Raw genomic sequence first — 57671 nt, forward strand, 5'->3', positions numbered from 1 at the left:
GGGTCATTTCGCTTTGCAGGGTCACGGCGTTGGCGACCAGGCGGCCACCGGGGCGCAGGTGCTGCCAGCAGGTCTCGAGCACGCCGTCGCGGGTGACGCCGCCGCCGATGAAGATCGCGTCGGGCGTTTCCAGGCCGCCGAGGGCCGCGGGTGCGGTGCCGCGCACCAGTTGCAGGCCGGGCACGCCGAGGGCGTCGCGGTTATGTTCGATCAGGCCTTGGCGGCCGGCATCGGCTTCAATCGCCAAGGCGCGGCAGCTCGGGTGGGCGCGCATCCACTCGATGCCGATGGAGCCGCTGCCCGCGCCCACGTCCCAGAGCAATTCGCCGGGCAGTGGCGCCAGGCGGGCCAGGGTCATGGCGCGCACGTCGCGCTTGGTCAGTTGGCCGTCGTGTTTGAATGCCACATCCGGCAGGCCGGCGAGGCGCGACAGGCGTGGGGCATCGGCGTCGGCCAGGCAGTCGATGGCGACCAGGTTCAGATCGGCGACCGCAGCGTGCGGCCAAGCGTGGGCCACGCCATCGACACGCCGCTCAGCCGCGCCGCCCAGGTGTTCAAAGACGCTGAGGCGGCTCGGCCCAAAGCCGGATTCAACCAACAGCGCGGCAATCGCGGCAGGGCTCTGCCCGTCATTGCTCAACACCAGCAAGCGCACGCCGCTGGCCAGATGTGCATTCAACGCCGCCAAGGGCCGGGCCACCACCGATAACGTCATCACGTCCTGCAACGCCCAGCCCAGGCGCGCCGCCGCCAGCGACACAGAGGAGGGCGCCGGCAAAATCAGCATCTCGTCAGCCGGCACCTGCCGCGCCAGGCTGGCGCCGACGCCGTAGAACATCGGGTCGCCGCTGGCCAGCACGCACACCGGTTCACCGCGTCGCGCCAATAGCGGCGCCAGGGAAAACGGGCTCGGCCACAACTGGCGTTCGCCGCGCACGCACACCGGCAACAGGTCCAATTGGCGCTGGCCACCGATGATCCGCGCGGCACGCAATACGGCGTGCCGGGCGTTTCTGCCGAGCCCTTTGAAGCCGTCTTCACCGATGCCTATTACCGTCAGCCAGGGCGACATATGAATTCCTTGAACGACATCCGACGGGCAGGCTTTTCATGCCGTCGGACAAAGCAGGCATAATACCGCGCCTTGACCCGCGAACCGGTAGCCCCGTGAACCCAATCCCTGCTCTGAACACCTTGCGCCCCTCGGCTTGCCCGGGGTTGCTGCGTATCGTCCAGGCGTTGGACGGCGGCATCTGCCGGATCAAACTGGCCGGCGGCGCGATCAGCGCCGCACAAGCCCATGCCGTGGCGGACGCGGCCCAGGCCTATGCGGGCGGGGTGATCGAGGCGACCAACCGCGCCAACCTGCAGATCCGCGGGATCGGTGCCGAGCAGCAGGCTTTGATCGCGATGCTCCTTGCCGCAGGCCTCGGCCCCAGCACCGCCGCCGGTGACGACGTGCGCAACCTGATGCTCAGCCCCAGCGCCGGTATCGACCCGCAGATGTTGTTCGATACGCGCCCGCTGGCCGACCAGATCCTCGCCACCCTGCAAAACCACACGCGCTTTCACGAGCTGTCGGCCAAGTTCGCGGTGCAACTGGATGGCGGTGAAGCCCTGGCGATGCTCGAACATCACCATGACCTGTGGCTGTCGGCCTTTGAGCAAGGCGGCGAAACACTGCTCGCGTTCGGCCTGGCCGGCTGCCCGGGGTTGGATGCGCCGTTGGCGGCCGTGCGCTTGGAGCAGGGGCATGCCTTGGTGGTGGCGGTGTTGGAACGGTTTCTGGACCTGGCCACGCCGGCGCAAACACGCATGCGTCATCTGCCTGTGGATAACTTCCTGGTCGGGCTGGACCTGCCGTTATTGCCGGTCGATGGCTTCAAGCGCCCGGCCAGCGGGGCGTGGCTGCACCTGGGAAGTTATCCACAGCGTCAGCACGGTCGGGTCTACGTGACCGCCGTGACGCCGCTGGGTCGACTCGACGCCTCCATGCTCAAGGGCGCAGCGCAACTCGCCGATGAGTATGGCGACGGCACGCTGCGCTTTACCCCCTGGCAAGGCCTGCTGCTGCCCAACGCCAAATGCCAGGATGCCGCCGCGATCACCGCGCGCCTGGAACAGCTGGGCTTCCTCTGCTCGGCCGACCAGCCGCTGGCGCAGTTGATCGCCTGCACCGGCTCCAGCGGCTGCGGCAAAGGCCTGGCCGATACCAAGGCCGACGCGATGCAACTGGCCGCGCTGCGCCCCGGCCACGCGGTACATCTGTCTGGCTGCGCGCGTTCCTGCGCCGCCGCGCACATCGCGCCGGTGACCTTGCTGGCGGTCAGCCCCGGCCATTACGACGTCTATTTTCGCGAAGCAGCCCAGCCCGGTTTCGGCCGGCTGCACGCGCGCACTCTTTCTATTGAAGCGGCGGGCGCCCTGCTGCGCGCTCACCCACGGAGCAACACCGATGATTGATTACATCCGCGACGGTCAGGAGATCTATCGCAACTCCTTCGCCATTATTCGCGCGGAAGCCAGGTTGGAGCGCATCCCGGCCGACCTGGAAAAACTCGCGGTGCGCGTGATTCATGCCTGCGGCATGGTCGAGGCGATCGACGGCCTGCAGTTCTCCGCAGGCGCAGGCAAGGCCGGGCGCGAGGCGCTGGCCGCGGGTGCGCCGATTCTGTGCGATGCGCGGATGGTGTCCGAAGGCGTGACCCGTGCGCGGCTGCCGGCCAACAACGAAGTGATCTGTACCCTGCGCGACGAACGCGTGCCGGCGTTGGCGCAGAAGCTGGGCAACACCCGCTCCGCCGCCGCCCTGGAACTGTGGCGCCCGCACCTGGCCGGCAGTGTGGTGGTGATCGGCAATGCGCCGACCGCCTTGTTCTACCTGCTGGAAATGCTCGACGCCGGCGCGCCGAAACCGGCGTTGATCCTTGGCTTCCCGGTGGGCTTCGTCGGCGCCGCCGAATCCAAGGCGATGCTGGCCGCCGACAGCCGTGGCGTGCCGTTCGTGATCATGCAGGGCCGCCTGGGCGGCAGTGCGATGGCGGCCGCGGCGGTCAATGCCCTGGCCACGGAGGTCGAATAATGCCGGCACGCGGACGTTTGATCGGCCTGGGCGTAGGCCCCGGCGACCCGGAACTGATCACCCTCAAGGCCCTGCGCCTGCTGCGCGAATCGCCGGTGGTGGCGTACTTCGTGGCCAAGGGCAAAAAGGGTAACGCCTTCGGCATCATCGAAGACCACCTGGTGGCGCAGCAAACCCTGATGCCGCTGGTGTACCCGGTGACCACCGAAGCGTTGCCGGCGCCGCTGTCCTATGAACAGGTGATCAGCGATTTCTACGACAGCGCCAGCCAGGACGTCGCCGCGCACCTGGACGCCGGCCGCGATGTGGCGGTGATCTGTGAAGGCGACCCGTTCTTCTACGGCTCCTACATGTACCTGCATGACCGCCTGGCCGAGCGCTACGAAGCGCAGGTCATCCCCGGCGTGTGTTCGATGCTCGGTGGCGCCTCGGTGCTCGGCGCGCCGCTGGTGTATCGCAACCAGAGCCTGTCGGTGCTGTCGGGGGTGCTGCCCCATGAAGACCTCAAGCGTCGCCTGGCGGATGCCGATGCGGCGGTGATCATGAAGCTGGGGCGCAACTTCCCCAAGGTGCGCCAGGTGCTCGAAGAACTCGGCCTGGCCGAGCGTGCGCTGTATGTGGAGCGCGCGACCATGGCCAACCAGAAAATCGTCCCGCTGGATCAAGTCGAGCCGATGTCCTCGCCGTATTTCTCGCTGATCATCGTGCCCGGTGAACGGTGGCAAGGTTGATGCGCCCGGCGATTGTCATCCTCGGGCAGGGCAGCCTGGCCACGGCGCGCAGGATTGCGCAGGTGTATCCGGGTGCGGTGATCCACGGCCTGCTGGGCCGGGTTGACGGCGCGGACCAGAGCTACCGCGAATTCGGCGCGACCCTGCGCCAGCTCTATCAGCAAGGCACGCCGCTGATCGCGCTGTGCGCCGCCGGTATCGTGATCCGCACCCTGGCGCCGCTGCTGCTGGAAAAAGGCGAAGAGCCCGCCGTACTGGCCGTGGCCGAAGACGGCAGTGCGGTGGTGCCGTTACTCGGTGGCCTGGGCGGGGTGAATGACTTGGCGCGGGAGATTGCCGCGGCGTTGGGCGTGGCCGCCGCGATCACCACCAGTGGTGAGCTGCGTTTCGGCACGTGCCTGCTCAACCCGCCGGCCGGTTATCAACTGGCGGACCTGGAGCTGGGCAAGCGCTTCGTCAGCGACCTGCTTGCCGGCGAAAGCGTGCGTATCGAAGGCGCGGCGCCGTGGCTTGACCAGGCCAACCTGGCGCAGGACCGACAGGCGCGCCTGGCGATCCACGTAGGCAGCGCCGAGCGCGTACCGGCGGCCAACGAGTTGCTGATTTATCCACAGAGCGTGTGCGTCACCTGCAAGCCCGGCGCGCAATTGGCGCAGCGTGTGCGTGGCGCGTTGCATGCCTCGGGGATTGCCCTGCAGTCACTGGCCTGCCTGTTGGCCAGCGATACCCAGATGGCCGAACCGTCGTTGCACGAAGCGGCGTTGGAGTTAGGCGTGCCGCTGCGTTTCGCCGAGGTGGAGCAAGCGGCGGACATCGTTGTTTCGGTCGCCGAACAGCCCTTGGACGTGTCCCAGGTCGGTCGCCCGCGTGGCCGTCTTGCGGTGATCGGCCTTGGCCCTGGCGCCGCCGACCTGATGGTGCCGGCGGTGAAGGCCGAACTGGCGCGCTGTACCGATGTGCTGGGGTACGAAACCTACGTCCGCATGGCCGGGCCGTTCCGCGACGATCAGGTGCAGCACTGCACCGACAACCGTGAAGAAATGCAGCGCGCCCGCCACGCTTTCGCGCTGGCCGCCCAAGGCCGTTCGGTGGTGGTGGTGTCGTCCGGCGACCCTGGTGTGTTCGCCATGGCGGCGGCGGTGATCGAGGCGCTGCACGAGTCCGACGACCCGGCCTGGCACCAGGTCGAGCTGGAAATCCTGCCGGGCGTTTCCGCGTCCCTGGCCACCGCGGCCCAGGCCGGCGCGCCGTTGGGGCACGACTTCTGCGTGATGTCGCTGTCGGACAACCTCAAGCCCTGGTCGATCATCGAGCAGCGCCTGGACCTCGCGTCCCAGGCCGACCTGGCCCTGGCGTTCTACAACCCGATCTCGCGTGCGCGGCCGTGGCAACTGGGGCGTGCCCTGGAGATTGTCGCGCAACACCGCAATGCCGCAACGCCGGTGGTGCTGGGCCGCGATATCGGGCGGCCGGGCCAGACCCTGCGCGTGACCACGCTGGGGCAACTGACCCCGGAACAGGTGGACATGCGGACCATGGTGCTGATCGGCTCGTCCACCACCTGCGCGTTCCCGCGCGCCGGCGGCGGTGAGTGGGTGTACACGCCGCGCTGGTATGGCGAAAAACCGGCCTCCTGAAAAGCGCCGCGCGAGCGCCGGAAAGCTCCGAATGACGCTGGGTGAACACCTGCCGTGATTCGGGGCTTTTTCTTTTTTTATCGATGAAATCCGGAACTGCCCGTGGGGCGCCCAACGAATGCTGGGCTGCGCTGCGCGAGCGCTGCCGGCAAGGGATGTTTGTCGTGTGGAAAGCCCGTCGGCGCCTGGACTAGTGTGGACACACGCCCCATGTGGGGTGCTTGTGGAGAACTGAAAATGGAGCGACATCACAGAAGGATCAACAGCACCAAGCGGCGCAAATTGATTGCCGCCTATAAGCTGCCCGGCGCGCCGGGGACGCACGCGGCTTTACCGCTGGATACCGAGGACGGCTGCAACGCGGCGGTGGTCAACAATGGCGTGATCTCGTTCGCCGACGGCCTGAGCGGCCTGAACCGCGAATACATCCGCAAAAGCTATCTGTTGGCCAGCAGCTACGTCAGCGATGTCTTGAAGATCAGTCGCGGCACGGAGGGCTGGTACGACGAATTTATCAAGGTGATGATCAGCCTGGGCTGGCTGCCGGTGCGCAGCCGGTTCGAGCGGGTCTCAAGCGCCGGCAAGGGGCTGACGGTGCAACTGGCGGCGCTGAATATCATCGCCACCCTGCTGGCCTCGACCTCACTGGCCGGGCCTCTGCTGACGGCGCTGCCGAAACTGGCCGCCGATGCGCTGGAAACATTGAAACAGATGCCGGCGTCATTCGAGCTGTTCAAGCGCAATAGCAGCGTGCATCAGGGTGGCGATTTTGGCTTGGCGTCCTGCGCCGAAACCGACGGCGAAGTCATGATGGTGCTGGTGACCTACAGCTCCCATGGCGTCAGCAAGCACGTGGGGCTGCCTTTTCTTGAGTGGGACAGTTCCTCGTTCGAGGCCTTCAGCGGGCAAACCTGCCTGGTGCTGAATACCTCGGTGGTCAACGAAAAAACCATCCAGTTGATGCGTGAGAGTGCGGGCGACAAGGTGCAACTGGCGATCGCCAAATACCGGATCTAAGGCACCAGGTAGCCGCGCACCCCGGTAAAGATGATTTGTGCGGCCAAGGCGCACACGAACAAGCCCATCAAGCGACTGACAATCTGCAAGCCCTGGTCACCGAGAATCCGTTCGATACGGTTGGACAAATACAGCACCACGCCCACCGTGAAGCTGGCCAGGGCGATGCTGAGGATGGCGGCGATTTTGTCGTCCCAATGGGGCTGGCTGACGCCCATCACCAGCAGCGCCCCGATGGTGCCGGGGCCGACGGTGAGCGGAATGGTCAGCGGCACGATGGTCACGTCCTGCTGCACGTTATCGGTCTGCACCGCCGACTTGCCCTGCGCCATGCCCAGGGCCGAGATGAACAGCACACTGCCGGCGCCGATGCGGAAAGCGTCCACGGTGATGCCGAACACGCTGAAAATCACCCGGCCGAACAGGTAGAGCAAGACGCTCGACACCAGCGTCGCCAACGCCACTTTCCAGGCCAGGCGTCGCCGTTCCTTGCTCGAATAGCCGCGGGTCAGGCTGATAAAACAGGACAACACGAAGAACGGGCTGTAGAGCACCAGCATCTTCAGGTAAACGCTGAATAACACGTGGAGCATGGGGGTGGCTCGCGACAGAAGGAGATTGGCGGAGTCTATCAGGCGACAGAGATCAAATGTGGGAGGGAGCTTGCTCCCGATAGCGGTGTGACAGTCAGCTTATTTGTAACTGTTCCAGCGCTATCGGGAGCGAGCTTGCCATCGCTGTCTTTCAGTCGATGCATAGGTGACTGGTCCACCGCCATCGGGGGCAAGCCCCCTCCCACATAGGATCTGTGGTGTTCATCCATTGTGTGGCAGACGCAGGCTCAGTGTGGGAGGGGGCAAGCCCCCTCCCACATAGGAATCTGTGGTGTTCATCCATTGTGTGGCAGACGTAGGCTCAGTGTGGGAGGGGGCTTGCCCCCGATGGCGGTGTGACAGTCAGCTTATTTGTAACTGTTCCAGCGCTATCGGGAGCGAGCTTGCCATCGCTGTCTTTCAGTCGATGCATCGGTGACTGGTCCGCCGCCATCGGGGTGTACAGACGGAGACATCCTTTACAAACGAGACCGGGGACATCCTTTACGTTTCTGGGTGCTGGACAGCCGGCTTGCACCGCTGTCTAGCCTACCCAGTGGATAGTTACATAGGTACATGTCCCACACGTTGTCGTCCACTTCTCGCAGTCCAACGGACTCTCCTACCAGTGACTCACTCAAAAAGATCATCCTGCCCCTCCACTTCATTGATCCGTCTGTTCTGACTTTGCGTACCTCCATATCCGCCCCATATTCGGCAGGAGGTACCCAGCCTGTATAGATCCTTGGCGATTTATCGTACAGATCGTTCGGCACTTTCATACCCAACGCCTCGTGCGGCCGATCATGATTGAATTCCTGTCGAAATCGTTCAAACGCCAACTGCTGCTGGACCATATTGGCTTCTGGCGTCTTCAGTAACGCGGCCTTGAGTGAGCGATGCATACGTTCATGCCGCCCGTTCTGATCGGGTCGCCCCGGCTGAATACGCTCTGGGTAGATACCCAGTCGTATCCACCATACGGCCAGACTCGAGAGCCTGTTGAGGCCGGTTGAAGCGAAGGGTGAACCGTTGTCAGTCCTGATGACGTCAGGCAGACCATACTCGCGAAAAGCCCAGTCAAAACCCTCGCGGGCCCCGGCCACACTGGGCTGAGCACGACACAACAATATGAATCTGCTGGCCTGATCCGTGAGTGTCAGCGGGTAACAGCGTCGGCCATCCGTCATTAAAAAGTCGCCTTTGAAGTCAGCGGCCCACGTTTGATTGGGGAGGTCTGCCGGGCGAAGTTTGACGGGGCCGGTAGGCGGACGATTGCGCTTGCGCCGCTCTTGGACCAGTCCCGCTCGTTTGAGCCATTCCCCCGCCGTGCTGGGTGCCGGCCAATGACATTCCGGATAGCGATTGGAAAGGACCTTGACCAGCTTTTTGGGGCCCCAGTCATGGTGTTGATGCTTGAGCTCAATTAGAGCAGCAATATGTGCATCGCACGTTTGAAAAGGGCTTGAGAGTGGACGGCGTGAAGCCTCCTTGAGTCCGTCCAAGCCCGCAGTGGCGTACCGTTGCAGCCACTTGTCCAAGGTCGGTCGACTAATGCCGTAGCTCAATGCCAGTTGACGTTTTGAATAGGCGCCGGACAGCCAGTCGCCTATCAATCTGACTTTTTGGTCCATAGGGGACTCTCGATTCCATGACATGGCCAGTTACCTCCTGGCCATGATTAATACATGTAAACGATGTCTCCGGTTTCAAACGTAAAGGATGTCTCCGGTCTGTACCGGGGCAAGCCCCCTCCCACATAGGATCTGTGGTGTTCATCCATTGTGTGGCAGACGCAGGCTCAGTGTGGGAGGGGGCTTGCCCCCGATGGCGGTGTGACCGTCAGCTTATTTGTAACTGTTCCAGCGCTATCGGGAGCGAGCTTGCCATCGCCGTCTTTCAGTCGATGCATCGGTGACTGGTCCGCCGCCATCGGGGGCAAGCCCCCTCCCACATTCGATCGCATTTGACGTTAAGAGGGCGCATGCTCCGGCCGTGGCTGACGCTGCGCCACCCAGTACTCCACCAGCTCGCGCAATTGTGACAATTCCACCGGCTTGGCCATGTGCCCGTCCATCCCGGCCTGGCGTGCGCGCTCTTTGTGTTCCGAGAGGATGTGTGCGGTGAGCGCCACCACCGGCGTGCGAATGCGCTGGTGGCTGACTTCCCAGGCTCGCAACTGTTGGGTCGCGGAGAAGCCATCGAGGATCGGCATTTCACAGTCCATCAACACCAGATCATAGCGCTGGGCCTTCATCGCCTGCAGGGCTTCTTCGCCGTTGCTCGCGGTGTCCGGGTTGAGGTTGAGCTTGCCGAGCATGCCGCGGATGACTTTGGTGGAGATGCTGTTGTCTTCGGCCACCAGGATGCGGAAGTCGCTGGGCACGATGATGGCCGCCGGCGCGTTGAGGGGCGCGCGTGGCTGCCCGCCGCCTTTGCTGCGCTGGGTCAGTTCGTCGGCCAGGGTGGTCTTGAGGGTGTAGCCGGCCACCGGCTTGGCGAGGATGCGCTTGATCCCGCAATTGCGCGCGATGATCTTGCTCGGCGCGTTACTGATGCCGGTGAGCATGATCAGCAGGATGTCGTGGTTGAGGCTCGGGTCTTCCTTGATCTTGGCCGCCAGTTGCATGCCGGTCATGCCGGGCATGTTCTGGTCCAGCAGCACCACGTCGAAGTAATCACGCAGGTGCGCCTTGGTGCGCAACAACGCCAGGGCTTCCTTGCCCGACGGCACGGCGCTGACATTCAGGCCCCAGGCGGTGCATTGCTGCACCAGCACTTTGCGGCAGGTGTCGTTGTCGTCCACCACCAGTACCCGCGCACCCTTGAGCGGGCCGTCGAGGTCGGAGGTCGGGTGTTCCAGGCGTTCCGGGTCCAGCGGCAGGGTCAGCCACAGGGTGCTGCCTTGTTGTGCGCCGCTCTTGATGCCGAATTCGCCGTTCATCAACAGGATCAACTGGCGCGCGATGACCAGGCCCAGGTGGCCGCTCAAACGGGTGGCCGAGAGGAAGTTCTTGCTGTGCAGTTCGCTGTGCAGCAACGCATCGCGTTCGGCGGCTTCCATTGGCAGGCCGCTGTCCTGCACGGCAATGCGCAGGCGCGGCTTGGGGCTGCGCTCGTCGAGGGCGACGACGATCAACACTTCGCCTTCATCGGTTTTCTGCAGGGCGTTTTCCAGCAGGCTCAACATCGCCTGGCGCAGGCGCGTCGGGTCGCCGCTGATCACCCGCGGCACCTGGGGCTGGATAAAGCTGATCAGCTCGACGTTCTGCTGCTCGGCCTTGGCGCGGAAGATGCTCAGGCAGTCGTCGATCAGCGCATTGAGGTCGAACTGCACGTCGTCCAATTCGATCTGCCCGGATTCCAGCTTGGAGATATCGAGGATTTCGTTGATCAGTGTGAGCAGTTCGTTACCGGCGCTGTGGATCGTCTGCACATAGTCGCGCTGTTTGACCGACAACGGCGTGCCCAGCAGCAGTTCGGTCATGCCCAGCACGCCGTTCATGGGGGTACGGATTTCGTGGCTGATCTTCGCCAGGAACTCGGCCTTGGCGGCGATTTCGGCGTTGCTGGCCGCCAGCTCGCGGCTGAGGCTGAAGCGTGCTTCGACGATGGCGCGCTGGCGTTCGCCGAGGGCCAGGCTCATCAGCAGGCCACTGAGGCAGATAAAGCTGAGCAGGGTAATGATCAAGCCTTGCGGCGCCAGCAACGTGAGGCCAAGCAAGGCAGGCAGGATGATCAGTGTGCCGATGTTGAACACCACCATCCCCGCCACGAACAACCGCGCCGGCCGGTAGCCTTTTTGCCAGTGATAGGCCGAGACAAACAACATGCTCAGGCCGGCCAGGGCCACCAGGACGTAAGTGATGATGTTCAGCGGCAACGTGTTGACGAACAACAGCAGCAGGCCGCACAGCACGATCAACAGAATGTCGGCCATCAACAGTTTGTTCAGCGGGTGCGGGCCCAGCGGCATGAAGAAGCGATAGGCAAACATCAGCCCGCACGGTGCGGTCAGCAGCAGGGCGAGGTAGGCGCCCGGCGTCTGGATCGCGTGCCAGTTCTGCAGCCATGGCCCCAGCAGGTTGAGCAGCAACGCCAGGCTGAGCAGCAGCAGCACTTCGCAGGCCGCCAGCCACAGGCTGCTGCGTGAGCGGTGGTAGGCGAAGCGGGAGAGGTTGTGCAGGATCAGCATCAGCAGACAGCCGAACAGCAGGCCGTAGATCAGCGTCTGGCTTTGGTCGGCGGCGGCGAGTACGGCCGGCTCCAGGGTGATATAGGGGCGCAGTTCGTGTTCCGAGACCAGGCGCAGGTACACCTCAAGGGGCTTCGGGCTCTGGGGCATCGGCAGCATGAAGTCGCTGCTGGGCAGCGGGCGCTCGGCCTGGGGCTGGCGCGTGCCGGTGGTTTGCTGTTCCACCAGGGTGTCGCCATCCAGCACATACAGACTCAGGAGGGAAACGTCCGGGGCAAACACCCGCAGCACTTGCTCGTGCTGGCCGGGTTGCAGCTTGAAGCGTACCCACAACGCACCGTCCGGCTCGGCGGCAGTGATCCGGTCCAGTTCGATGGGGCTGAATTGATTGGTGTAGCGGGGCGAACGGATATCGCTCAGTTGCAGGTCGGCCTGTTCATCAAGCAATACTGCCCAGCCACTGCCTTGCGCAGCGGCCTGGGCCGGGAGCAAACAGAGCAGTGTCAGCAGACTGACAGTGAAACCTATGGCGATCCTGAGCCAGCGCACGGCGAAATCCCTTCGTAGGTTGAAGCACGGGTTAACTATGCGCGGGGTCATACGAGTACGGCAAGGGCCAGAGGCCCTTACCTAACCGAACGGATAGCGACTTAATGAGTCTCGCCACGTTCACGGGCAATCGCGCGATAGCCGATATCTTTACGGTAGAAGCAGCCGTTCCAGCTGATTTTCGCCGCCAGTTTGTAGGCCTGTTGCTGTGCAGCGTCGACACTGGCGCCCATCGCGGTGGCACATAGCACACGGCCACCTGCGGTCACCACCTTGCCGTCCTGCAGCGCAGTGCCCGCATGGAACACTTTGCCTTCCAGCGTCGCCGCCGCGTCCAGGCCTTCAATCACATCGCCCTTGGCGTAGTCGGCCGGGTAACCGCCGGCTGCCAGCACAATGCCGACGCTCGGGCGTGGGTCCCACTGGGCTTCAACTTTGTCCAGGGCCTGGGCCAGCGCGGCTTCCACCAGCAGCACCAGGCTCGATTGCAGGCGCAGCATCACCGGTTGGGTTTCCGGGTCGCCGAAGCGGCAGTTGAACTCGATGACCTTCGGGTTACCGGCCTTGTCGATCATCAGACCGGCGTAGAGGAAACCGGTGTAGACGTTGCCTTCATCGGCCATGCCACGCACGGTCGGCCAGATCACCAGGTCCATCACACGCTGATGCACTTCGCTGGTCACGACCGGGGCCGGGGAGTAAGCCCCCATGCCGCCGGTGTTCGGGCCGCTGTCGCCGTCGCCGACGCGCTTGTGGTCCTGGCTGGTGGCCATCGGCAGGACGTTCTTACCGTCGACCATCACGATGAAGCTGGCTTCTTCGCCGTCGAGGAATTCTTCGATGACCACGCGCGAACCGGCTTCACCGAAGGCGTTGCCGGCGAGCATGTCGCGCACGGCGTCTTCGGCTTCCTGCAGGGTCATGGCGACGATCACGCCTTTGCCCGCGGCCAGACCGTCGGCCTTGATCACGATCGGCGCGCCTTTTTCACGCAGGTAAGCCAGGGCTGGCTCGATCTCGGTGAAGTTCTGGTAGTCGGCGGTCGGGATCTTGTGGCGCGCCAGGAAATCCTTGGTGAATGCCTTGGATCCTTCCAGCTGGGCCGCGCCGGCGGTCGGGCCGAAGCAGTCCAGGCCGCGGCTGCGGAACAGGTCGACGACACCGGCAACCAGCGGCACTTCCGGACCGACGATGGTCAGGGAAACGTTTTTCTCGGCGAAATCCGCCAGTTGTTCCAGGGCCAGCACGTCGATGGCGACGTTTTCGCACTTGGCTTCAATGGCGGTGCCGGCGTTGCCGGGGGCTACGAATACTTTCTGGACGCGTGGGTCCTGGGCAACTTTCCAGGCCAGGGCGTGTTCACGGCCACCGCTGCCAATAATCAAAACATTCATTTCAAAAACCTCTGAGAAACGCTGTGCTTCCCTGTAGGAGCGAGCTTGCTCGCGAAGGTCGTCAACGATAACGAGGGAAACCTGACACCTCGTGGCGTTTTTGAGTTTTTCGCGAGCAAGCTCGCTCCTACAGTCGGGAAGCGGTGCTGTTTAGTGACGGAAGTGGCGCATGCCGGTGAAGACCATGGCGATGCCGGCTTCGTCAGCCGCAGCAATCACTTCGGCATCACGCATCGAGCCGCCTGGCTGGATCACTGCGGTGACGCCGGCCTTGGCCGCGTTGTCCAGGCCGTCGCGGAACGGGAAGAACGCGTCGGACGCCATCACCGAGCCCGCTACCTGCAAACCGGCGTGTTCAGCCTTGATCGCGGCGATGCGCGCCGAGTTCACACGGCTCATCTGGCCGGCGCCGACACCGATGGTCTGGCGGTTCTTGGCGTAGACGATGGCGTTGGACTTGACGTACTTGGCCACTTTCCAGGCGAAGATCAGGTCGTTGATTTCCTGCTCGGTCGGTGCGCGCTTGGTCACCACTTTCAGGTCGGCGCTGCTGATCATGCCGATGTCGCGGCTTTGCACCAGCAGGCCGCCGTTGACGCGCTTGTAGTCCCAGGCAGGGGCACGTTCGGCCGACCATTCGCCGCAGGCCAGCAGGCGCACGTTGGCTTTGGCGGCCACGATGGCGCGGGCTTCCTCGCTGACGGACGGGGCGATGATCACTTCGACGAACTGACGCTCGACGATGGCCTTGGCGGTCGCGGCGTCGAGTTCGCGGTTGAAGGCGATGATGCCGCCGAAGGCCGATTCGGTGTCGGTGGCGTAGGCCAGTTCGTAGGCCTGGCGGATGCCGCCTTCAGCGTCCGGGCTCACGGCCACGCCGCACGGGTTGGCGTGCTTGACGATCACGCAGGCCGGCTTGACGAAGCTCTTCACGCATTCCAGCGCGGCGTCGGTGTCGGCCACGTTGTTGTAGGACAGTTCTTTGCCTTGCAGCTGGGTCGCGGTGGCGATGCCCACTTCGGCCGGCTTGGCTTCCACGTAGAACGCCGCGCTCTGGTGCGGGTTCTCGCCGTAGCGCATTTCCTGGGCCTTGATGAACTGGCTGTTGAAGGTCCGCGGGAACTGGCTGCGACCTTCTGTGCTGAGGGTCTCGGCGGCCTGGTTCACGGTGCCCATGTAGTTGGCGATCATGCCGTCGTAGGCGGCGGTGTGTTCGAATGCCTTGAGCATCAGGTCGAAACGCTGGGCGTAGGTCAGGCCACCGGCTTTGAGGTTTTCAAGCACCTGGGCGTAGTCGCTGGCGTTGACCACGATGGCCACGTCTTTGTGGTTCTTGGCGGCCGAGCGAACCATGGTCGGGCCGCCGATATCGATGTTTTCGATGGCGGTCGGCAGGTCGCAGCCCGGCTTGTTGATGGTGGCTTCGAACGGGTAGAGGTTGACGGCCACCAGATCGATCGGCTTGATGCCGTGCTCGTTCATGATGGCATCGTCGATACCGCGACGGCCGAGGATGCCACCATGGATTTTCGGGTGCAGGGTCTTGACCCGACCGTCCATCATCTCTGCGAAACCGGTGTAGTCCGCGACTTCTACTGCGGCCACGCCGTTGTCTCGCAGCAGTTTGAAGGTCCCGCCCGTGGAGAGGATTTCCACGCCCAGGGCTTCCAGCCCCCGGGCAAATTCGAGAACCCCGGTCTTGTCGGAGACACTGATCAAGGCGCGGCGGATCGGCAGGCGGGTAGTCTGGTCGGTCATTTCAATTTCCATCAAAAGCAAAGGAGTCAGCAAAAAAGGCGACCGGTTTTACGCGGGCGCCTTTCTGGTCGGATTGAATGCTTACAGCAAATCGTATTGTTTGAGCTTTTTGCGCAAGGTGCCACGGTTGAGGCCCAGCAGCTCACTGGCTTTGGTCTGGTTGCCCTTGACGTAGTTCATCACGCTTTCGAGCAAGGGCGCCTCGACTTCGGAGAGCACGAGGTTGTACACGTCCGTGACGGAAGCGCCCTCAAGGTGGGCGAAATAATTGTGCAGCGCCTTCTCGACACTCCCGCGAAGGGTCTGGCCTTCTTCGCTCGGCGTGTTGAGGTGCTGTTTCAAATTGACGTTGTCGCTCACGGGTGTTGTTCCACTCACTAAAGTCTCGGTCATCATCGTCATGCGGCCACCCCCTCTCCGTCCCCTGTCACCAGGCTCTTGTCACGTTCGCTGAAGAACTCACGAACGTTGGCGCACTGTGCTTCCGTATCATCCAAACGATTGAAGTGGGCGCGAAACTCCCTGGCGCCCGGCAGGGTTGCGAGATACCAGCCGACATGCTTGCGAGCAATGCGTACTCCCATCACGTCTCCGTAGAAGGCGTGCAGGGCGGCCAGATGCTCTAGCAGAATACGTTCCACCTCGATCAACCCCGGTGCCGGCAACAGCTCGCCGGTACGCAGAAAGTGTTCGACTTCACGAAAAATCCATGGCCGCCCCTGGGCGGCCCGGCCAATCAACAGGCCATCGGCACCGGTCGCATGCAGCACGCGCCGGGCTTTCTCGGCTGAGTCGATATCGCCATTGGCAAATACCGGCATCGACACGGCCTGCTTGATCGCGGCAATGGTGTCGTACTCGGCTTCGCCGGTGTAAAGATCGGCGCGGGTGCGACCATGCACCGCCAGCGCTGAAATACCCGCCTGTTCGGCGATCTTCGCCACCGTCAGGCCATTCTTGTTGTCCCGGTCCCAGCCGGTACGAATCTTCAGGGTGACCGGTACATCCACTGCGGCGACAACGGCCTGCAGGATCTCGGCGACCAACTGCTCATCCTTCAACAGCGCGGAACCGGCGGCCTTGTTACAGACCTTCTTGGCCGGACAGCCCATGTTGATGTCAATGATCTGCGCGCCCAGCTCCACGTTGGCCCGGGCCGCCTCCGCCAGCATCTGTGCGTCGCCACCGGCGATCTGTACCGAGCGGGGCTCGGGATCACCTTCGTGGATCATGCGCAGCCGCGATTTGCGGGTGTTCCACAAGCTCATGTCGCTGGTGACCATTTCCGAGACTACTAGACCCGCGCCCAAACGCTTGCACAGCTGACGAAAGGGCTGGTCGGTGACCCCCGCCATTGGCGCGAGAATCAAACCATTGTGCAATGTGTATGGGCCGATGCGTACCGCCGACATAGGACTTCCCTGTTGTGGGGCCGGATCATTAGAGTTCGAAAAAGGGTTGGCATGATACCCGCTCTCGATGACTGGATAAAGGCTGAATTGGATAAAATCTGAACAGTTATTTCTTTATCGCCACCGGTTTGGTTGCCGGCGGTCCAGTCAATAATCCGTCGTCAAACCTCGATGACCGCGCCGATTCACTCGGGCGAATGAAAGCTCAGGCTGTAATTCACCGCTTTGTTGCCGGGGTCGAGGATGTCCAGGGAGATATGGATCGGCGTCTGCGACGGCATTTCACTGACCCCGGCCAGCTCACCGCTCAGGTATTCGGCGGGCTTGAAGCGCCGACTGGCGATCAGGTTGCCGTTCAGGTCGGCAAAGCGCAGTTCCAGCAACGGAAACGGCTGGGAGAACGTCGCGCGGTTATAGATGATTGCATCCACCACCAGCGCGCCGGCGAATTCAGGATGGCTGCGCACCACCAGGTTGCTGCTCTTGATGTGCGCGATATCGACCCGTGACGGCACCGTGCAGCCCAATGTCGGGCACAGTTGCTGGAACCACGGGCGATAGGCGTCCTGGCGCGCCAGGTCGTCGAACTGGTAGGCAATGTACTGGCCGGCGAGGCCGGCGGCGGCGATCAGCACCAGCAACAGCCAGAGCAGGCGACGGCCCCAGCTTGACGGGCGTTTGCCGGCGTACAAGTGCAGCGGGTCATCTTCGAGGTCCTGCAGCAGCTCGTCGTGGGCGCTGGCGGCGCTGCGCGAGCGCTTGCGGCCTTGGGGGGGCTCGTCGGGTTCCGGCGCGTCCACGTCGTCGCTGACCGCGCTCACGGGTGGGTCGAGTTCGTCGTTTTCATCGGCAGGCGTGGAGCGCAGCGGCGGTTCATCGTCGATGTCGTCGGTGGCGAGGGACATCGACGGTTCGGTGCGCTGTTTAGTCGCAGGGGCATTTGCCGGTTCAGGTTCGTCTTCGGGCGCTTTGGCGCGTTCTTCAGGCGGTTCGCTGAAGAGGCTGGCGGCCCATTTTTCTTCCTCGGCCTTGATCGTGTCGCGGCTGGCGCTGAGGGCATCTTCCTTTTTGCGTCGGTCGGCGCTGCCTTGCCGGCGTTCCGCGCCCAGCGGCTGGGTGTGTTGAATCTCGCGGCGTTCCAGCTTGGCCAGTTCTTTGTCCAGGTCCAGGTTGTCCAGGTCCAGCTCTTGCGCCGTCCACTGTTTCTGGCTGATCGCCCGCGGCGCCTCGGCGGCGTGCTCCGCTGCGGCCGGCTGTTCAGGCTTCGGCGCTTGCGCGTGGGCGCGCTGCTCCAGCAACTGGCGCGCGGCGTTGAACACTTGCAGGCACGAGCCGCAGCGCACCACGCCGCGCGCCACGTTCAACTGAGCGTGGCTGACGCGAAAGCGCGTTTGGCAATGGGGACACTGGGTGACGAAACTGTCGGTCATGCGGCCATCCGATTCAGGCAAGCGCTCATTCTAGCGCCGACGCCCGCTGATGCGTACCCAGCCATCACGATTGGCGATCGGGTCGAGCTCGAAATCCTGGGCGTAGGCTGCGGCCACGTCTTCACCCTGTTCGGCGAGGATGCCCGACAGCGCCAGGCGGCCACCCGGCTTGACCAGGCTCGACAGCTGCGGCGCCAGGGCCACCAGCGGGCCGGCGAGGATATTGGCGACCAGCACATCGGCCTGCACCTGGGGCAATTGCTCCGGCAGGTACAATGGGAATTTGCCTTCAGCAATGTGGTTGCGCCCGGCGTTATCGCGGGAGGCTTCCAGGGCCTGTACGTCGATATCGGTGCCGACGGCTTCCTTGGCGCCCAACAACAGGGCGGCAATCGCCAGAATCCCCGAGCCGCAGCCGAAGTCCAACACGTGGCAATCGTTCAGGTCCTGGCCGTCCAGCCATTCCAGGCACAGCGCGGTGGTCGGGTGCGTGCCGGTGCCGAACGCCAGGCCCGGGTCCAGCAGCAGGTTCACCGCGTCAGGCTCGGGGGCGGCGTGCCAGCTCGGCACGATCCACAGGCGCTGGCCGAAACGCATCGGCTGGAAGTTGTCCATCCAGCTGCGTTCCCAGTCCTGGTCTTCGATGATTTCGCTGTGGTGCTCGGGCAGTGGGCCGCCGGTGAGCAGTTCCATATGGGCCAGGACGCTGGCGGCATCGGTGCCGTCTTCGAACAGGGCCAGCAAGTGGGTGTGGGACCACAGCGGGGTGGTGTTGAGTTCCGGCTCGAAGATCGGCTGGTCTTCGGCGTCCATGAAGGTCACCGAGACGGCGCCCACTTCAAGGAACGCGTCTTCGTAGGTTTCGGCTTGTTCTGGGCTGATGGCGAGACGGACTTGCAGCCAAGGCATGGCGGGCACCTTTGAAAAAATGAGTGTGCAGCGGGGAGGGCTGCGAAAGCGCGCAAGTTTACGCGAGCGTGGAGAAGAAGACGACTGTACTGACAGTACGCCGACCAAATGTGGGAGGGGGCTTGCCCCCGATGGCGGCAGCTCAGTCATAGATTAGGTGACTGACCCACCGCTATCGGGGGCAAGCCCCCTCCCACATTTGGACTGTGTACATCTTCAAAATGGAGGGGCCACAAACAACAAAGCCGCCCGAAGGCGGCTTTGTTGGGTGGAGCACTTACTGGTTGGCCAGTTTGTGTTCCAGGTAGTGAATGTTCACACCACCTTCGCAGAAGCCTTCATCGCGGACCAGATCCCGATGCAGCGGGATGTTGGTCTTGATGCCGTCGACCACGATTTCGTCCAGGGCGTTACGCATGCGGGCCATGGCCTCGTCGCGGGTGGCGCCCCAGGTGATCAGCTTGCCGATCAACGAGTCGTAGTTGGACGGAACCTTGTAGCCGCTGTACAGGTGCGAATCGACGCGAACGCCGTTGCCGCCTGGCGCATGGAAATGCTTGACCAGGCCTGGACTCGGGATAAAGGTTTTCGGGTCTTCGGCGTTGATCCGGCACTCCAGGGAGTGGCCGTGGATCTTCACGTCGTCCTGGGTGAAGGACAGCTCGTTACCGGCGGCGATGCTCAGCATCTCCTTGACGATATCGATACCGGTGACCATCTCCGAAACCGGGTGTTCTACCTGCACGCGAGTGTTCATCTCGATGAAGTAGAAACGGCCGTTCTCGTAGAGGAACTCGAAGGTGCCGGCGCCACGGTAGTTGATGTCGATGCACGCCTTGACGCAACGCGCCAGGACTTCCGCACGGGCTTTCTCGTCGAGGCCCGGTGCCGGTGCTTCTTCCAATACCTTCTGGTGACGACGTTGCAGCGAGCAATCGCGGTCGCCCAGGTGGATGGCGTGGCCCTGGCCGTCGGACAGCACCTGCACTTCCACGTGACGTGGGTTGGTCAGGTACTTCTCCAGGTAGACCATCGGGTTGCCGAACCAGGCAGCCGCTTCGGAGCGCGTCTGCTTGGCCGCTTCGATCAGGTCTTCTTCCTTGTGTACCACGCGCATGCCGCGACCACCGCCGCCGCCTGCGGCCTTGATGATCACCGGGTAACCGACTTCGCGACCGATGCGCAGCGCAGTGGTCTCGTCTTCGGGCAGCGGGCCGTCGGAGCCTGGAACGGTCGGCACGCCGGCCGCGATCATGGCGTCCTTGGCCGAAACCTTGTCACCCATCAGGCGAATGGTCTCGGCTTTCGGGCCGATGAAGGCAAACCCGGATTTTTCCACCTGTTCGGCGAAATCGGCGTTTTCCGCGAGGAAGCCGTAGCCCGGGTGGATGCCATCAGCGCCGGTCACTTCCGCAGCGGCGATGATGTTCGAGACTTTCAGGTACGAGTTCGCAGCCAGTGGCGGGCCGATGCAGATGCTTTCGTCCGCCAGTTTCACGTGCATCAGTTCGGTATCGGCCGTCGAGTAAACAGCGACGGTCTTGATGCCCTCTTCCTTACAGGCGCGCAGGATACGCAGCGCGATCTCGCCGCGGTTGGCGATCAGGACTTTTTGCAGTTTCTTCGCAGGTTTCAACATCGAAGGCGCTCCGCGGTTCAAACGATGGTGAACAGCGGCTGGTCGTACTCAACCGGCTGACCGTTTTCTACCAGAATGGATTCGATGACACCGGCTTTTTCGGCCGTGATGTGGTTCATCATTTTCATCGCTTCCACGATGCAGATGGTGTCGCCTTCTTTCACGGTTTTGCCGACTTCAACGAAGGCTGGCGAACCCGGTGCCGGGGTGCGGTAGAACGTACCGACCATTGGCGACTTGGCCACGAAGCCGTTCAGCTTGGGCGCAGCAGGCTCGGCGGCGGCGACAGGCGCAGCGGCGACCGGAGCGGCAGCGGCAGGTGCCGGTGCTTGCATCTGCGGCGCGTAGAATTGCTGGGCCGGGGTCTTGCTGTGACGGCTGATGCGTACAGACTCTTCGCCTTCCTTGATTTCCAGCTCGTCGATGCCGGATTCTTCCAGCAGTTCGATCAGTTTCTTAACTTTACGGATATCCATGAATCGTCAACTCCCAAGGGTCGGTCAGGGGCGCTTGGCCGGTTGTTCAAGTTGTTCCAGGGCGGCCTCCAGGGCCAGTCGATAACCGCTGGCGCCAAGGCCGCAGATCACACCTACCGCTACGTCGGAGAAGTAGGAGTGATGGCGGAAAGGTTCGCGTTTGTACACGTTCGACAAATGCACTTCGATGAATGGGATGCTCACCGCCAGCAGCGCGTCACGTAATGCAACACTTGTGTGCGTAAAAGCGGCGGGATTGATCAGAATAAAGTCCACGCCTTCGCCGCGCGCGGCATGGATGCGATCAATCAATTCGTACTCGGCATTGCTTTGCAGGTACAGCAAATGGTGGCCGGCTTCACGGGCCCGTCGCTCCAGATCGAGGTTGATCTGTTCCAGGGTCACTGCCCCGTAGACGCCCGGTTCGCGGGTGCCGAGCAGGTTCAGGTTGGGTCCGTGAAGAACCAGTAAGGTCGCCATCGGCTGTTCCTTGTTATTGATGTGGGTACGGCAGAACCCGGCGACTATGCCGCAAAGCGTTTATGACTGTCCAGTTCTATGCAGTAGGCAGCACGATTAGCGAGGATTGCGCGAAATTTGTGACTGCGGCCCAGGATCCGGTCATTGGTAATACCGTCTTGAAACCTGTGGCGATCAAATGTGGGAGGGGGCTTGCCCCCGATAGCGGTGTGCCAGTCTCAATATCTGCAACTGATCCACCGCTATCGGGGGCAAGCCCCCTCCCACATTGGTTCTTCGCATGGCGCTAGGTCGGGTCAGACGCGGAAGGCTTGGACGGCGGTGTTGAGTTGGCCGCCCAGCACCAGCAGGTGCTCACCCTGGCTGCGGCCCTGGCCGATGCGCAGCAGGTTGTCCTCACCCAGTTGATGAATCCGTTCGCTGTTATCGCGAATCTCACTCACCGCACCGCTCTGCTGCGCGGTCACATCGGCGATACGCACGGAGGTGTCGGAAATGGTCTGGATCGCCCCGACGATTTCATCCAGCGCGCCGTCGGCCGCTTGTGCTTGCTGGGCGGTGGCTTCGGCGTGTTCGACCTGCGCGCGCATGCCTTCCACCGACTGGCGGGCGGCGGTTTGCAGGCCGGCGATGAGGCCCTGGATTTCGGCGGTGGCGCCAGCGGTGCGCTGGGCCAGGGAGCGCACTTCGTCGGCGACCACGGCAAACCCCCGCCCGGCGTCTCCGGCGCGGGCGGCTTCAATGGCGGCATTGAGCGCCAGCAGGTTGGTCTGGTCGGCGATCGAGCGAATCACCGTCAACACGCCGCCGATGGTTGCGGACTCTTCGGCGAGTTTCTCGATCATCTGCGCGTTTTGCTGCACTTCGCCCACCAGCGCATGCAGCCCGGTCAGGCTCAGGCCGATCACCCGCTGGCCGTGCTTCACCGCCTGGCCCGCGCTGCGGCTGGCGCCGGCGGCCTGGCTGGCGTCCCCGGCGACTTGTTGAATGGTCGCTTCCAATTCGCCCAACGAATCGCGGATCTGCGCGGTGTCCCCGGCCTGCCGTTCGGCGCCATCATGCAGGCCGCTGCTCAGCTCGGCCAGGGCACGGCTGCTGCCGGCGACTTCCTCGGCATTGCCGCGAATGGTGCCCACCAGGTCCACCAGATAGGCGCGCAAGCGGTTGAGGGAGGCTTCGATGTCGCGCAGTTCGCGGTTGGTCTTGCCCAAGGCAATCGGTTGGCTGAAGTCGCCTTCGGCCCAGGTCGACAGGGCCGGTGCCAGGTTGGTCAGCACCCGTGCCAGGCGCCGTTGCAGGGTATCGATCAGCAGGGCGATCAGCAGGATCAGGCCGATCATCACCCCTTGCATCAGGCGCACTTCGCCCTGGATCTTTGCGTGTTGCGCCCGCACGACGGGCTCCAGGCCGGCGATGGCCTGTTGCACACCGGCGATTTTCAGGTGGGTGCCGGCGGCGAGGTCGGCGCGCCGCTGGATCTGCTCGCGGGTACGCTTGAGTTCGGCCGGGTAGCGGGTCAGCAGGCTGTTGAGTTCGCGCTTGAGGTCGACGCCGGTGTCTTGTGTTTCGGTTTTTTCGCTGTTTTCCAGGCCCATCAGCGCCGAAAAGTCATCGGTGTTCGAACCGGCGTTGGCCTTGACTCCAAGTAAGGGCAGTTGCTCCAGCAGGTCGGCCTGGCCGCGGATATTGCTGACTTCGCGCTCCACATCATCCGCCAGTTCGGCGCGCCCGCTGCTCACCAGCTTGTCGCGGGCCAGGGACAGCTTGCCCAGGTGTTGGGACGCCGCCAGCAGCGGCGGCAGGTAGCGCGCCGCGGCGGGCGAATCGACGCCGATGGCGTACTGGCTCAGTTGCTCGAGGTTCGCGCCCAGTTCTCGCTCGGCCTGCAACAGCAGCGCTTGCGGGTCGCCGGCCAGTTTGCCGGCGGCGAGCAGGTCGGTTTTGCTGAAGGTGTCCAGCTCCTTCAGGCTGGGGCGCAGGCTTTGTGCGAGGTCGGCGGGCAATTCGTCCAGGTGCTGCAGCAGGCTTTCCAGGCTCTGGCTGGCGCTGCTCAAGCGCAGGGCGTCGCCGCTGGCCAGGTAGTCGTCGATGTTGCGTGCGGCCTGGTTCTGGAAGGTCTGCGACAACCCCAGGTAGCGTTCCATCAGCAAATAAGGCCGTTCCAGCGCGCGTTGCGACCACCAGAGCGTCGCCCCGAGTGCCAGGCACACGGCCACCAGAAGGAGGGTATTGAGATTGGTCAGCAGCTTCAGGCGCATGCGTGGTTTCAACCGACAGCAAAAGTTAAGTGCCTGAAGTTATTGCGTTTCTATTACAAAGTTATGACGGAATCGCTGGATTCTGGTGAAAAGATGGCACTTTGACTTGATGTGTGCGCGGCTTGAACCCGATTGCGTCCGGCATCCTTGGCGCGGTACAGCGCCTCGTCGGCTTGGGCGGCCATCATCAGGCTGTCGGAATCGTCGCACAGCTCCACCAGCCCGGCGCTGAAGGTACACCACAAGTCATGCGGCTGGGCCGGGTAGTGAATTTCGGCAAAGCGCCCACGGATTTCATCCAGCACCTTGCAGGCCGATTCCAAGTCGGTATCGGGCATCACAATCGCAAACTCTTCACCGCCGTAGCGGCCGATGTAGTCGGTCTTGCGCAAGCGCTGTTTGAGGAACAGCGCCAGGCTCTTGATCACGCGGTCGCCCATGGGGTGGCCGTGGCTGTCGTTGACGCGCTTGAAGTGGTCGATGTCGAGCATGGCAAAGCTCAACGGCTTGTTCTCGCGACGAGCGCGGAAGGTGCAGTCTTCGAGCAATTGCAGGATATGGGTGTGGTTGTACAGGCCGGTCAGGCTGTCGCGCACCATCCGCGCCTTGAGGTTGCGCGCACGGGCCGCGCGGTTGCGCACGGTGGTGATCAGGTGGCGCGGCTTGATCGGCTTGGTGAGGAAGTCGTCGCCGCCTTCGCTCATGGCGTCCAGCTGTTTATCCAGGTCGTCTTCGGCAGACAGGTAGATGATCGGCACGCTGACGTACCGGTCGTTATGACGGATCACCTTGGCCAGTTCGGTGCCGGTGCAGGCGGGCATGTACATGTCGAGGATGATCAGGTCGGGCTGGAAATCCGCCAGCTCGGCCATGGCCTGGATCGGCTCGATCAGCGTGCGGGTGATGATACCGGCGCTGTTGAGCAGGCGCTCGGTGTGCAGCGCCTGGGCCCGTGAGTCGTCGATGATCAGCACTTTATAGGGGTCGTATTGGGCGACGCAGGTCAGCACTTCGATCTTTTCCAGCAGGCTCGAGGCTTCCAACGTGCCGGTCAGGAACTCCTCGCCGCCGGCGCGCACGGCGGCGAGGCGGGTCGGGGTGTCGGTTTCATGCAGGCTGAAAAACAGCAACGGCAGCTTTTGCTCCAGGCCTTGCTGGGCCTCGGCGGCCAACTGGAGGCCGAGGCCCGGGCCGCAGAAATCCACGTCCATCACAATCGCCGACGGCAGGCGCTCGGCCATCGCCACGCGATACGCCGCCACGTTGTCCAGGGACTGGGCGCTCAGGCCAAAGAACTCCAGCTGCTTGGCCAGACGCTCGGCGCGATCATGATCGGCCAGCATCACGTAGATCGGCTTGCGCATCGGCGGCAGGAAGGTTTGCTCAAGCTGATCGCCCTGGCGCAGGCCGGTGCGGGACAGGCGTTGCATCAAGCGGTTGATTTCGGTGATCAGTTGACTGCTCAGGCGGCCGCGATTGGCGTCCACCGCTTTGAGCGACTCGCCGATGTGCTGCGCCAGTTGGCCGTGTTCGGGCTGTTCGAAGCGTTCGGCGAAGCGCAGCAGGCGCAGGTTGGCTTCGCTGAGTTCGGAGAAGTCGGCGTCGGACCATTCGCTGCGTTGCAGGCGCTGCCAGATCTCAAGAATTTGACGTGCCTGATGAATTACCCGCTGGGCAAAGTGCTGCTTGAGACGCTCACGGCTGGGGTCTTCTGGCTCGGTCATATCCTGACTACTAGTGAAGGTGCGTGCTGAGGTCGACTGGTGGCTCTATGCTAGCACCTCTTTTCGGTTACATGAGTGTCATACGTCAATTAACTGCGAGTCCCTGGCATTCATTTAGTGACTAATTGGTCGTGCAGCGGAAAACGCGCGCATCCTTTATAGTCGAATGCCCCCTGGGCGTCCGTTGGATCATAGTTGTAGGGCGAAAAGCCCCGCATTGACGGGCACGATGGGGTAGGGTTGCTGTCGGAGTGTTTGAACGCACGCCGTCGATTGAAGTGCATGAACTCAAGTGATTGAAAGGATATCGCCATGCTGGACTGGAAAAACCGTGCAGGCAGTGCCAAAGGCCCCGCCCCTGAACCCAAGTCGGCCAACCGCAGCTATTTGCGTAGCGTGCTGATGAGCCGAGCGGTGCTCAGCGTACTCGGCTTGTATCTGTTGGTCACCGGTGCTTTGGGTTGGTACTGGAGCGAAGAGCCGGCGCTGTTCCCGGTCCAGCAGAACGCCCAGCTTGCCGCTGAAAAGGAAGGCAAGCAGATGGTGTTGGGTTACACCACTGTGGAAACCCTCAAGACCGTGGCCGGCACCTTGCTCAACAAGCCCGGTGGCTATATTTCCAACGACCGTTTCCCGCCGGGCCTGTGGATGGACAACATGCCAAGCTGGGAATACGGCGTACTGGTGCAGGTGCGCGACCTGACCCGCGCCTTGCGTAAGGATTTCGCCCGTTCCCAGTCGCAGTCGGCGGAAGACGCCGACCTGGCGAAGGCTGAGCCGCGTTTCAACTTCGACAACAAGAGCTGGGTGCTGCCTTCCAGCGAGTCGGAGTACCAGGAAGGCATCAACTCCCTGAATCGCTATGAAGTGCGCCTGTCCGACCCGAACCAGCGCGGCGCCTTGTTCTATGCGCGCGCCGACAACCTCAACAACTGGCTGGGCGATGTCGCCACGCGCCTGGGTTCGTTGTCGCAACGTCTGTCGGCCAGTGTCGGCCGGGTCAAGCTGAACACCTCACTGAAAACCGAAGCGCTGGCGCCGGGTGAAGTGCCGCAGCTCGATGAAGAAGTGGTGGAAACCCCATGGATGCAGATCGACAACGTGTTCTACGAAGCCCGCGGCCAGGCCTGGGCCTTGTCCCACCTGTTGCGCGCCATCGAAGTCGACTTTGCCGACGTGCTGGCCAAGAAGAATGCGACGGTCAGCGTGCGCCAGATCATTCGTGAACTGGAGGCTTCGCAAGAGCCGGTCTGGAGCCCGATGATCCTCAACGGCAGCGGCTTTGGCATATTGGCCAACCACTCGCTGGTGATGGCCAACTACATTTCCCGGGCCAACGCGGCGGTGATCGACTTGCGTCAGTTGCTTAACCAAGGGTGATGATGGACGTGACTCAAAAGGAGGCCGCGCACCGCGCAGCCTCCGATGCGGAACTGATCTGCTGGGTCGACGAGCACGACAACCCGCTCGGCGCCCTGGTGCGCTCCGACCTGCGCCAGCGCGGCCTGATCGGCCGTTGCACCTTTATCTTCCTGTTCAACTCGGCAGGTGAACTGTGCGTACACCGACGCACCCTGAGCAAAGCCCTGTACCCCGGTTTCTGGGACACGGCGGCAGGCGGGATGGTGGCGGACGGCGAGAGTTATGCCGAGTCGGCCGCCCGCGAGCTTGAAGAAGAGCTCGGCGTGGGCGGGGTGGAGTTGGTCGAGCATGACCATTTCTACTTCGAGGACGGCGACAGCCGACTTTGGTGCAGATCCTACTCCGCCGTGTGGGACGGTGCGCTGTGCCTGCAGCCTGAAGAAGTCATGGAAGCGCGCTTTTTACCCCTTGAAATTGTCCTGCAGGAAGCGCAACAAAAGCCCTACTGCCCTGACGCGCAAGAGGGCTTGCGGCGCTATCTGGCCTCACGTCGCTAAAGTTGTATAAATTGGCGCGATTTGGCTCTTAGCAAGTGAGCTTTTTGTGGTTACACTGCGCGACTTTTCACCCGAACCACCCTTGTTCCACCCCCTGATTCCTGTAGGAGCGAGCTCGCTCGCGAAAACCTCAAGCGCGCTGTGGGCATCCTGAATGTCCGCGTCATCGTTGGCGATCTTCGCGAGCGAGCTCGCTCCTACAGGAATCGGGGGCAATGACATGGGGGGTTCGGTAGCGCTGCCCCTGCCTGAGTGGGGCTTCGCGGTCGGCAACCGCCTGAGCGTTTGCCGATCAGTCTTTGTCCTCACAAGAGGATTGCCGGTGGCCAAAAAAGCCGCATCCTTCGCCGCCCTCGGTGGCCTGGTATTTTCCACCGACGCAGGTCGACACTGCCCGGACTGTCGTCAGCCCGTGGACGCCTGTACCTGCAAACAAACCCTGATCCCCGAAGGCGACGGCATTGCCCGCGTGCGACGCGAGAGCAAAGGCCGTGGCGGCAAGACGGTGACCACCATCACCGGCGTACCGCTGGCCGAAGACGCGCTGAAGGAACTCGCCACCACGCTGAAAAAGCGCTGTGGCACCGGTGGCGCGTTGAAAGACGGGGTCATCGAGATCCAGGGCGATCACGTCGAGTTGCTGTTGGCCGAGCTGATCAAGCTCGGGTACAAGGCCAAGAAGTCCGGCGGCTGAAAGTCTCTTTCCAACCAGTGTCTAAACTCTGTCCTGCGAGTGGGGTCTGACCTTACTCACAGGCAAATCGTCATTTTCATTCTTTAGACTGCGCCAGCCTCCAACGAGGGGCGGCGCCTTCGACTTCATTTATAGGGGACTTCAATGTCCGTACGACGCACACGCAAAGACGATGGCAGCCAATGGACAGTTGCGGACAGCCGCAGTGTTTACGGGATTCGTCATTGGGGGGCCGGGTATTTCGCGATCAATGATGCCGGTCGCGTTGAAGTTCGTCCGAACGGCCCGAAAAGCACGCCTGTCGACCTGTACGAGCAAGTCGACGAGTTGCGCAAAAGCGGCTTGTCCTTGCCGCTGCTGGTGCGTTTCCCTGACATCCTGCAAGACCGCGTGCGCCAGTTGACCGGTGCGTTCGATTCGAACATCGAGCGTCTGGAATACCAGAGCAAATACACCGCGCTGTACCCGATCAAGGTGAACCAGCAGGAGGCGGTGATCGAAAACATCATCGCCACCCAGGACGTGTCCATCGGCCTGGAAGCCGGCTCCAAGCCGGAACTGCTGGCCGTGCTGGCCCTGGCGCCGAAAGGCGGGACCATCGTCTGCAACGGTTACAAGGACCGCGAATTCATCCGCCTGGCGCTGATGGGCCAGAAGCTGGGTCACAACGTGTTCATCGTGATCGAGAAAGAGTCCGAAGTTGAGCTGGTGATCGAAGAAGCCGCCAACCTCAAGGTCAAGCCACAGGTCGGCCTGCGCGTGCGCCTGTCGTCCCTGGCGTCGAGCAAGTGGGCCGACACTGGCGGTGAGAAATCCAAGTTCGGGTTGTCGGCGGCGCAACTGCTGTCGGTCGTCGAGCGCTTCCGCGCCGCCAGCCTGGACCAGGGCATCCGCCTGCTGCACTTCCACATGGGCTCGCAGATCGCCAACCTGGCCGACTACCAGCACGGGTTCAAGGAAGCCATTCGTTACTACGGCGAACTGCGCAACCTCGGCCTGCCGGTGGACCACATCGACGTCGGCGGCGGCCTGGGCGTGGACTACGACGGTACTCACTCGCGCAACGCCAGCTCGATCAACTACGACATGGACGACTACGCCGGTGTCGTCGTGGGCATGCTCAAGGAGTTCTGCGACGCGCAGAGCCTGCCGCACCCGAACATCTTCTCCGAGAGCGGCCGTTCCCTGACCGCCCACCACGCCATGCTGGTGGTGCAAGTCACCGACGTCGAGAAACACAACGACGAAATGCCGCAGATCGAGAACAAGGAAAACCTGCCGGAAACCGTGCAATGGCTGGTGGACCTGCTCGGCCCGACCGACATCGAGATGGTCACCGAAACCTACTGGCGCGCTACTCACTACATGAGCGACGTGGCCACCCAGTACGCCGACGGCAAACTGACCCTGGCGGAAAAAGCCCTGGCCGAACAGTGCTACTTCGCCGTGTGCCGTCGCCTGCATAACTCGCTGAAAGCGCGCCAGCGTTCGCACCGCCAGGTGCTCGACGAACTCAACGACAAGCTGGCGGATAAATACATCTGCAACTTCTCGGTGTTCCAGAGCCTGCCGGACACCTGGGCCATCGGCCAGGTATTGCCGATCCTGCCGCTGCACCGCCTCGACGAAGAACCGATGCGCCGCGCGGTATTGCAGGACTTGACCTGCGACTCCGACGGCAAGATCAAGCAATACGTCGACGAGCAGAGCATCGAGACCAGCCTGCCGGTACACGCGCTGAAAGAGGGCGAAGACTACCTGCTGGGTATCTTCCTGGTTGGCGCCTACCAGGAAATCCTCGGTGACATGCACAACCTGTTCGGTGACACCGACTCGGTGAACATCTATCAGCGTGAAGACGGTTCGGTGTACAGCGCCGGGATCGAGACCCACGACACCATTGAAGACATGCTGCGTTATGTGCACTTGTCGCCGGAGGAGTTGATGACGCATTACCGTGACAAGTGCGCGAGCGCGAAGATCAGTGCCAGCGAGCGCACGCAGTTTCTGGATGCGTTGCGCTTGGGCCTGACGCGTTCGTCTTACCTGTCCTCCTAAGCACCCATCCTTGTAGGAGCGAGCTTGCTCGCGAAAAACGTTCAGGCAACACGGGCATCCAGACAGCCCATGTCATCGTTGACGATCTTCGCGAGCAAGCTCGCTCCTACAGTGACGGTGACGGTGACGGTGACGGTGACGGTGACAGTGAGGGGGGCTTATGCCAGCCACTGATTCTGTCGGTTCAAACGCCAGGCAATCGTCCAAAGCGTAAGACTGCGCACGGCCATGAACAGCAGGAAGCTGATCCAAAGGCCGTGGTTGCCGTAGCCCTGCAACAGCCAGGCGAATGGCAGCAGGATCAGCACCGTCAGCAGCATGCCATTGCGCATTTCCCGCGCGCGCGTGGCGCCGATGAACAGCCCGTCCAGCAGATAACTCCACACCGCAATCAACGGCAGCACCGCCAGGTATGGCAGGTAGATGTCGGCGGTTTCGCGCACGCTGGGAATGTCGGTCTGCATGGCGATGAACAGGTGGCCGGCGAAGGTGAAGAGCAGGGCGAAACCGACGCTGGCGATCAGCGACCAACCGCAGGCGACCACTAATGAGCGGCGCAACGCCTGACGGTCGTGCGCGCCAATGGCATGGCCGCACAGGGCTTCGACCGCATGGGCCAGGCCGTCCAGGGCGTGGGCGGTCAGCAGCAGGCCGTTGAGCAACAGCGCGTTGGCGGCCACGGTGGCGTCGCCCAGGCGTGCGCCTTGCACCGTGATCATGAAAAACACCGACTGCAACGCCAGGCTGCGGATAAAAATATCGCGGTTCACCGCCAGCAGCGGGCGCCAGCTGTGCCAGCGTTGCAAGGCGGCCCAGGCGATATGCCCGGGGTAGGCGCGCAGGGCTTTTTGCGTCAGGGCCAGGCCGAGCAGGGCGCCGGTCCATTCGGCGATCACCGAGGCGCGTGCGGAGCCGACGACGCCCCAATCCAGGCCGAGGACGAACCACAGGTTGAGGGCGATGTTGACCAGGTTGGTGGTCAGCAGGATCGCCAGCGGCGCGCGGGCGTTTTGCGTGCCGAGGAACCAGCCGACCAAGGCATAGCTGGCAAGAGCGGCGGGCAGGCCGAACAGGCGGGTGTGGAAGAACTCGCGGGTCAGTTGATTGAGTTCGGGGGAGGGCTGCATCCATTCCAGGGCCAGGTGGCTCAGCGGGATGCCCACTGTACCGAGCAACATCGCCAGGCCCAGCGCCAACAGCAAACCTTGCAACAGGATTTGCCGCAGCGCCGCGCCATCGTTGCGCCCGGCGGCCTGGGCGGCGAAACCGGTGGAGCCCATGCGCAGAAAACCCATGGCCCAGGCCAGGAAGGTATACAGGCTGGCCCCGACCGCCACGGCGCCCAGTTGGTGGGCGTGGGGCAGGTGGCCGATGACCATGCTGTCGACCAGGGCCACCAGCGGTACCGAGATGTTCGACAGGATCATCGGCGCGGCCAGGGCCCAGACGCGGCGGTGGGTGGGGCGGTGGCGCCAGTCGGTCAGTAAGGTGGACATGCAGGCTCCTTGGGGGAGCGGCATTGTAACTGTCCCCCCAGCACGCCGCAGAACCAATGTGGAATGGGGGGTTAAATGTGGGAGGGGGGCAAATGTGAGGAGGGCCAAATGTGGGGAGGGCCAAATATGAGGAGGGCCAAATGTGGGAGGGCCAAATGTGGGAGGGGGCTTGCCCCCGATTGCAGTGGATCAGCTACAAATAAGCTGACTGACTCACCGCCATCGGGGGCAAGCCCCCTCCCACATTTGGCCTCATTCCACATTTAGCTCTCATTCCACATTTGGCCTCATTCCACATTTAGCCCTCATTCCACATTTTGATTTTTTGTGATTTTGATCTTTTGTGTTTGTGGGATTTGGCTTGGATCGCGTGACGCGAAGAACCAAACTGCCCTCCGTCGGTCAATGTGACCAGCGCCACATCGGCTTGGCTGGCGCTGATATATAGTTCATCCCTCGGTTCCCTCTGACGACGAGTGCCCCATGCTTAACAAAGGACTGTTCCTGGCTTGCGCGCTGGCCCTGCTGAGCGCCTGCGATTCTTCCGATAAACCGACTGCGCCGAGCGCGCCGGCAGCCGCGAGCAGCGTGGCGCCGAAGCCGGCCAAGGCGGCGGTGGATGTGGCGGCGCTGAAGCAGCGCTACGCCGGGCGTGAGTTGAGTGTGGTGGACGTGTCCGAGGTGCAGTTGGACGGCGCCAGCACCTTGTCGGTGAGCTTTTCCATTCCGTTGGATCCGGAGCAGAAGTTCGCCGACAAGCTGCATCTGGTGGACAGCAAGTCGGGCAAGGTCGACGGCGCCTGGGAGCTGTCGGATAACCTGATGGAGTTGCGCCTGCGCCACCTGGAGCCGCAGCGCAAGTTGGTGCTGACGGTCGACCCGGGCGTGCGCGCGGTGAATGACAACCTGTTGCCCGCCGAGTACGTCGCCCGCCTGGAAACCCGTGACCTGCAAGCCACCGTCGGTTTCGCCAGCCGTGGCACGCTGTTGCCCACGCGGCTGGCCGAGGGGTTGCCGGTGATTGCGCTGAATGTCGACAAGATCGACGTCGAATTCTTCCGGATCAAGCCCGAATCCCTGCCATCGTTCCTCGCCCAGTGGGGGCGCAATACCAGCCTGCAAAGCTATGAATCGCGCGAACTGCTGCCGCTGGCCGATCTGGTCTACGGCGGCCGCTTCGACCTGAACCCGGCGCGCAATACCCGCGAAACCCTGTTGCTGCCGATCGCCGGCCTCAAGCAATTGCAGCAGCCGGGCGTATACCTGGCGGTGATGCGGGCGTCGGGCACCTACAACTATTCGCAACCGGCCACGCTGTTCACCTTGAGTGATATCGGCCTGTCGGTTCACCGCTACGCCAATCGCCTGGATGTGTTTACCCAGGCGCTGGACGGTGGCAAGGCGCTGGATGGCGTCGACCTCGAAGTGCTCGACGCCGAGGGCCGGGTGGTGGGCCAAGGCAAGACCGAGCAGGGCGGTCACGCCGAATTGCCGTTGCCGAAAAAGGCCCAGGTGCTGCTGGCCAAGCAGGGCGAACAAACCAGTCTGTTGCGCCTGGACAGCGCCGCGCTCGATCTGGCGGAGTTCGATATCGGCGGCCAACCGTCGCACCCGCTGCAGTTCTTTGTGTTCGGCCCACGCGATCTGTATCGCCCTGGCGAAACCGTGCTGCTTAACGCCTTGCTGCGCGACAAGGACGGCAACGCGGTCAAGCCGCAGCCGGTGAGCGTCGAAGTGCGCCGCCCGGATGAGCAGGTCAGCCGCAAATTCGTCTGGGACGCCGACGCCTCCGGCCTCTATCAATATCAACTGCAATTGGCCGGCGAAGCGCCGACCGGGCGTTGGCAGTTGGTGTTCGACCTGGGCGACGGCAAGCCGCAGTTGTACGAGTTCCTCGTCGAAGACTTCCTGCCCGAGCGCCTGGCGCTCGAACTCAAGGGCAGCGACACGGCATTGAGCCCGGCGGATAACCCGGTCATTCAGGTCAACGGCCGCTACCTCTACGGCGCGCCGGCGTCGGGCAACCGGGTCAGCGGGCAGGTGTATGTGCGTCCGCTGCGCGAGGCGGTGAAATCGCTGCCGGGTTACCAGTTCGGCTCCGTCACCGAAGAAGAGCTGAGCCAGGATTTCGAACTGGATGAAAGCGTGCTCGACGCCAAGGGCCAGGAAGCCCTGACCCTGGAAAGCAAATGGGCCGACGCCAAGTCGCCGCTGCAACTGATCGTGCAAGCCAGCCTGCATGAGTCGGGCGGGCGGCCGATCACCCGGCGCCTGGTGCAGCCGATCTGGCCGGCCGAGCAGTTGCCGGGCCTGCGCGGGCTGTTTGACGGCAAGGAAACCAACGGCGACGGCCCGGCGGAATTCGAAGTGCTGCTGGCCAACCAGGACGGGCAGAAACTCGCCGCGAAAAACCTCAAGGTCCGCCTGGTGCGCGAGCGCCGTGACTACTACTGGAATTACTCGGACAGCGACGGCTGGAGCTACCACTACAACGAGAAATTCCTCAACCTCGACGAACAGAGCCTGGACATCAAGGCCGGCGACACCGCCAAAGTCAGCTTCCAGGTGGAGTGGGGCCCGTACCGCGTCGAGGTCGAAGACCCGCAGACCGGGCTGGTCAGCAGCCTGCGCTTCTGGGCCGGCTACCAGGCCCAGGACAACACCGAAGGCGGCGCCGTGCGCCCCGATCAGGTCAAGCTGGCGCTGGACAAACCCGCCTATGGCGACGGCGATACCGCCAACGTCACGGTGACGCCGCCGGCGGCCGGTAAAGGCTACCTGCTGGTCGAGTCCGCCGAGGGGCCGCTGTGGTGGCAGGCGATCGACGTGCCGGCCGAGGGCAAAAGCTTCGCCGTGAAACTCGACCCGAAATGGGCGCGCCATGACCTCTACGTCAGTGCCCTGGTGATCCGCCCCGGCGAGCGCAAAGCCAACATCACCCCCAAACGGGCGGTGGGCCTGCTGCACCTGCCGCTGGATCGCACCCAGCGCAAACTGGGGCTGACCCTCACCGCGCCGGAAAAAATGCGCCCCAAACAAGCGCTGACGGTGAAAGTTACCGCGAAAAATGCCGACGGCAGCGTGCCCAAGCAGGTGCATGTGCTGGTGGCGGCGGTGGACGTGGGCATCCTCAATATCACCGAATACCCGACGCCCGATCCGTACTCCAGCCTGTTCGGCCGCAAGTCGTATGGCGTGGACCAGTTCGACATCTATGGTCAACTGATCGAAGCCGGCCAGGGCCGCCTGGCGAGCCTGGCCTTCGGCGGTGACGCCGCATTGGCCAAGGGCGGCAAACGCCCGGACACCAGCGTGACCATCGTCGCCCTGCAAAGCGCACCGGTGACGTTGAACGCGCAGGGCGAGGGTGAAGTCAGCGTCAATATCCCCGACTTCAACGGCGAGTTGCGCCTGATGGCCCAGGCCTGGAGCGATGACCGCTACGGCATGGCTGAAGCCAAAACCGTGATCGCCGCACCGCTGATTGCCGAACTGTCGGCGCCGCGCTTCCTCGCGGGCGGCGACCAGACCAGCTTGGCGCTGGACCTGTCCAACCTGTCGGGCAAGGCGCAAAAGCTCGACGTGCAACTGAGCGCCGAAGGGCAACTGGAACTGGTCGACAACGCCGCGCAATCGCTTGAACTGAAACAGGGCCAGCGCACCACGCTGCGCATCCCGGTGAAAGCCTGGGGCGGTCTGGGGCAGGGCAAGCTCAAGGTCACGGTGAATGGCCTGGACCTGCCCGGTGAAAACCTGCCGCCGTTCAGCCGCGAATGGACCTTGGGCGTGCGCCCGGCCTATCCGGCCTTGCTCAAGCACTATCGTGCGGTGCTCAAGGAGCAGCCGTGGAGCTTGCCGGCGGGGGCGCTCGATCAATTCGACAGCGCGGGGCGCGAGGCGTTGTTGAGCCTGTCGAGCCGGCCGCCGTTGAACCTCGGCGCGCAAATCAGTGCGCTCAAGGCTTACCCCTACGGTTGCCTGGAGCAGACCGCCAGCGGCCTGTACCCGTCGCTGTATGCCGACGATGCCTTGCTCAAGCGCCTGGGCATCAAGGGTGAGCCGGACGCCGAGCGCAAACGCAAGATCGAGCTGGGCATCGAACGCCTGCTGGGCATGCAGCGCTACAACGGCAGCTTTGGCTTGTGGGGCGCCGATGGCGAAGAGGAATACTGGCTGACTGCCTATGTCACCGACTTCCTGCTGCGCGCCCGCGACCAGGGCTTCGCCGTGCCGCCGCAAGCCTTGAAGAAAGCCAGTGAGCGTCTGCTGCGGTATGTGCAGGAGCGCAACCTGATCGAAGTTGATTACAGCGACAACGCCGAGCACACCCGCTTCGCTGTGCAGGCCTACGCCGGCCTGGCACTGGCGCGCAGTCAGCAGGCGCCGTTGGGCGCGTTGCGCAGTCTGTTCGAGCGGCGCAGCGATGCGCGCTCCGGGTTGCCACTGGTGCAACTGGCCATCGCCTTGCAGAAAATGGGCGACCAGCCGCGTGCCGATCAAGCCTTGCTCGCAGGGCTGGCGGCGCAGCGCAATGCCAAGGAATGGCTGGCCGACTACGGCAGCCCGCTGCGCGACCAGGCGATGATCCTGGCGTTGCTCGAAGAAAACGACCTGGCCAAGGGCAAGCGTGAAGAGCGCTTGTTCACCTTGTCGGATCAGTTGGCAGCCAGCCCGTACCTGTCGACCCAGGAACGCAACTCGCTGTTCCTGGCCGGGCGCCTCGGGTTCGCCCAGCCCGAGTCGAATTGGCAGGTGTCGCTCACCGGCAGCGGCGGCGTGCGCGAATTGAATAATCAACAGTCGACGCTGGCGTTGACGGGCGCGCTGCTGTCCAGCGACCTGAGCCTGCGCAATCAGGGCGAGACGCCGGTGTACCAGCAGTTGACGATCTCGGGTTATCCACAAGTGCCACCGGCCGCTGGCGGCGACAACCTGAGCATCCGCCGCGAATACCTGGGCATGAACGGCCAGCCGCTGAACCTGCGTAGCCTCAACAGCGGCGACCTGGTGCTGGTGCATCTGGCGGTCAGCGCCAAGCAGCGTGTACCGGACGCCCTGGTGGTGGACCTGCTGCCGGCAGGCCTGGAGCTGGAAAACCAGAACCTCGCGCAAAGCGCCGCAAGCCTGGAAAACGCCAGCAGCCAGGTGAAGGAATGGCGCGAGTCGATGCAGAACGCCTCGCTCAAGCATCAGGAGTTTCGTGATGACCGCTACGTGGCGGCGATGAACCTGGATGGCTATGGCACCACGCACTTGTTGTATCTGGCGCGGGCGGTGACGCCGGGGACGTATCGGGTGCCGCCGCCGCAGGTGGAGTCGATGTATCGGCCGAACTGGCAGGCGGTGGGTGAGACGCCGGCTGACTTGGTGATCAAGGGGCGTTGAAAGCTCGATGTGGAATGGGGGCTAAATGTGCAGTGGAGGCTAAATCTGGGAATGGGGCTAAATGTGGAATGAGGGCTAAATGTGGGAGGGGGCTTGCCCTCGATGGCGGTGGGTCAGTCACCTGATGCATTGACTGAAATACAGCTATCGGGGGCAAGCCCCCTCCTACAGGGATTGGTGGTGTTTTTTTGGGGTTAGTGGACTACCCAGCTGAGTAGCCACAGGCCGAGCATCAGCCAGATGATGCCCATGATGATCGATGCGCGCATGAAGGCGCGTACCGCCGAGTACAGCAGCATCAGGCCGAGGATCAGGGTAATGATGCTGATGATGGAAGTGTCCATGCCCAAGGTACGCGACAGGCCATCGATAAAGTTGCCACCGGCGTGGGTCAAGGCACCGAAGATGCCGCTGAGGCCGTCGACGATAAAACGGATGACGGAACCGAGCGCCTGGCCCAACCATTCGAAGAAGCTTTCTACCTGCATGTGTGTGTCCTGATGAGAAGGTGGGCGTGTCTGTGCCTTTGGTTGTTATTGCGACAGGCTAGTTCCCTACAAGCATAGAGGTTTGCCCGTTTGAGTTTGCGTTTAGTTGCTCGCTGGACCCTCGCGAGCCTGCTCCTGATGATTGCCCTGCTGTGGTTGGCCGACCGCATCTGGCCCCTGCCGCTGCCCAAGGACGACCTGGCGCGGGTGGTGCTGGCCGAGGATGGCACGCCGTTGTGGCGGTTTGCCGATGCCAATGGCGTGTGGCGTTACCCGGTGCAAACCGCTGAGGTGTCGCCGTATTACCTCGATGCGTTGCTCACCTACGAGGACCGTTGGTTCTACCAGCACCCCGGCGTAAACCCGTTCGCGCTGGCGCGGGCGACGTGGCAGAACCTGACCGGTGCGCGGGTGGTGTCGGGCGGTAGCACCTTGTCGATGCAGGTCGCCCGTTTGCTCGATCCCCATTCGCGCACGTTCCACGGCAAGCTGCGCCAGCTGTGGCGCACCGCGCAGTTGGAATGGCACTTGTCCAAGGCCGAGATTCTCAACCTGTACCTGAACCGCGCGCCGTTTGGCGGCACCTTGCAAGGCGTGGCGGCGGCCAGTTGGGCGTATCTGGGCAAGTCGCCGGCGCAACTGACCCACGCCGAAGCCGCCTTGCTCGCGGTGTTGCCCCAGGCGCCGAGCCGCCTGCGCCCCGACCGCCACCCCCAGCGCGCCCAGGAAGCGCGGGACAAGGTGCTGCGTCGCCTCGGCGAGTTCCAGGTATGGCCGTCATCGGCAGTGGCCGAAGCGCTGGAAGAACCGTTGCTGCTCGCGCCGCGCCTGGAGCCCAGCCTGGCGCCCTTGCTCGCCCGTCGCCTGAACCGCCCCGACAGCCCGCCGCTGATCCGCACCACCCTGGATGCCACCCTGCAACGCCGTCTCGAAGACCTGCTGCTGGGCTGGCGCGCGCGTTTGCCGGAATACACCTCGGCGGCGATCCTGGTGGTGGAGGAAGACAGCATGGCCGTGCGCGCCTACCTCGGCTCGGTGGACATCAATGATGCCAAGCGCTTCGGCCATGTGGACATGATCAGCGCCCTGCGTTCGCCGGGCTCGACCCTCAAGCCCTTCCTGTATGGCATGGCCCTGGACGACGGGCTGATTCACTCCGAATCGCTGTTGCAGGATGTGCCCAGGCGCTATGGCGATTACCGGCCGGGCAACTTCTCCATGGGCTTTACCGGCGCGGTGCCGGCGAGCACGGCGTTGTCCAGTTCGCTCAACCTGCCGGCGGTGCAGTTGCTGGAAGCCTACGGGCCGAAGCGCTTCGCCGCGCAGATGCGTATCGGCGGGGTGCCGCTGGCGCTGCCGGCGTTGGCCGAGCCGAACCTGGCGCTGATCCTGGGCGGCGCGGGCAGTCGCCTGGAAGATCTGGTGAGCGGCTACAGCGCTTTCGCCCGCGACGGCAGGAGCGCCACGATTCGATTACAGCCGGACGATACGCTTAGAGAACGGCCTTTACTGTCGCCAGGGTCCGCCTGGATTGTGCGGCGTATCCTCAGCGGCCAGGCGCGGCCCGACCGCGACCCGCGTGCTGAACTGGTGCAGCGCCCGGTGCTGGCCTGGAAAACCGGCACCAGCTACGGGTTCCGCGATGCCTGGGCGATCGGCGTGGGGCCGCGCTATTTGATCGGCGTGTGGATCGGCCGCCCCGACGGCACGCCAGTGCCGGGGCAGTTCGGCTTGGCCTCGGCCGCGCCCTTGATGTTGCAGGTACACGATGTGTTGACCAACCGCGACAGCCAGCGTGGCATCAGCGCGCCGGTCAAACCGGTGCCGGCGAATGTCGGCGTGGCGGCGATCTGCTGGCCGCTGGGCCAGCCCATGAGTCGCAGCGATCCGAATTGCCGGCGCCAGCGCTTCGCCTGGACGCTGGACAACACCACGCCACCGACCTTGCTGGCACTGGATCAACCGCTGGGTGTGGGCTTGATGGAAAGCGTCTGGGTCAACCCCAAGGGTTTGAGGGTGGACGCCCATTGCCCGGGCGCGCAGTTGCAGAACATTGCCCTGTGGCCCGCGCCGTTGGAACCCTGGCTACCGCGGGCCGAACGCCGCGACGCACGCTTGCCGGCCGCGGACCCCGATTGTCCGCCGCCGGCCCTGGCGGCGTCCTCGCCGTTGTCGATCGTCGGCGTGCGCGAAGGCGATCAACTGCGCCTGCCCGCCGCCAGCCAACAGGCGCTGCGCCTGAAGATCTCGGCGCTGGGCGGCAGCGGCCGGCGCTGGTGGTTCCTCAACGGTGCGCCGTTGGGCGACAGCGCCAACCAGGACAGCATCAACGCCAGTTTCGAGCAATTGGGCCGCTACCAGCTCAGCGTTCTCGACGAGGCCGGCCAAACCGCCCGAATCGAATTCAGCGTCGTCGACTGAATCGCCATCACTGCCAAACCAACCCCCACATTCCGATGTGTGAATCCATTCAAATGTGGGAGCAGGCTTGCCTGCGATAGCGCCCTAAAGTCCATCCCCCCGGATTCACTTGCCTTCATCCCTGATCCCCCCGAAGCTATACCCCTTCAGGAGCCCCTCATGAACCTCGAACACCTCACCGAACGCCTGCATCGCATCCGCGATACCAACGATTGGAAACAATTCCACAGCCCGAAAAACCTGGCCATGGCCGCCAGCGTGGAAATGGCCGAGTTGGTGGAAATCTTCCAATGGCTCACCGAAGACCAGTCGCGCCAGTTACCCGCCGACACACTCGCCCATGCCGGCCAGGAAGTCGGCGATATCGTGCTGTACCTGCTGTTGCTGTGCAGCGAGTTGGGCCTGGACATGAACGAGGTGGTGCGCGCCAAGCTGGCCGACAGCGAACGGCGGTTTCTCCATGAGTGATCGTCACTTCGACCAACTGGCCACGCGTTTTGCCGAGAAGATCTACGGCGGCGCCAAGGGCGCGATTCGCCTGGCGGTGTTGCAGGCCGACCTCACCGAAGCCCTGCCGCAACGGCCGTTGCGTGTGCTGGATATCGGCGCGGGCCTGGGGCACATGTCGCTGTGGCTGGCCGAGCGCGGGCATCAGGTGACCCTGGCCGAACCCGCCGAGCCGATGCTGAGCGGTGCGCGCCAACGCTTCGCCGAGGCCGGGCAGAGCGCGACCTTCATCCATGCGCCCTGGCAAGACCTGCTCGGCCAACTCACCGAACCCTACGATGTGGTGCTGTGCCACGCCGTCCTCGAATGGCTGGCCGAACCCCACGCTATCCTGCCCGTGCTGCACCAGTTGACGGTGCCTGGCGGCTGGCTGTCCCTGGCGTTCTACAATCGCGATGCGCTGATTTACCGCAACCTGCTCAAAGGCCACTTCCGCAAAATGCGCAAGAACGACATGGCCGGCGAAAAACAGAGCCTGACCCCGCAGCAGCCGCTCGACCCGCGAGAGCTGGCGGCGCAACTCGAGGGGCTTTGGCAGGTCGAAAGCCAGAGCGGCGTGCGGGTGTTCCACGATTATATGCCGGTGGAATTCCAGGCCCGCGTGGCGTTGCAGGATGTGCTGGAGATGGAGCTCGCCCATCGTCGTCACCCAAGCTTTGCCGGACTTGGGCGTTATTTGCACTGGATCTGCCGTCCGGTTTAAGCGGCCCAGTCAGTGGAGGTCGAAATGCGTCGTTTCGGGTTAATCCTGTTGTTCCTTGGGCTGGGCGCCTGCTCCAGCCCCAATCCCTACGTGGCCACCTCGGCGCCGATGCCGCCGGCTCCGGCCCAGGCGGCCAGGACCTTTGATGCCAGCGCCTACCCCGCGCCGGTGCGTGACTACGGCGCCTACCGCATTTGGGCCTGGCGCAACGGCCAGTTGCCAGCGGGCACGGCCTGGGCGGACTCGGCGCAGATTGCCGAAGCGGTCAGCGGCGCCCTCGACCAGCGAGGCTTGCGCCCCCTGCACGACAACCGCGCGCCCGACCTGCTGGTGAGCGCCGACGTGCATCTGGAGAAGCGCCTCAAGCAGGTCCAGGATGACTACGGCTATGGGTACGGTGGCTACAATCGTTATGGCAATGGCTACGGCATGTACAACTCGGCGCCGATCGTGCGTACCTATGAAGTTCAGGTCGTGGTGGTGCGGGTCAATCTGTTCGATGCACGCAGCGGTCAGCCGGTGTGGAGCGCCAGCGCCGAAACCGGCAGTCAGGGCAGCCTCAGTGAGCGAGCGGATGCGTTGCGCAAGGCTGTGCAAAAGGCAATGACGGCGTATCCTCCCAGTTAACAGCTATTCTCATTTAATGCCCGGGTCGCTCGTTGGAGAACCATCATGTTTGGACGTATCGCAACGCTCGCTTTGGTCGTGCTGCTGGGCGGTTGCCAGACCAGCCAGGTCAACCACGATTTCGATGCCAGCCGGGACTTCGGCGCCTACCGCAGTTGGGCCTGGAAAGACCCGGCGCTGCAATACCGTCCCGATGATCCGCGGATCAAGAGCGACCTCACCGAACAACGTATCCGCCAGGCCGTCGGTGAACAACTCGACCAACGCGGCCTGCGCCCTGCGGCGGCGGGCACTCGGGCGGACCTGAATGCGCAGGCCTACCTGATCGTCGAAGACCGCCAGCAACAAGTCAGCACCAACTACGGCGGCGCCTGGGGCGGGCCGTGGAATGGCTACTGGGGCGCGCCGATGTACAACGAAACGCGCAACATCACCTACAAGGTGGCGACCATCCAGATCGACCTGCTCGACGGCAAGGACGGCAAACTCGTCTGGCGCGGCAGCGACGAGCAGATCATGGCCAACTCGCCCGAGCCGCAGGATCGCAGCAACGCCATCCGCAAGACGATCGCGCGAATCCTTTCCAGCTACCCGCCGCGCTGACACGCTGTTGCCCCGAGAGAGATGAGCGGCCGGTTTCAGCCAATCGGCTGCCACCGGCCGACCATGTGTTCAATCTCCCCCGCGCCTTTCAACCACAACTGGCCACTGGAACCGGCGACGCTGGCGTGCAGGGTGACCTCGCTGGGCAGGCGCACCGGTTTCTTGAATTCGACCTCTATTTCGATATTCGCCGCAGGCAGGTGCTCGCCGAGGGCGGCGAGGGTGCGCGCCTTGTTCCACAGGCCGTGGGCGATGGCTTGGGGGAAACCGAATAGTCTGGCGGTCAGGGCGCTCAAGTGGATCGGGTTGTAGTCGCCGGACACCCGGGCGTAACGACGGCCGATATCGGCCGGGGCTTTCCAGCGGGTCAGTTCGCTGACCTGGGTGGGCGTGGGCAAGGCGTCGTCCGCCGCTGCGCCGTCGAGCTTCACGCCACGGCAGAGCATGCGGCTCTGCGCTTCCCACAGCAGGCCGAGGGCATCTTCGGCGGTGGTCACCAGCTCAAACGTTGCGCCTTTGGCGTGGGGTTTGAGATGGTGTGCGTGGACGGCGATGGTCAGCTCACTCACCGCCCCCAAGGGCCGATACACACGGATGCGATTGCGCAGGTGGACCAGCCCCAACAACGGGAACGGAAACGATGGCGCCGTCAGCAGTTTTAACTGCAGGCCGAACGCCAGCACCTGCGGATACGTCGCCGGCAGCATCGGGCTGTCGGCAAAGCCACACACGTGGCGATACGCTGCCACCTGCTCGGGGTTGACGCTCACGCGGCAGCGAAACCCCTGCTCGGGCAAATGGCTGCCGGTGATCCTGCGCTTGAGCGCCGCGCGCCAGTACAACGGCGCAAGCTGCGGCGGGTGGTCCAGGGTGGTCCAGTCCATGCTTACGCTCCCAGTACACTTTGCCCACACACCCGCAGCACCTGGCCGCTGACCGCGCCGGAACCGGGCTGACCGAGCCAGGCGACCGCTTCGGCGACGTCCTGCGGCAAGCCGCCCTGGCCCAGGGAACTCATGCGGCGCCCGGCCTCACGCAGGGCGAAGGGGATATGCGCGGTCATCTGGGTTTCGATAAAACCGGGAGCCACGGCGTTGATGCTGATCCCTCGCGCTTTCAACAGCGGCGCCCAGGCCTGGGCCAAGCCGATCAGCCCGGCCTTGCTCGCGGCATAGTTGGTTTGCCCGCGGTTGCCGGCAATCCCGCTGATGGAGGCCAGCAGCACCACGCGTGCGTTGTCGTGCAGGGTGCTGCTGTCGAGCAGGGCCTTGGTCAGCACTTGCGGCGCATTGAGGTTGACCGCCAGCACGGCGTCCCAGTATTCCGGGGTCATGTTGGCGAGGGTTTTGTCGCGGGTGATGCCGGCGTTATGGACGAGGATGTCGAGGCCGTCCGGCAGTTGTTCGATCAACTGGCGGGCGGCGTCTTCGGCACAGATGTCCAGCACGATGCTGCGCCCTCCCAGGCGCGCCGCCAGGGCTTCGAGGTCAGCCTTGGCCTGGGGCACGTCCAGCAGAATCACCTCGGCGCCGTCGCGGGCGAGGGTTTCGGCGATGGCGGCGCCAATGCCGCGTGCCGCGCCGGTGACCAGCGCCTTACGCGCGGCAAGCGGGCGGGTCCAGTCTTCGACGGGGGTGGCGCAGGCTTCCAGGCGAATCACCTGGCCCGAGATGTAGGCACTTTTGGGCGACAGGAAAAACCGCAACGCCCCTTCCAGCTGGTCCTCGGCACCTTGGCCGACCGACAGCAATTGCAATACGCCGCCGTTGCGCAGTTCTTTGGCCAGGGAGCGGCTGAACCCTTCGAGGGCGCGCTGGGCGCTGGCGGCGAACGGGTCGCTGAGACTTTCCGGCGCGCGGCCGAGGATCACCAGGTGCGCGCTGTGATCGAGGTTTTTCAGCAGGGGCTGAAAGAACTCGCGCAATTGCTTGAGCTGGTCGGTGTGTTGCAAGTCGCTGGCGTCGAACACCAGCGCCTTGAGCTTGGGGCCATGCCCGGGAATCCAGGCCGGGGCTTCCAGCGGCCCGGCGCCGTAGCTATAAATGGCCTCGGTGAGTTTGTGCGCAAACGCCAGCACCTTGGCCGCCAGCGCCCCGCCGCCGAGCAGCAGCGCGCCGTCGACCGGGCGCAGACGCCCGGCTTGCCAGCGCTCCAGGCGTACCGGTGACGGCAGGCCAATGGCGGCGACCAGGCGATGGCCGAGGCTTGAGTTGGCGAAGTCGATATAACGGTCAGACATGGAACGCTCTCCAAAGGCTGGGGTTCAAAGGGTTGACCACCTCGCGGCGGCAGTCGTTCGATTGAGCCTAGGCTAGTCTGAACGACTTACCCCACAACCGACAGGGAGCTTTCCATGACTCAATTGCGCCGTGTAGCGATCATTGGCGGTAATCGCATTCCTTTCGCCCGCTCCAATGGCCCGTATGCCACGGCGAGCAACCAGGCGATGCTGACGGCGACCCTCGAAGGCCTGATCGAGCGCTACAACCTGCACGGCCTGCGCCTGGGCGAGGTGGTCGCCGGCGCGGTGCTCAAGCATTCGCGCGACTTCAACCTGACCCGCGAATGCGTGCTGGGTTCGCGCCTGTCGCCGCAAACCCCGGCCTATGACATTCAGCAGGCCTGCGGCACCGGGCTGGAGGCGGCGTTGCTGGTGGCCAACAAGATTGCCCTGGGCCAGATCGAATGCGGGATTGCCGGTGGGGTGGACACCACGTCCGACGCACCGATCGGGGTGAACGAAGGGCTGCGCAAGATTCTGCTGCAGGCCAACCGCAGCCAATCCTTGGCGGACAAACTAAAACTTTTGTTACAACTCCGTCCCCATCACCTCAAACCCGAGCTGCCGCGCAATGGCGAACCCCGCACCGGTTTATCTATGGGTCAGCACTGTGAGCTGATGGCGCAGACCTGGCAGATTCCGCGCGCCGAGCAAGACCAGCTCGCCCTGGAGAGCCACCAGAAAATGGCCGCGGCCTACGCCGAAGGCTGGCACAACGATTTGCTCACCCCGTTTCTGGGCCTGACCCGCGACCACAACCTGCGCCCCGACCTGACCCTGGAAAAACTCGCCGGCCTCAAGCCCGCCTTCGAGCGCAGCGCCAAAGGCACGCTCACCGCTGGCAACTCCACGCCGCTGACGGACGGCGCCTCCCTGGTGTTGCTCGGCAGCGAGGCCTGGGCCAGGGAGCGCGGCTTGCCGATCCTGGCTTACCTGCGCGATGGCGAAGCGGCGGCGGTGGATTTCGTCAACGGCGCCGAAGGCCTGTTGATGGCGCCGGTGTACGCCGTGCCGCGTTTGCTGGCGAGGAATGGCCTGACACTGCAGGACTTCGATTACTACGAGATCCACGAAGCATTCGCTGCCCAAGTGTTGTGCACGCTCAAGGCTTGGGAAGATGCGGATTACTGCAAGACGCACCTGGGGCTGGACGCGCCGCTGGGTTCGATCGACCGCAGCCGCCTCAACGTCAAGGGCAGTTCCCTGGCCGCCGGGCATCCGTTTGCCGCGACGGGCGGGCGTATCGTCGCCAACCTGGCCAAGCTGTTGGACGTCGCGGGCAAGGGGCGCGGGCTGATTTCAATCTGTGCCGCCGGAGGGCAGGGCGTGACAGCGATCATTGAACGCTGAATTGCGTGGAAAACTGGCATATTGGATGCATTCTTCGGTGGTCAAAGCTCGGTAGCCCCTCCCCGAGGCGAGCCGATTGCCGTATAACGAGTGCCATACGCGTGTTTGGTAATAAAGGACCCACAATAAAAGCTGATGAAGACTCCTAAACGCATTGAACCCCTGATCGAAGACGGTCTGGTCGACGAAGTGCTGCGCCCACTCATGAGTGGTAAAGAAGCAGCTGTTTATGTGGTGCGCTGCGGCAACGAATTGCGTTGCGCCAAGGTTTACAAGGAGGCGAACAAACGAAGTTTTCGTCAAGCGTCCGAATACCAGGAAGGCCGAAAGGTCCGTAACAGCCGGCAGGCCCGGGCGATGGCCAAGGGTTCCAAATTCGGTAAGAAAGAAACCGAAGATGCCTGGCAGAACGCCGAAGTCGCGGCGTTGTTCCGCCTGGCCGGCGCGGGCGTTCGCGTGCCCAAGCCGTATGACTTCCTTGAAGGCGTGCTGTTGATGGAGCTGGTGGCCGACGAGTACGGCGATGCGGCGCCGCGCCTGAACGACGTGGTGCTGGAGCCGGACCAGGCGCGCGAGTACCACGCGTTCCTGATCTCCCAGATCGTGCTGATGCTGTGTACCGGCCTGGTGCATGGTGACCTGTCGGAGTTCAACGTACTGCTCACGCCGACCGGCCCGGTGATCATCGACCTGCCCCAGGCGGTGGATGCGGCGGGCAACAACCACGCGTTCAACATGCTGGAGCGGGATGTGGGCAACATGGCTTCCTACTTCGGGCGCTTTGCCCCGGAGCTGAAGAAGACCAAGTACGCCAAGGAAATGTGGGCGCTGTACGAAGCCGGCACCTTGCACCCGGCCAGCATCTTGACCGGCGAGTTCGACGAACCGGAAGAACTGGCCGACGTGGGCGGCGTGATCCGCGAGATCGAAGCGGCGCGACTGGACGAAGAGCGGCGCCAGGCGGCTCGCGCGGCGGATGATGCGCCACCGAGCAAAACGCCTGACGAACCACCGCCACCGCCTTGGATGCAGTGACCCCCCAAGCTGTTGTCGATATAAACAGTGTGGAAGTGATCTTCAGGCAATTGGAGATCTAAAAAGTGTAGAAGTGATCTTCAGGTAATTGGAGATCTAAATGTGGGAGGGGGCTTGCCCCCTCCACATTGGTTTTGTGTACACCCCTTACCCCCTTCAGGCGCAGCAACCTCCCGACGCGTGGAAGTGATCTTCAGGCAATAGAAGATCTAAAAATGTGGGAGGGGGCTTGCCCCCGATAGCGCCGTGTCAGTCGATACGTATATTGACTGGTCCACCGCTATCGGGGGCAAGCCCCCTCCCACATTGGTTTTGTGTACACCCCTTACCCCTTCAGGCGCAGCAACCACCCGACGCCAATTCCTTGAGAATCGGACAGTCCGGCCGATGATCGCCGTGGCAGTGTTCCACCAGGTCCTGCAACGTATCGCGCAACTGCCCCAGCTCCAGAATCTTTTGGTTCAGCTCCTCGATATGCTGGCGCGCCAAGGCCTTCACATCGGCGCTGGCCCGTTGCCGGTCCTGCCACAACGTCAGCAGCTTGCCGACTTCTTCCAATGAAAACCCCAGGTCCCGCGAGCGCTTGATGAACGCCAGGGTGTGCAAATCGTCGGCACCGTACACGCGATAGCCGCTCTCGGTGCGATGGGCGGCTTTGAGCAGGCCGATGGATTCGTAGTAGCGAATCATCTTGGCGCTCAAACCGCTTGAACGCGCCGCCTGGCCGATGTTCATGCTCATGGATGTGGGTCCTCCAGATCCTTGGGTTTCCAGGTTTTCAACAACAGCGCATTGCTCACCACGCTGACGCTGGACAAGGCCATCGCCGCGCCGGCCAACACCGGGTTGAGCAGGCCGAACGCCGCCAGGGGAATACCGATCAAGTTATACACAAAAGCCCAGAACAGGTTCTGGCGGATCTTCGCGTAGGTCTTGCGGCTGATCTCCAGCGCGGCCGGCACCAGGCGTGGATCGCCGCGCATCAGGGTGATGCCGGCAGCGTGCATGGCCACGTCGGTGCCGCCGCCCATGGCGATGCCGATGTCGGCGGCGGCCAGGGCCGGGGCGTCGTTGATGCCGTCGCCGACCATCGCCACCACGCCGGTTTTTTTCAGTTCGGCGACGGTGGCGGCTTTGTCGGCCGGGAGCACTTCGGCGTGGACATCGTCGATGCCCAGCGCCTGGGCGACTACCCGCGCACTGCCGCGATTATCGCCGGTGAGCAAATGGCTGCTGATGTGCCGCGCCTTGAGTTGGGCCACGGCTTCCAGCGCGCCGGGCTTGAGAGTGTCGCCGAAAGCGAACAGCCCGAGTACCCGCGGTTGCGCGCCTTGCTCGATCAGCCAGGACAAGGTGCGGCCCTCGGCTTCCCAGGCCTTGGCCGAAGCGTTCAGTGCGCCCGCGTCCAGCCCGTTGTCTTCCAGCAGACGGCGGTTGCCCAGGGCCAGCGGCCGACCGTCGAGGGTGCCGGCAATGCCGCGCCCGGTCAGGGACTGGCTGGCGCTCACATCGGCCACGTTTAGCCCTTGTTCGTGGCAGGCATCCAGCACCGCCTTGGCCAGCGGGTGTTCGCTGCCGCGTTGCAAGGCGCCGGCCTGTTGCAGCAGCAGCGGTTCGTTGCCGTCGACTGCCGCCAAGTGGGCGATCTTCGGCGTGCCGGAAGTGAGCGTGCCGGTTTTGTCGAATACCACCGCGCTGACGGCGTGGGCGCGCTCCAGCGCTTCGGCATCCTTGATCAGGATGCCGTGACGCGCCGCCACGCCGGTGCCGGCCATGATCGCAGTTGGTGTGGCCAGGCCGAGGGCGCACGGGCAGGCGATCACCAGCACGGCGACCGCATTGATGATCGCAGTCTCCAGCGAAGCGCCGTACAGCCACCAGCCGAGCAGCGTGAGCAACGCCAGCACCAGCACCGTCGGCACGAACACCTGGCTGACTTTATCCACCAGTTTCTGGATCGGTGCCTTGGCCGCCTGGGCGTCTTCCACCAGGCGGATGATGCGCGCCAGCACGCTTTCCGCGCCGAGGGCCACGGTGCGGACCAGCAAGCGCCCTTCGCCGTTGATCGCGCCACCGGTGACCTTGTCGCCCGGTTGTTTCGGCACTGGCAGGCTTTCGCCGCTGATCAGCGCTTCGTCGGCATGGCTTTGGCCGTCCACCACTTCCCCGTCCACCGGGAAGCGTTCGCCGGGTTTGACCAGCACGTGGTCGCCGAGCTTGAGCGCGTTGATCGCGACGTCTTCTTCGCGGCCGTCCACCACCCGAATCGCGCGCTCCGGGCGCAAGGCTTCCAGGGCCCGGATGGCGCTGGCGGTCTGGCGTTTGGCGCGGCTTTCCAGGTATTTGCCGAGCAGCACCAGGGCGATCACCACCGCCGAGGCTTCGAAATACAGGTGCGGCATGCTGCCGGCGGGCGCGGTGAGCCATTCATACAGGCTCAGACCGTAACCGGCGCTGGTGCCGATCGCGACCAGCAAGTCCATATTGCCGGCGCCGGCGCGCACGGCTTTCCACGCGGCGATGTAAAAGCGCGCACCGAAGATGAACTGCACCGGTGTGGCCAGGGCGAACTGGACCCAGGCCGGCAGCATCCAGTGCAGGCCGAAGGGCTGTGCCAGCATCGGCAGCACCAGCGGCAACGCGAGCACAATCGCCAGCAGCAGCGCCCAACGCTCGTGGTGCAGGCGCTCGGCTTGATCGGCATCGGTCTTGGTTTCGCTTTGGGGCAGCGACGCGCTGTAGCCGGCCTTGTCGACGGCGGCGATCAGCACGGCGGGGTCCATCTGGCCGAGCACCTCGATATGGGCGCGCTCATTGGCCAGGTTCACGCTGACACGTTGCACCCCCGGCACCTTGCCCAGCGCGCGCTCGACACGCCCGGCGCAGCTGGCGCAGGTCATGCCGCCGATGGGCAGGTCAAACGTGGTGGTTCCATTCATGGGGCAGTCCTCCTGAAGAAGTTGCCCCTAGGATCAACCTTGACCTGTGGGGAAGGTCAAGCGTCTTTAGTATTCCAATGCCGCAGGTTTGAGGTACATGCCTTCCGGGCCTTGGGCGATGCGCAACTTGCGCACATCACCGGCCTTCAGCGTGATGTTCTGCGCGGGTGGCGCCAACAGGCCCGGCAGGCAACCCGACGATTGGCCCGGCAGCAGCTTCAGGCGCAGCGACACATTGCCGGCCGGCAGGTTGAACGAGGTGGACTGTTCCTGGAACAGGCGCCCGGCCAACTGGTCCTGGATGTACAGGCCGATCTCGCAGTTGGTCGGTACTTCCAGGCGTTCGCGGGAAATGATCAACACCGCGTAGTCTTCGGCGGCGCTGGCCATGGGCGCAGCGGCAGACAAACTCATCAGGCCGACAAGGCCAAAAAACGACCAGCGCATGGCGAATGCTCCGTGGTTCACATCAAAGATGGGTGAAGCTTGGCCGACTGCGTCACCGAATACCAGCCCGGCGGCTATTTTTGCCGCTTGACCTTGCCATCGTGACAAGGTCGATACTGCGTCCACCCTCATTAAAGGAGTCATGTCATGCAAGTATTCAACGTTGAAGGAATGACCTGCGGCCATTGCGTCCGGGCAGTGACCCAGGCGGTGCAGAATCAGGACCCGGCAGCCGAAGTGAAAGTCGACCTGGCGGCCAAGCAAGTCAGCGTGCAAAGCCAGTTGAGCCGCGACGTGATCGCCGGCTTGATCCGTGAAGAAGGCTACAGCGTCGCCTGATTTAATAGTTAGCGAGCTATCGTAATGTTCAACGCACCCAAGCGCGGCTAGACTGTCGGGCTGCCGACATACTTGGGTGCCTGATGAACCTGCGCATACTCCTGATTTTGGGCGCCTTGAGCGCCTTCGCGCCGCTGGCGATCGACTTTTACCTGCCGGGTTTCCCGGCGATGGCGACGGCGTTCGCCACCGATGAAAAACATATCCAGCTGACCTTGGCGGTGTATTTCGGCGGCCTGGCCATCGGCCAATTGATCTACGGTCCGCTGGCGGACCGCTTTGGTCGTCGTGTGCCGCTGCTCAGCGGGGTCACGTTGTTTACGCTGGCCTCCTTCGCCTGCGCCTACGCGCCGTCTTTGGAATGGCTGATCGGCGCACGCTTCGTGCAGGCCCTCGGCGGTTGCGCGGGCATGGTGATTTCCCGCGCGGTGGTCAGCGACAAGTGTGATGTGGTGACCTCGGCCAAGGTGTATTCGCAACTGATGCTGGTGACCGGCCTGGCGCCGATCCTTGCGCCATTGGCGGGCGGGCTGATGGTCGGGGTGTGGGGCTGGCAGTCGATCTTCCTGGCCCTGACGGTGTTCAGCGTGATGGCCGCGATCGCGGTGGCGGTCGGTTTGCCGGAAACCTTTCCGGCCCATCAGCCTCGGCAACCGTTGTCCGGGTCGCTGCGCCGCTATATCGACCTGTTGTCGGACCGGGTCTACCTCGGTTACGCCCTGACCGGGGGCATTTCGATTGCCGGGATGTTTGCCTACATTGCCGGTTCACCGTTCGTATTCATCAAACTCTATGGCGTGCCCGCCGAGCATTTCGGCTGGGTATTCGGCTCCAACGCCGCCGGCTTTATCCTGATGGCCCAAGTCAATGCGCGCTTGCTCGCCAAGCGCGGGCCGGCGTTCTTGCTGTCGCGCACGGTGTGGCTCTACATGCTGGCGGCGTTGGCGCTGCTCGGCGTCGCGGCCTTGCGCACCGATGCGTTGTGGCCGTTGCTGCTGCCGCTGTTTATCTGCATCGCCAGCCTGGGCTGCATTTTGCCCAACACCTCGGCCTGCGCCATGAGCGGGCAGGGCGCGCGAGCCGGTAGCGCCTCGGCGATGCTCGGTTGCATTCAGTTCGGCGTGGCAGCGGGGGCGGCTTCGTTGGTGGGCGTGTTGCACGACGGCACGGCGATGCCGATGGCGATGGTCATCAGCTTGTGCGGGGTCTTGGCGGTGACGATTGCACTGTCGACCCAGCGCCTGCAACGGGCACGTGCCCTACAGGCGCAGGTCTGAAAGACGTCAGCCAGCGGCAGCGGAGCGTTGCTGGTCGAGTGGGAAACGGTGGGGCGCCTGGATGCGCGCTTGCAGGGTCTCGGCGAAGGCGCGGGCTTCGGCCTCACTGCGGAAGGTGATGGCTTCGCCGTCGAGACGGACCTGCCATTTATTGCCCGGGGATTTTGCTAACGCTTTTATCAGGATCTTCATTGCTGACTTCCTCACGTAAAAGAATCGTGGCAAAGGCCGCCAATATAAACCCGAATACGTTCACAATGATGACAAAGGTCAATTCCCTGACTAGTGGTGTCGTCCATCACTTACACGAATGACGGACGACACTGACAGACCTCTTTCAGAACCCTTCCAGCACGATCTTACCCTTGGCCTTGCCGCTCTCGAGCAGCGCGTGGGCGCGGCGTAGGTTCTCGGCGTTGATCACGCCGAAGTGCTCGCCCACGGTAGTTTTCAGGGTGCCGGCATCGATCAGCTCGGCGACGCGATTGAGCAGGTTGTGTTGCTCGATCATGTCCGGCGTCTCGAACATCGAGCGGGTGTACATGAACTCCCAATGCAGCGACAGGCTCTTGCGCTTGAGTTTGCTCACGTCCAGGGCCTTCGGATCGTCGATCAGCGCCAGCTTGCCCTGGGGCTGCAAGGCTTCGACCAGTTGATCCAAATGGTGGTCGGTCTGGGTCAGGCTGGCGACGTGGGTCACCTGGGCCACACCCGCGTGTTTCAGGGCTTCGCTCAGCGGCTGGCTATGGTCGATCACCAGGTCAGCGCCAAGGGCCTTGGCCCAGGCCTGGGTTTCCGGGCGCGACGCGGTGCCGATGACCTTCAGTGCGGTGAGCTGGCTGGCCAATTGGGTCAGGATCGACCCCACGCCGCCGGCAGCGCCGACGATCAGCAGGCTCTGGCCTTCGTCCTTTTTACCCTCGCGCACTTGCAGGCGTTCGAACAACAGTTCCCAGGCGGTGATGGCGGTCAGCGGCAAGGCGGCTGCGTCGGCAAAACCCAGGCTCTTGGGCATATGGCCGACGATGCGCTCGTCCACGGTGTGCAGTTCGCTGTTGCCGCCCGGGCGTACCAGGGAGCCGGCGTAGAACACGTTGTCACCGGCCTTGAACAGCGTCACTTCACTGCCGACGGCCTTGACCACACCGGCCACGTCCCAGCCGAGCACCTTGGCGGCGCCGTTTTCCGGGGCGACGTTCTGGCGGACCTTGGTGTCCACCGGGTTGACCGAGATGGCTTTGACTTCCACCAGCAGGTCGCGCGGGCCGGCGACCGGTTCCGGCAGCTCGATGTCTTGCAGGGATTTCGGATCGGTGATCGGCAGTGAGGTGTAGTAGGCAATGGCTTTCATGGGGGCTCCAGAAGTAGGGAGTTGACTGTAGGAGCGAGCTTGCTCGCGAAAAACTCACAGGGGCCGCGCTGAATCAAAAGCGCGGCGTCATCGTTTACGATTTTCGCGAGCAAGCTCGCTCCTACAAAAAAACGCGGTGATCAGGCAAGAAATTTCAGGCGCTTGAGTTCGAAGTGCGCGAGTACGTCGGCGGCCTTGGCGCGGAAACTCTGGATGTGTGCGCTCTGGTCGTGGTCGCCCAGGGCCGCGTCGTCGCGCCAGCGTTCGAGCATGTAGAACGTCTCGGGATGTTGCAGGTCCTGGTGCAGGTCGTACTGTTCGCAACCGGCTTCCTGGCGGGTCGGTTCCAGCAGGCCGCGCAGCAGCGACTCGAGGGTGTGTTGTTGGCCAGGTTTGGCGATCAGCGTGGCGATGACGTTAAAGGCAGCGGACATATTCGACTCCTGACACGGGCTGTATGGGATGGGCAGATGATTGGCTATTTCCGATGCAGATAAAAGCGGCTAAAACAGCAGTCTGTTTCAACAATATTTTGATAATGGGTGGGATTGGATGCTGCGCTTTGATGATTTGCAGTTGTTCGTGCGCGCAGCGGACCTGGGCAGTCTGTCGGCCGCGGCGCGGGTCATGGACCTGTCGCCGGCGGTGGCCAGCGCGGCGTTGAAGCGTATCGAACAGCAACTGGGCACGCGCTTGCTGGCGCGCTCCACTCGCAGCCTGCGCCTCACCGCTGAAGGGGACGGTTTTCTCGGATATGCGCGCGCCGCGCTGAGCTCGCTGGACGAAGGGCGGCGGTTATTGGCCAGTGGCCAGGACCATGTCAGCGGTGTGCTGCAACTGTCGGCACCCTCGGATTTTGGTCGCAACCAGCTGTTGCCCTGGCTCGACGAGTTCCAGCGTGACTATCCGCAACTGACGGTGCGCCTGTTGCTGGGCGACCGCATTGCCGACCTGTTCCGCCAGCCGGTGGATATCGCCCTGCGCTATGGCGAACCGGAGGATTCCAGCCTGGTCGCGCTGCCCGTCGCGCCGGATAACGTGCGCGTGCTGTGCGCGGCCCCCAGTTATCTCGAGCGCCACGGCGAACCGCGGCATCTGGAGCAACTGGCCCAGCACAATTGCCTGCTGTATATGCTCGGCACTCGCGTGCATGACCACTGGACGTTTCATGACGGCAAACGCGAAGTCAGCCTGACTGTCAGCGGCGACCGCTTCAGTGACGATGCTGACGTGGTACGGCGATGGGCTGTCGCCGGGGTGGGCATCGCCTACAAGTCCTGGTTGGATGTGAGCAGCGACGTCCGCGCCGGACGCTTGCGCGTGATTCTGCCTGAGCTGCGCGGCGAGCGGACGCCGCTCAACCTGTTATGCGCGCATCGCGCGCAGTTGAGTAAGCCCATCAACCTGCTGCGGGAAATGCTCGTGTCCCGTTGTGCGACATTGACCGCGCAGTGGTCGGAACAATTCACCAGTGCGTAATAGCCTCCACTAAAGCCGGAAATTTCACTCAGATCCTGTCCCTATCCGCGCTGTCAGACGCCGGGGAACTGGCTGCTTGCGCACCTATACTTTGGCGCCAACCACAGCAGAGAAATGATTTAACAAGGAGTGAACACATGGAACAGGCACCTTGCATCAGTCAGATTGCCAGCTTGCTCGCCGAGCCAAAACGCACCGCCATGCTCTGGGCCTTGATGGACGGCTCGGCCAAGTCTTCCCAGGAACTGGCGACGCTCACGGGTTTGTCGCCGGCCTCGGCGAATGCCCATCTGGCGCGGCTTACCGGCGGCGGTTTGCTGCGTGTCGAAGCGCGTCGCGGCAAGCGGTTGTTTCGTGTGGCGGCGGCGGATGTCAGCACCGCCATCGATGCCTTGGCCAGCACCACCATGGCCAGTGCGGCGCGCAGCTCACCGCAGGCTTCACCGCTGACCCTGGCGGCACCGGCCCCGCTGCGCCATGCGCGGTTATGCCATGGGCACCTCGGCGGCGAGCTGGCGGCGCAACTGTATCAGCGGATGATCGCGGCCGGCTGGATCGAGCGCCACGAGCTCCGCACCCAAGTCACGGTCAAAGGCGCGCAGCACCTGGCCGGCCTGGGCATTTTCACCCAGGCGCTGGCCTTGCCGCTGGTGTGCGACTGTTTCGATTGGAGCCAGCAGCAACCGCACCTGGGCGGCGCGCTGGGAGCCGGGCTATTGCAACTGTTTTTGCAGTCGAACTGGATCCGTGCGGTCAACGAGTCCCGCGCCTTGCTCGTCAGCGACACCGGGTTGGCGGAAATCACCCGGTTGGCCGTGCCCGACGCGCTCTGACCTGGATGACGTCGTTCAGAGTTGCGATCAGGTCGCACCCAGCAATAACCCGGAAAAACCATGGCCCACACTCCCAGAGGGGATTATTCACACAGGGGATGGGGCATGGGTACGCACGGCTATAGCGCGGCAGAACGGCTGGAACGGTTGCCCATCAGCGGTTACCACCGAGTCATTTTTATCATCATCGCCCTGGCGTTTTTCTTCGACTCCATGGATCTGGCGATGATGACTTTCCTGCTCGGCTCGATCAAAGCCGAGTTCGGCCTGAGCACGGCCCAGGCTGGCTTGCTGGCCAGTTCGAGTTTTTTCGGCATGGTGGTGGGCGCGTCGTTGTCCGGGATGCTCGCCGATCGCTTCGGGCGCAAGCCGGTGTTCCAGTGGAGCATCGTGTTGTGGGGGATCGCCAGCTACTTATGTTCCACGGCGCAGACGGTGGAGACGCTGACGTTGTTTCGCATCCTGCTCGGCATTGGCATGGGCATGGAGTTTCCGATCGCGCAGTCGATGCTCTCGGAGCTGATTCCGGCCAAGGGGCGCGGGCGCTATATCGCGTTGATGGATGGTTTCTGGCCGTTGGGTTTTGTGGCGGCGGGGGTGCTGTCGTACTTTTTGCTGCCGCTGATCGGCTGGCGCGACATCTTCCTGGTGCTGGCGGTGCCGGCGGTGTTTGTGCTGGCGATCCGGTTTTTTATCCCGGAGTCGCCGCGCTGGCTGGAGCAGGCCGGGCGGCATGCGGCGGCGGATAAGGTGTTGCTGGGGATCGAGGCGAAAGTGCGCGACTCCCTGGGCCGCGCCGAGTTGCCGCAGCCGATTCGCCTGCCGCGGGTGGAGAGTGTGCCGGGCAACTTCTTCTCGGCGTTCCAGCAATTATGGTCGGCGCAGTATCGCCAGCGCACGATGATGATCTGGAGTGTGTGGTTCTTCGCCTTGCTCGGCTTTTATGGGCTCACTTCCTGGTTGAGTGCCTTGCTGCAGCAGTCGGGGTTTGCGGTGACCCAGTCGGTGTATTACACGGTGATCATTTCCCTGGGCGGGATTCCCGGGTTCCTGATGGCGGCCTGGCTGGTGGAGCGTTGGGGGCGCAAGCCGGTGTGCGTGGTGACCTTGCTCGGCGGCGGGGTGATGGCGTTTCTGTATGGGCAAAGCGCGGTGTTTGGCGGCAATGTCGGCCTGCTGATCGCCTCGGGGTTGTTGATGCAGTTCTTTCTGTTTGGCATGTGGGCGGTGCTGTACACCTACACGCCGGAGTTGTACCCCACCTCGGCGCGGGCTACGGGGGCCGGGTTCGCTTCGGCGATCGGGCGGGTCGGGTCGTTGCTCGGGCCGTTGGTGACCGGGCTGGTGTTCCCGATTACCGGGCAGGGCGGGGTGTTTGCCCTGGGCGCATTGTGCTTTGCGGTGGCGGCGCTGGTGGTGTGGGTGTTTGGGATGGAGACGAAGGGCAAGACCCTGGAAGAGTTGAGCGAGATTTAACCGGCAATCCACAACGAATGTGGGAGCGCGCTGGCTCCCACATTGTCAGTCGCGGTTTACGCCGTCAGGGCTTCACCAGCCGCGCATCCAGGCTGTTTTGCGCCAGGCGTTTGGCCTGGTCCTGGGTCATGCCCAGGGCGGTGTACAGCGCATGGAAGTTCTCGGTGACGTAGCCGCCGAAGTACGCCGGGTCGTCCGAGTTCACCGTCACCTTCACCCCACGCTCGAGCATGTCGAGGATGTTGTGCTGGGCCATGTCGTCGAACACGCGCAGCTTGGTGTTGGACAGCGGGCACACGGTCAGCGGGATCTGTTCGTCGATGATCCGTTGCATCAGGCGCTCGTCTTCGATGGCGCGCACGCCATGGTCGATACGCTGGACTTTCAGCAGGTCGAGGGCTTCCCAGATGTACTCGGGCGGGCCTTCTTCGCCGGCGTGGGCCACGGTGAAGAAGCCTTCGTTGCGGGCACGGTCGAACACGCGTTGGAACTTGCTCGGCGGGTGGCCCATTTCCGAACTGTCCAGGCCCACGGCCACGAACGCATCGCGAAACGGCAGCGCCTGGTCGAGGGTTTTCTCGGCTTCGGCTTCGCTCAAGTGGCGCAGGAAGCTGAGGATCAAGCCGCTGGTGATGCCCAGTTGCTGCTCGCCATCTTTGAGCGCGGCGGCGATGCCGTT

General features: G+C 63.4%; 48 protein-coding genes and 1 pseudogene (2 of these 49 only partly in view). 23 read left to right on the forward strand and 26 right to left on the reverse strand.

Going from position 1 to position 57671, the window contains the following annotated elements; translation table 11 throughout:
• Window positions 1-1072: the 5' portion of a precorrin-6y C5,15-methyltransferase (decarboxylating) subunit CbiE gene (gene cbiE, locus JN756_RS02965; protein WP_201021765.1), read on the reverse strand. 134 nt of this gene lie to the left of the window's left edge; 1072 of the gene's 1206 nt are visible here — the first part of the coding sequence; it begins with the start codon at window positions 1070-1072; its stop codon lies off the left edge, out of view.
• Window positions 1073-1110: 38 nt separating this feature from the next.
• On the opposite strand from cbiE, the gene cobG reads away from it, so the two are divergent.
• The 5 genes from cobG (at window position 1111) to JN756_RS02990 (ending at window position 6467) form a co-directional block, all read left to right on the forward strand.
• On the forward strand, window positions 1111-2463 hold the full coding sequence (gene cobG, locus JN756_RS02970) for a precorrin-3B synthase (protein ID WP_046384856.1): 1353 nt from the start codon (window positions 1111-1113) through the stop codon (window positions 2461-2463).
• Entirely contained in the window at window positions 2456-3082 is a 627-nt protein-coding gene (locus tag JN756_RS02975; RefSeq protein ID WP_046384855.1) for a precorrin-8X methylmutase, read from the forward strand. The genes cobG and JN756_RS02975 overlap by 8 nt, the downstream gene beginning before the upstream one ends.
• Window positions 3082-3813, forward strand: a complete 732-nt coding sequence (locus JN756_RS02980) for a precorrin-2 C(20)-methyltransferase (RefSeq protein ID WP_017849677.1) — start codon at window positions 3082-3084, stop codon at window positions 3811-3813. Before JN756_RS02975 ends, JN756_RS02980 begins: the two co-directional genes overlap by 1 nt.
• Window positions 3813-5450, forward strand: coding sequence for a precorrin-3B C(17)-methyltransferase (gene cobJ, locus JN756_RS02985; RefSeq protein WP_201021766.1), 1638 nt, complete (start codon window positions 3813-3815; stop codon window positions 5448-5450). The genes JN756_RS02980 and cobJ overlap by 1 nt, the downstream gene beginning before the upstream one ends.
• A gap of 237 nt (window positions 5451-5687) precedes the next feature.
• Window positions 5688-6467: a ubiquitin family protein gene (locus JN756_RS02990; protein ID WP_046384853.1), complete on the forward strand. Its 780-nt coding sequence runs from the start codon at window positions 5688-5690 to the stop codon at window positions 6465-6467.
• Here JN756_RS02990 and tspR read toward each other — a convergent pair.
• The 4 genes from tspR to purD form a co-directional block, all read right to left on the reverse strand.
• The gene (gene tspR / locus JN756_RS02995; protein ID WP_017849674.1) at window positions 6464-7060 is read right to left on the reverse strand and encodes a type III secretion system genes modulator TspR; all 597 of its coding nucleotides are present in this window, start codon (window positions 7058-7060) and stop codon (window positions 6464-6466) included. The two genes, JN756_RS02990 and tspR, sit on opposite strands and share 4 nt — an antisense overlap.
• Before the next feature lie 479 nt (window positions 7061-7539).
• Entirely contained in the window at window positions 7540-8718 is a 1179-nt protein-coding gene (locus JN756_RS03000; protein WP_372340312.1) for an integrase core domain-containing protein, read from the reverse strand.
• 314 nt (window positions 8719-9032) lie between these two features.
• Entirely contained in the window at window positions 9033-11804 is a 2772-nt protein-coding gene (locus JN756_RS03005; protein WP_017849673.1) for a hybrid sensor histidine kinase/response regulator, read from the reverse strand.
• Between the two features lie 101 nt (window positions 11805-11905).
• Window positions 11906-13198 (reverse strand): phosphoribosylamine--glycine ligase, encoded by a 1293-nt coding sequence (gene purD / locus JN756_RS03010; protein WP_017849672.1) that lies wholly within the window; start codon window positions 13196-13198, stop codon window positions 11906-11908.
• Between the two features lie 21 nt (window positions 13199-13219).
• Here purD and JN756_RS03015 point away from each other — a divergent pair.
• Window positions 13220-13333, forward strand: a pseudogene (locus JN756_RS03015) (outer membrane lipoprotein carrier protein LolA); the annotation flags it as partial.
• A gap of 15 nt (window positions 13334-13348) precedes the next feature.
• On the opposite strand, the gene purH reads toward JN756_RS03015, so the two are convergent.
• From purH to JN756_RS03065, 10 genes are all read right to left on the reverse strand, one after another.
• Window positions 13349-14956: a bifunctional phosphoribosylaminoimidazolecarboxamide formyltransferase/IMP cyclohydrolase gene (purH, locus tag JN756_RS03020; protein ID WP_046384852.1), complete on the reverse strand. Its 1608-nt coding sequence runs from the start codon at window positions 14954-14956 to the stop codon at window positions 13349-13351.
• Between the two features lie 81 nt (window positions 14957-15037).
• On the reverse strand, window positions 15038-15358 hold the full coding sequence (fis, locus tag JN756_RS03025; protein ID WP_002555375.1) for a DNA-binding transcriptional regulator Fis: 321 nt from the start codon (window positions 15356-15358) through the stop codon (window positions 15038-15040).
• Complete coding sequence (gene dusB / locus JN756_RS03030) at window positions 15355-16368, reverse strand: tRNA dihydrouridine synthase DusB (protein WP_017849670.1); 1014 nt, start codon at window positions 16366-16368, stop codon at window positions 15355-15357. The genes fis and dusB overlap by 4 nt, the downstream gene beginning before the upstream one ends.
• 185 nt (window positions 16369-16553) lie before the next feature.
• A complete protein-coding gene (locus tag JN756_RS03035) occupies window positions 16554-17798 on the reverse strand; it encodes a DUF3426 domain-containing protein (RefSeq protein WP_201021768.1) in 1245 nt (414 codons plus the stop codon).
• A gap of 30 nt (window positions 17799-17828) precedes the next feature.
• A complete protein-coding gene (prmA, locus tag JN756_RS03040; protein ID WP_046384850.1) occupies window positions 17829-18707 on the reverse strand; it encodes a 50S ribosomal protein L11 methyltransferase in 879 nt (292 codons plus the stop codon).
• A gap of 277 nt (window positions 18708-18984) precedes the next feature.
• Entirely contained in the window at window positions 18985-20346 is a 1362-nt protein-coding gene (gene accC / locus JN756_RS03045) for an acetyl-CoA carboxylase biotin carboxylase subunit (RefSeq protein ID WP_017849667.1), read from the reverse strand.
• Window positions 20347-20363: 17 nt separating this feature from the next.
• Entirely contained in the window at window positions 20364-20822 is a 459-nt protein-coding gene (gene accB, locus JN756_RS03050) for an acetyl-CoA carboxylase biotin carboxyl carrier protein (RefSeq protein WP_017849666.1), read from the reverse strand.
• A gap of 24 nt (window positions 20823-20846) precedes the next feature.
• Window positions 20847-21302, reverse strand: coding sequence for a type II 3-dehydroquinate dehydratase (gene aroQ / locus JN756_RS03055; protein ID WP_017849665.1), 456 nt, complete (start codon window positions 21300-21302; stop codon window positions 20847-20849).
• 296 nt (window positions 21303-21598) lie between these two features.
• Window positions 21599-23560, reverse strand: coding sequence for a methyl-accepting chemotaxis protein (locus tag JN756_RS03060; RefSeq protein ID WP_046384849.1), 1962 nt, complete (start codon window positions 23558-23560; stop codon window positions 21599-21601).
• Window positions 23561-23613: 53 nt separating this feature from the next.
• Window positions 23614-25284, reverse strand: a complete 1671-nt coding sequence (locus tag JN756_RS03065; RefSeq protein WP_057005975.1) for a response regulator — start codon at window positions 25282-25284, stop codon at window positions 23614-23616.
• 402 nt (window positions 25285-25686) lie between these two features.
• On the opposite strand from JN756_RS03065, the gene JN756_RS03070 reads away from it, so the two are divergent.
• The 4 genes from JN756_RS03070 to speA all read left to right on the forward strand — a co-directional run bounded on the left by JN756_RS03070 (window position 25687) and on the right by speA (window position 29955).
• Window positions 25687-26664, forward strand: coding sequence for a DUF2333 family protein (locus JN756_RS03070; RefSeq protein WP_371928174.1), 978 nt, complete (start codon window positions 25687-25689; stop codon window positions 26662-26664).
• Between the two features lie 2 nt (window positions 26665-26666).
• A complete protein-coding gene (locus JN756_RS03075; RefSeq protein WP_046384846.1) occupies window positions 26667-27203 on the forward strand; it encodes an NUDIX hydrolase in 537 nt (178 codons plus the stop codon).
• A 322-nt stretch (window positions 27204-27525) separates the two neighbouring features.
• On the forward strand, window positions 27526-27897 hold the full coding sequence (locus JN756_RS03080) for a translation initiation factor Sui1 (RefSeq protein WP_017849660.1): 372 nt from the start codon (window positions 27526-27528) through the stop codon (window positions 27895-27897).
• Window positions 27898-28041: 144 nt separating this feature from the next.
• Window positions 28042-29955 (forward strand): arginine decarboxylase, encoded by a 1914-nt coding sequence (speA, locus tag JN756_RS03085; protein WP_057005974.1) that lies wholly within the window; start codon window positions 28042-28044, stop codon window positions 29953-29955.
• Between the two features lie 158 nt (window positions 29956-30113).
• Here speA and JN756_RS03090 read toward each other — a convergent pair whose 3' ends face one another.
• The gene (locus JN756_RS03090) at window positions 30114-31451 is read right to left on the reverse strand and encodes an MATE family efflux transporter (RefSeq protein WP_169865973.1); all 1338 of its coding nucleotides are present in this window, start codon (window positions 31449-31451) and stop codon (window positions 30114-30116) included.
• A 483-nt stretch (window positions 31452-31934) separates the two neighbouring features.
• Here JN756_RS03090 and JN756_RS03095 point away from each other — a divergent pair, with 483 nt between their 5' ends.
• Window positions 31935-36836, forward strand: coding sequence for an alpha-2-macroglobulin family protein (locus JN756_RS03095; protein ID WP_250690867.1), 4902 nt, complete (start codon window positions 31935-31937; stop codon window positions 36834-36836).
• A gap of 194 nt (window positions 36837-37030) precedes the next feature.
• Here JN756_RS03095 and JN756_RS03100 read toward each other — a convergent pair whose 3' ends face one another.
• The gene (locus tag JN756_RS03100) at window positions 37031-37324 is read right to left on the reverse strand and encodes a hypothetical protein (protein WP_017849656.1); all 294 of its coding nucleotides are present in this window, start codon (window positions 37322-37324) and stop codon (window positions 37031-37033) included.
• Window positions 37325-37414: 90 nt separating this feature from the next.
• Between JN756_RS03100 and pbpC the strand changes: the two genes are divergently transcribed.
• The 5 genes from pbpC to JN756_RS03125 all read left to right on the forward strand — a co-directional run bounded on the left by pbpC (window position 37415) and on the right by JN756_RS03125 (window position 42185).
• Window positions 37415-39745: a peptidoglycan glycosyltransferase PbpC gene (pbpC, locus tag JN756_RS03105; RefSeq protein WP_128192619.1), complete on the forward strand. Its 2331-nt coding sequence runs from the start codon at window positions 37415-37417 to the stop codon at window positions 39743-39745.
• Between the two features lie 159 nt (window positions 39746-39904).
• On the forward strand, window positions 39905-40213 hold the full coding sequence (locus JN756_RS03110) for a MazG-like family protein (protein WP_046384842.1): 309 nt from the start codon (window positions 39905-39907) through the stop codon (window positions 40211-40213).
• Complete coding sequence (locus JN756_RS03115; RefSeq protein ID WP_017849653.1) at window positions 40206-40955, forward strand: methyltransferase; 750 nt, start codon at window positions 40206-40208, stop codon at window positions 40953-40955. Before JN756_RS03110 ends, JN756_RS03115 begins: the two co-directional genes overlap by 8 nt.
• Window positions 40956-40979: 24 nt before the next feature.
• Entirely contained in the window at window positions 40980-41582 is a 603-nt protein-coding gene (locus JN756_RS03120) for a DUF4136 domain-containing protein (RefSeq protein WP_046384841.1), read from the forward strand.
• A gap of 45 nt (window positions 41583-41627) precedes the next feature.
• Window positions 41628-42185: a DUF4136 domain-containing protein gene (locus JN756_RS03125; protein WP_046384840.1), complete on the forward strand. Its 558-nt coding sequence runs from the start codon at window positions 41628-41630 to the stop codon at window positions 42183-42185.
• A 35-nt stretch (window positions 42186-42220) separates the two neighbouring features.
• Here JN756_RS03125 and JN756_RS03130 read toward each other — a convergent pair whose 3' ends face one another.
• Window positions 42221-43069: a MaoC family dehydratase gene (locus JN756_RS03130; RefSeq protein ID WP_201021769.1), complete on the reverse strand. Its 849-nt coding sequence runs from the start codon at window positions 43067-43069 to the stop codon at window positions 42221-42223.
• Between the two features lie 2 nt (window positions 43070-43071).
• The gene (locus tag JN756_RS03135; RefSeq protein ID WP_177029662.1) at window positions 43072-44424 is read right to left on the reverse strand and encodes a 3-oxoacyl-ACP reductase; all 1353 of its coding nucleotides are present in this window, start codon (window positions 44422-44424) and stop codon (window positions 43072-43074) included.
• A 114-nt stretch (window positions 44425-44538) separates the two neighbouring features.
• On the opposite strand from JN756_RS03135, the gene JN756_RS03140 reads away from it, so the two are divergent.
• Window positions 44539-45816 carry an acetyl-CoA C-acetyltransferase gene (locus tag JN756_RS03140; protein WP_017849648.1) on the forward strand — a complete coding sequence of 426 codons (1278 nt, stop codon included), beginning with the start codon at window positions 44539-44541 and terminating at the stop codon, window positions 45814-45816.
• A gap of 135 nt (window positions 45817-45951) precedes the next feature.
• On the forward strand, window positions 45952-46851 hold the full coding sequence (locus JN756_RS03145) for a PA4780 family RIO1-like protein kinase (protein WP_017849647.1): 900 nt from the start codon (window positions 45952-45954) through the stop codon (window positions 46849-46851).
• 333 nt (window positions 46852-47184) lie between these two features.
• Here JN756_RS03145 and cueR read toward each other — a convergent pair whose 3' ends face one another.
• From cueR to JN756_RS03160, 3 genes are all read right to left on the reverse strand, one after another.
• Entirely contained in the window at window positions 47185-47586 is a 402-nt protein-coding gene (cueR, locus tag JN756_RS03150) for a Cu(I)-responsive transcriptional regulator (protein WP_026140370.1), read from the reverse strand.
• A 2-nt stretch (window positions 47587-47588) separates the two neighbouring features.
• Window positions 47589-49790 (reverse strand): heavy metal translocating P-type ATPase, encoded by a 2202-nt coding sequence (locus JN756_RS03155; RefSeq protein WP_057005968.1) that lies wholly within the window; start codon window positions 49788-49790, stop codon window positions 47589-47591.
• A 66-nt stretch (window positions 49791-49856) separates the two neighbouring features.
• Entirely contained in the window at window positions 49857-50237 is a 381-nt protein-coding gene (locus tag JN756_RS03160; protein ID WP_046384837.1) for a hypothetical protein, read from the reverse strand.
• Between the two features lie 147 nt (window positions 50238-50384).
• Between JN756_RS03160 and JN756_RS03165 the strand changes: the two genes are divergently transcribed.
• Both JN756_RS03165 and JN756_RS03170 read left to right on the forward strand, forming a co-directional pair.
• On the forward strand, window positions 50385-50576 hold the full coding sequence (locus tag JN756_RS03165) for a heavy-metal-associated domain-containing protein (RefSeq protein WP_017849643.1): 192 nt from the start codon (window positions 50385-50387) through the stop codon (window positions 50574-50576).
• Window positions 50577-50659: 83 nt separating this feature from the next.
• Window positions 50660-51853: a multidrug effflux MFS transporter gene (locus JN756_RS03170; RefSeq protein ID WP_017849642.1), complete on the forward strand. Its 1194-nt coding sequence runs from the start codon at window positions 50660-50662 to the stop codon at window positions 51851-51853.
• A gap of 6 nt (window positions 51854-51859) precedes the next feature.
• On the opposite strand, the gene JN756_RS03175 is transcribed toward JN756_RS03170, so the two are convergent.
• The 3 genes from JN756_RS03175 to JN756_RS03185 form a co-directional block, all read right to left on the reverse strand.
• Window positions 51860-52045, reverse strand: coding sequence for a hypothetical protein (locus JN756_RS03175; protein WP_017849641.1), 186 nt, complete (start codon window positions 52043-52045; stop codon window positions 51860-51862).
• 145 nt (window positions 52046-52190) lie between these two features.
• Window positions 52191-53204 (reverse strand): zinc-binding alcohol dehydrogenase family protein, encoded by a 1014-nt coding sequence (locus tag JN756_RS03180; protein ID WP_201021770.1) that lies wholly within the window; start codon window positions 53202-53204, stop codon window positions 52191-52193.
• A gap of 140 nt (window positions 53205-53344) precedes the next feature.
• Window positions 53345-53638 carry a putative quinol monooxygenase gene (locus JN756_RS03185; protein ID WP_057005965.1) on the reverse strand — a complete coding sequence of 98 codons (294 nt, stop codon included), beginning with the start codon at window positions 53636-53638 and terminating at the stop codon, window positions 53345-53347.
• A gap of 118 nt (window positions 53639-53756) precedes the next feature.
• On the opposite strand from JN756_RS03185, the gene vimR reads away from it, so the two are divergent.
• From vimR to JN756_RS03200, 3 genes are all read left to right on the forward strand, one after another.
• Window positions 53757-54683: a transcription regulator VimR gene (vimR, locus tag JN756_RS03190; protein ID WP_126589085.1), complete on the forward strand. Its 927-nt coding sequence runs from the start codon at window positions 53757-53759 to the stop codon at window positions 54681-54683.
• A gap of 137 nt (window positions 54684-54820) precedes the next feature.
• On the forward strand, window positions 54821-55516 hold the full coding sequence (locus tag JN756_RS03195; RefSeq protein WP_017849636.1) for an ArsR/SmtB family transcription factor: 696 nt from the start codon (window positions 54821-54823) through the stop codon (window positions 55514-55516).
• Between the two features lie 105 nt (window positions 55517-55621).
• Window positions 55622-56992 carry an MFS transporter gene (locus tag JN756_RS03200; protein WP_046485746.1) on the forward strand — a complete coding sequence of 457 codons (1371 nt, stop codon included), beginning with the start codon at window positions 55622-55624 and terminating at the stop codon, window positions 56990-56992.
• Window positions 56993-57056: 64 nt separating this feature from the next.
• On the opposite strand, the gene JN756_RS03205 is transcribed toward JN756_RS03200, so the two are convergent.
• Window positions 57057-57671, reverse strand: the 3' portion of a protein-coding gene (locus tag JN756_RS03205; protein ID WP_017849634.1) for an adenosine deaminase. 339 nt of this gene lie beyond the right edge of the window; only the last 615 of its 954 coding nucleotides appear in the window; its start codon lies off the right edge, out of view; the stop codon is at window positions 57057-57059.

Source organism: Pseudomonas sp. Y39-6, assembly GCF_023651955.1.
Classification (GTDB): Bacteria; Pseudomonadota; Gammaproteobacteria; order Pseudomonadales; family Pseudomonadaceae; genus Aquipseudomonas; species Aquipseudomonas veronii.

Bases quoted from the DNA above. Each gene is read 5' to 3' on its own strand.
- cobG (WP_046384856.1), top strand. From the start codon at position 1,111: ATGCCGTCGGACAAAGCAGGCATAATACCGCGCCTTGACCCGCGAACC.
- JN756_RS02975 (WP_046384855.1), top strand. From the start codon at position 2,456: ATGATTGATTACATCCGCGACGGTCAGGAGATCTATCGCAACTCCTTC.
- JN756_RS02980 (WP_017849677.1), top strand. From the start codon at position 3,082: ATGCCGGCACGCGGACGTTTGATCGGCCTGGGCGTAGGCCCCGGCGAC.
- cobJ (WP_201021766.1), top strand. From the start codon at position 3,813: ATGCGCCCGGCGATTGTCATCCTCGGGCAGGGCAGCCTGGCCACGGCG.
- JN756_RS02990 (WP_046384853.1), top strand. From the start codon at position 5,688: ATGGAGCGACATCACAGAAGGATCAACAGCACCAAGCGGCGCAAATTG.
- tspR (WP_017849674.1), bottom strand. From the start codon at position 7,060: ATGCTCCACGTGTTATTCAGCGTTTACCTGAAGATGCTGGTGCTCTAC.
- JN756_RS03000 (WP_372340312.1), bottom strand. From the start codon at position 8,718: ATGTCATGGAATCGAGAGTCCCCTATGGACCAAAAAGTCAGATTGATA.
- purD (WP_017849672.1), bottom strand. From the start codon at position 13,198: ATGAATGTTTTGATTATTGGCAGCGGTGGCCGTGAACACGCCCTGGCC.
- purH (WP_046384852.1), bottom strand. From the start codon at position 14,956: ATGACCGACCAGACTACCCGCCTGCCGATCCGCCGCGCCTTGATCAGT.
- fis (WP_002555375.1), bottom strand. From the start codon at position 15,358: ATGACGATGATGACCGAGACTTTAGTGAGTGGAACAACACCCGTGAGC.
- dusB (WP_017849670.1), bottom strand. From the start codon at position 16,368: ATGTCGGCGGTACGCATCGGCCCATACACATTGCACAATGGTTTGATT.
- JN756_RS03035 (WP_201021768.1), bottom strand. From the start codon at position 17,798: ATGACCGACAGTTTCGTCACCCAGTGTCCCCATTGCCAAACGCGCTTT.
- prmA (WP_046384850.1), bottom strand. From the start codon at position 18,707: ATGCCTTGGCTGCAAGTCCGTCTCGCCATCAGCCCAGAACAAGCCGAA.
- accC (WP_017849667.1), bottom strand. From the start codon at position 20,346: ATGTTGAAACCTGCGAAGAAACTGCAAAAAGTCCTGATCGCCAACCGC.
- accB (WP_017849666.1), bottom strand. From the start codon at position 20,822: ATGGATATCCGTAAAGTTAAGAAACTGATCGAACTGCTGGAAGAATCC.
- aroQ (WP_017849665.1), bottom strand. From the start codon at position 21,302: ATGGCGACCTTACTGGTTCTTCACGGACCCAACCTGAACCTGCTCGGC.
- JN756_RS03060 (WP_046384849.1), bottom strand. From the start codon at position 23,560: ATGCGCCTGAAGCTGCTGACCAATCTCAATACCCTCCTTCTGGTGGCC.
- JN756_RS03065 (WP_057005975.1), bottom strand. From the start codon at position 25,284: ATGACCGAGCCAGAAGACCCCAGCCGTGAGCGTCTCAAGCAGCACTTT.
- JN756_RS03070 (WP_371928174.1), top strand. From the start codon at position 25,687: ATGAGCCGAGCGGTGCTCAGCGTACTCGGCTTGTATCTGTTGGTCACC.
- JN756_RS03075 (WP_046384846.1), top strand. From the start codon at position 26,667: ATGGACGTGACTCAAAAGGAGGCCGCGCACCGCGCAGCCTCCGATGCG.
- speA (WP_057005974.1), top strand. From the start codon at position 28,042: ATGTCCGTACGACGCACACGCAAAGACGATGGCAGCCAATGGACAGTT.
- JN756_RS03090 (WP_169865973.1), bottom strand. From the start codon at position 31,451: ATGTCCACCTTACTGACCGACTGGCGCCACCGCCCCACCCACCGCCGC.
- JN756_RS03095 (WP_250690867.1), top strand. From the start codon at position 31,935: ATGCTTAACAAAGGACTGTTCCTGGCTTGCGCGCTGGCCCTGCTGAGC.
- JN756_RS03100 (WP_017849656.1), bottom strand. From the start codon at position 37,324: ATGCAGGTAGAAAGCTTCTTCGAATGGTTGGGCCAGGCGCTCGGTTCC.
- JN756_RS03110 (WP_046384842.1), top strand. From the start codon at position 39,905: ATGAACCTCGAACACCTCACCGAACGCCTGCATCGCATCCGCGATACC.
- JN756_RS03115 (WP_017849653.1), top strand. From the start codon at position 40,206: ATGAGTGATCGTCACTTCGACCAACTGGCCACGCGTTTTGCCGAGAAG.
- JN756_RS03120 (WP_046384841.1), top strand. From the start codon at position 40,980: ATGCGTCGTTTCGGGTTAATCCTGTTGTTCCTTGGGCTGGGCGCCTGC.
- JN756_RS03125 (WP_046384840.1), top strand. From the start codon at position 41,628: ATGTTTGGACGTATCGCAACGCTCGCTTTGGTCGTGCTGCTGGGCGGT.
- JN756_RS03130 (WP_201021769.1), bottom strand. From the start codon at position 43,069: ATGGACTGGACCACCCTGGACCACCCGCCGCAGCTTGCGCCGTTGTAC.
- JN756_RS03135 (WP_177029662.1), bottom strand. From the start codon at position 44,424: ATGTCTGACCGTTATATCGACTTCGCCAACTCAAGCCTCGGCCATCGC.
- JN756_RS03140 (WP_017849648.1), top strand. From the start codon at position 44,539: ATGACTCAATTGCGCCGTGTAGCGATCATTGGCGGTAATCGCATTCCT.
- JN756_RS03145 (WP_017849647.1), top strand. From the start codon at position 45,952: ATGAAGACTCCTAAACGCATTGAACCCCTGATCGAAGACGGTCTGGTC.
- cueR (WP_026140370.1), bottom strand. From the start codon at position 47,586: ATGAACATCGGCCAGGCGGCGCGTTCAAGCGGTTTGAGCGCCAAGATG.
- JN756_RS03155 (WP_057005968.1), bottom strand. From the start codon at position 49,790: ATGAATGGAACCACCACGTTTGACCTGCCCATCGGCGGCATGACCTGC.
- JN756_RS03160 (WP_046384837.1), bottom strand. From the start codon at position 50,237: ATGCGCTGGTCGTTTTTTGGCCTTGTCGGCCTGATGAGTTTGTCTGCC.
- JN756_RS03165 (WP_017849643.1), top strand. From the start codon at position 50,385: ATGCAAGTATTCAACGTTGAAGGAATGACCTGCGGCCATTGCGTCCGG.
- JN756_RS03170 (WP_017849642.1), top strand. From the start codon at position 50,660: ATGAACCTGCGCATACTCCTGATTTTGGGCGCCTTGAGCGCCTTCGCG.
- JN756_RS03175 (WP_017849641.1), bottom strand. From the start codon at position 52,045: ATGAAGATCCTGATAAAAGCGTTAGCAAAATCCCCGGGCAATAAATGG.
- JN756_RS03180 (WP_201021770.1), bottom strand. From the start codon at position 53,204: ATGAAAGCCATTGCCTACTACACCTCACTGCCGATCACCGATCCGAAA.
- JN756_RS03185 (WP_057005965.1), bottom strand. From the start codon at position 53,638: ATGTCCGCTGCCTTTAACGTCATCGCCACGCTGATCGCCAAACCTGGC.
- vimR (WP_126589085.1), top strand. From the start codon at position 53,757: ATGCTGCGCTTTGATGATTTGCAGTTGTTCGTGCGCGCAGCGGACCTG.
- JN756_RS03195 (WP_017849636.1), top strand. From the start codon at position 54,821: ATGGAACAGGCACCTTGCATCAGTCAGATTGCCAGCTTGCTCGCCGAG.
- JN756_RS03200 (WP_046485746.1), top strand. From the start codon at position 55,622: ATGGGTACGCACGGCTATAGCGCGGCAGAACGGCTGGAACGGTTGCCC.